This is a genomic window from Niastella sp. OAS944 (assembly GCA_024809215.1).
Taxonomy (GTDB): domain Bacteria; phylum Bacteroidota; class Bacteroidia; order Chitinophagales; family Chitinophagaceae; genus Niastella.
This window is the reverse complement of the sequence record JANUBW010000007.1, coordinates 173,015-230,685: the sequence shown is the minus strand read 5'-3', so window position 1 is coordinate 230,685 and position 57,671 is coordinate 173,015. Positions and strand designations below refer to the sequence as shown.

51 protein-coding genes (2 of these 51 running past the window's edge) are annotated in these 57,671 nt (G+C 42.5%); 14 read left to right on the top strand and 37 right to left on the bottom strand.

Annotation, left to right across the window (positions count from 1 at the left end):
- The 6 genes from GGD38_RS25375 to GGD38_RS25350 form a co-directional block, all read right to left on the bottom strand.
- On the bottom strand, positions 1–549 hold the beginning of the coding sequence (locus GGD38_RS25375) for a bifunctional UDP-N-acetylmuramoyl-tripeptide:D-alanyl-D-alanine ligase/alanine racemase (protein ID WP_375296799.1). It extends 1,944 nt beyond the left edge of the window; only the first 549 of its 2,493 coding nucleotides appear in the window; the start codon lies at positions 547–549; the stop codon falls past the left edge of the window.
- Positions 550–562: 13 nt separating this feature from the next.
- Positions 563–1,555, bottom strand: coding sequence for a TerC/Alx family metal homeostasis membrane protein (locus GGD38_RS25370; protein WP_375296800.1), 993 nt, complete (start codon positions 1,553–1,555; stop codon positions 563–565).
- A gap of 194 nt (positions 1,556–1,749) precedes the next feature.
- Complete coding sequence (gldG, locus tag GGD38_RS25365; protein WP_375296801.1) at positions 1,750–3,459, bottom strand: gliding motility-associated ABC transporter substrate-binding protein GldG; 1,710 nt, start codon at positions 3,457–3,459, stop codon at positions 1,750–1,752.
- Positions 3,460–3,474: 15 nt separating this feature from the next.
- A complete protein-coding gene (gene gldF / locus GGD38_RS25360; protein ID WP_375296802.1) occupies positions 3,475–4,200 on the bottom strand; it encodes a gliding motility-associated ABC transporter permease subunit GldF in 726 nt (241 codons plus the stop codon).
- Positions 4,201–4,842: 642 nt separating this feature from the next.
- Positions 4,843–5,175, bottom strand: coding sequence for a HesB/IscA family protein (locus GGD38_RS25355; RefSeq protein WP_375296803.1), 333 nt, complete (start codon positions 5,173–5,175; stop codon positions 4,843–4,845).
- A 180-nt stretch (positions 5,176–5,355) separates the two neighbouring features.
- Positions 5,356–6,522 carry an IscS subfamily cysteine desulfurase gene (locus GGD38_RS25350; RefSeq protein ID WP_375296804.1) on the bottom strand — a complete coding sequence of 389 codons (1,167 nt, stop codon included), beginning with the start codon at positions 6,520–6,522 and terminating at the stop codon, positions 5,356–5,358.
- Positions 6,523–6,810: 288 nt separating this feature from the next.
- Between GGD38_RS25350 and mce the strand changes: the two genes are divergently transcribed.
- Positions 6,811–7,218 carry a methylmalonyl-CoA epimerase gene (gene mce / locus GGD38_RS25345; protein WP_375296805.1) on the top strand — a complete coding sequence of 136 codons (408 nt, stop codon included), beginning with the start codon at positions 6,811–6,813 and terminating at the stop codon, positions 7,216–7,218.
- A gap of 110 nt (positions 7,219–7,328) precedes the next feature.
- Here the strand turns inward: mce and GGD38_RS25340 are convergent, their stop codons facing one another.
- From GGD38_RS25340 to GGD38_RS25320, 5 genes are all read right to left on the bottom strand, one after another.
- Entirely contained in the window at positions 7,329–7,934 is a 606-nt protein-coding gene (locus tag GGD38_RS25340) for a MarR family winged helix-turn-helix transcriptional regulator (RefSeq protein ID WP_375296806.1), read from the bottom strand.
- A gap of 208 nt (positions 7,935–8,142) precedes the next feature.
- Positions 8,143–9,102, bottom strand: coding sequence for a G8 domain-containing protein (locus tag GGD38_RS25335; RefSeq protein WP_375296807.1), 960 nt, complete (start codon positions 9,100–9,102; stop codon positions 8,143–8,145).
- Between the two features lie 447 nt (positions 9,103–9,549).
- The gene (locus tag GGD38_RS25330) at positions 9,550–10,284 is read right to left on the bottom strand and encodes a ribonuclease III family protein (RefSeq protein WP_375296808.1); all 735 of its coding nucleotides are present in this window, start codon (positions 10,282–10,284) and stop codon (positions 9,550–9,552) included.
- A 103-nt stretch (positions 10,285–10,387) separates the two neighbouring features.
- A complete protein-coding gene (gene fabF / locus GGD38_RS25325; protein WP_375296809.1) occupies positions 10,388–11,641 on the bottom strand; it encodes a beta-ketoacyl-ACP synthase II in 1,254 nt (417 codons plus the stop codon).
- Between the two features lie 104 nt (positions 11,642–11,745).
- Complete coding sequence (locus GGD38_RS25320; protein ID WP_081146706.1) at positions 11,746–11,982, bottom strand: acyl carrier protein; 237 nt, start codon at positions 11,980–11,982, stop codon at positions 11,746–11,748.
- A gap of 265 nt (positions 11,983–12,247) precedes the next feature.
- On the opposite strand from GGD38_RS25320, the gene GGD38_RS25315 reads away from it, so the two are divergent.
- Positions 12,248–12,676, top strand: coding sequence for a GNAT family N-acetyltransferase (locus GGD38_RS25315; RefSeq protein ID WP_375296810.1), 429 nt, complete (start codon positions 12,248–12,250; stop codon positions 12,674–12,676).
- A gap of 54 nt (positions 12,677–12,730) precedes the next feature.
- On the opposite strand, the gene mfd is transcribed toward GGD38_RS25315, so the two are convergent.
- Positions 12,731–16,174, bottom strand: a complete 3,444-nt coding sequence (mfd, locus tag GGD38_RS25310) for a transcription-repair coupling factor (RefSeq protein WP_375296811.1) — start codon at positions 16,172–16,174, stop codon at positions 12,731–12,733.
- A gap of 299 nt (positions 16,175–16,473) precedes the next feature.
- Between mfd and GGD38_RS25305 the strand changes: the two genes are divergently transcribed.
- Positions 16,474–17,241 (top strand): ferredoxin--NADP reductase, encoded by a 768-nt coding sequence (locus GGD38_RS25305; protein WP_375296812.1) that lies wholly within the window; start codon positions 16,474–16,476, stop codon positions 17,239–17,241.
- Between the two features lie 151 nt (positions 17,242–17,392).
- On the opposite strand, the gene GGD38_RS25300 is transcribed toward GGD38_RS25305, so the two are convergent.
- From GGD38_RS25300 to dtd, 4 genes are all read right to left on the bottom strand, one after another.
- Complete coding sequence (locus tag GGD38_RS25300) at positions 17,393–17,674, bottom strand: hypothetical protein (RefSeq protein WP_375296813.1); 282 nt, start codon at positions 17,672–17,674, stop codon at positions 17,393–17,395.
- Positions 17,675–17,799: 125 nt separating this feature from the next.
- Positions 17,800–19,239 (bottom strand): glycine--tRNA ligase, encoded by a 1,440-nt coding sequence (locus tag GGD38_RS25295; protein WP_375296814.1) that lies wholly within the window; start codon positions 19,237–19,239, stop codon positions 17,800–17,802.
- A gap of 115 nt (positions 19,240–19,354) precedes the next feature.
- The gene (locus GGD38_RS25290) at positions 19,355–19,684 is read right to left on the bottom strand and encodes a nucleotide pyrophosphohydrolase (RefSeq protein ID WP_375296815.1); all 330 of its coding nucleotides are present in this window, start codon (positions 19,682–19,684) and stop codon (positions 19,355–19,357) included.
- A gap of 14 nt (positions 19,685–19,698) precedes the next feature.
- Entirely contained in the window at positions 19,699–20,151 is a 453-nt protein-coding gene (gene dtd, locus GGD38_RS25285) for a D-aminoacyl-tRNA deacylase (protein WP_375296816.1), read from the bottom strand.
- Positions 20,152–20,182: 31 nt separating this feature from the next.
- Here dtd and arfB point away from each other — a divergent pair, with 31 nt between their 5' ends.
- From arfB to GGD38_RS25270, 3 genes are read left to right on the top strand one after another with little or no spacing between them, the layout of a single operon-like run.
- Positions 20,183–20,590: an alternative ribosome rescue aminoacyl-tRNA hydrolase ArfB gene (gene arfB / locus GGD38_RS25280; RefSeq protein WP_375296817.1), complete on the top strand. Its 408-nt coding sequence runs from the start codon at positions 20,183–20,185 to the stop codon at positions 20,588–20,590.
- A 17-nt stretch (positions 20,591–20,607) separates the two neighbouring features.
- Positions 20,608–21,414, top strand: coding sequence for an MbnP family protein (locus GGD38_RS25275; protein WP_375296818.1), 807 nt, complete (start codon positions 20,608–20,610; stop codon positions 21,412–21,414).
- 23 nt (positions 21,415–21,437) lie between these two features.
- On the top strand, positions 21,438–22,481 hold the full coding sequence (locus GGD38_RS25270; protein WP_375296819.1) for a cytochrome-c peroxidase: 1,044 nt from the start codon (positions 21,438–21,440) through the stop codon (positions 22,479–22,481).
- 360 nt (positions 22,482–22,841) lie between these two features.
- On the opposite strand, the gene GGD38_RS25265 is transcribed toward GGD38_RS25270, so the two are convergent.
- Positions 22,842–23,519, bottom strand: coding sequence for a hypothetical protein (locus GGD38_RS25265; protein WP_375296820.1), 678 nt, complete (start codon positions 23,517–23,519; stop codon positions 22,842–22,844).
- Between the two features lie 259 nt (positions 23,520–23,778).
- Here GGD38_RS25265 and GGD38_RS25260 point away from each other — a divergent pair, with 259 nt between their 5' ends.
- The gene (locus tag GGD38_RS25260) at positions 23,779–25,341 is read left to right on the top strand and encodes a lipopolysaccharide biosynthesis protein (RefSeq protein WP_375296821.1); all 1,563 of its coding nucleotides are present in this window, start codon (positions 23,779–23,781) and stop codon (positions 25,339–25,341) included.
- Between the two features lie 63 nt (positions 25,342–25,404).
- Here the strand turns inward: GGD38_RS25260 and GGD38_RS25255 are convergent, their stop codons facing one another.
- Entirely contained in the window at positions 25,405–26,046 is a 642-nt protein-coding gene (locus GGD38_RS25255; RefSeq protein ID WP_375296822.1) for an MBL fold metallo-hydrolase, read from the bottom strand.
- Between the two features lie 72 nt (positions 26,047–26,118).
- On the opposite strand from GGD38_RS25255, the gene GGD38_RS25250 reads away from it, so the two are divergent.
- Entirely contained in the window at positions 26,119–29,643 is a 3,525-nt protein-coding gene (locus GGD38_RS25250; protein ID WP_375296823.1) for a hypothetical protein, read from the top strand.
- Positions 29,644–29,818: 175 nt separating this feature from the next.
- On the opposite strand, the gene GGD38_RS25245 is transcribed toward GGD38_RS25250, so the two are convergent.
- The 8 genes from GGD38_RS25245 to GGD38_RS25210 form a co-directional block, all read right to left on the bottom strand.
- Positions 29,819–30,520, bottom strand: coding sequence for a DUF1361 domain-containing protein (locus GGD38_RS25245; RefSeq protein WP_375296824.1), 702 nt, complete (start codon positions 30,518–30,520; stop codon positions 29,819–29,821).
- A 2-nt stretch (positions 30,521–30,522) separates the two neighbouring features.
- A complete protein-coding gene (locus GGD38_RS25240; RefSeq protein WP_375296825.1) occupies positions 30,523–30,891 on the bottom strand; it encodes a diacylglycerol kinase in 369 nt (122 codons plus the stop codon).
- 46 nt (positions 30,892–30,937) lie between these two features.
- Positions 30,938–32,296, bottom strand: coding sequence for an exosortase N (gene xrtN, locus GGD38_RS25235; RefSeq protein ID WP_375296826.1), 1,359 nt, complete (start codon positions 32,294–32,296; stop codon positions 30,938–30,940).
- On the bottom strand, positions 32,293–34,797 hold the full coding sequence (locus GGD38_RS25230) for an XrtN system VIT domain-containing protein (RefSeq protein WP_375296827.1): 2,505 nt from the start codon (positions 34,795–34,797) through the stop codon (positions 32,293–32,295). Before GGD38_RS25230 ends, xrtN begins: the two co-directional genes overlap by 4 nt.
- Positions 34,798–34,814: 17 nt before the next feature.
- The gene (locus GGD38_RS25225) at positions 34,815–35,255 is read right to left on the bottom strand and encodes a hypothetical protein (RefSeq protein ID WP_375296828.1); all 441 of its coding nucleotides are present in this window, start codon (positions 35,253–35,255) and stop codon (positions 34,815–34,817) included.
- A gap of 11 nt (positions 35,256–35,266) precedes the next feature.
- A complete protein-coding gene (locus GGD38_RS25220) occupies positions 35,267–36,850 on the bottom strand; it encodes a DUF4173 domain-containing protein (protein WP_375296829.1) in 1,584 nt (527 codons plus the stop codon).
- 84 nt (positions 36,851–36,934) lie between these two features.
- On the bottom strand, positions 36,935–37,234 hold the full coding sequence (locus tag GGD38_RS25215; RefSeq protein ID WP_081166210.1) for a transcriptional regulator: 300 nt from the start codon (positions 37,232–37,234) through the stop codon (positions 36,935–36,937).
- Positions 37,235–37,249: 15 nt separating this feature from the next.
- Positions 37,250–37,915, bottom strand: a complete 666-nt coding sequence (locus GGD38_RS25210) for a hypothetical protein (RefSeq protein ID WP_375296830.1) — start codon at positions 37,913–37,915, stop codon at positions 37,250–37,252.
- A gap of 361 nt (positions 37,916–38,276) precedes the next feature.
- Here GGD38_RS25210 and GGD38_RS25205 point away from each other — a divergent pair, with 361 nt between their 5' ends.
- Complete coding sequence (locus GGD38_RS25205; protein WP_375296831.1) at positions 38,277–40,784, top strand: DUF5686 family protein; 2,508 nt, start codon at positions 38,277–38,279, stop codon at positions 40,782–40,784.
- 691 nt (positions 40,785–41,475) lie between these two features.
- Here the strand turns inward: GGD38_RS25205 and GGD38_RS25200 are convergent.
- Together GGD38_RS25200 and GGD38_RS25195 are read right to left on the bottom strand one after the other, a co-directional pair.
- Positions 41,476–41,997 (bottom strand): DUF4399 domain-containing protein, encoded by a 522-nt coding sequence (locus tag GGD38_RS25200; RefSeq protein ID WP_375296832.1) that lies wholly within the window; start codon positions 41,995–41,997, stop codon positions 41,476–41,478.
- A 207-nt stretch (positions 41,998–42,204) separates the two neighbouring features.
- On the bottom strand, positions 42,205–43,401 hold the full coding sequence (locus GGD38_RS25195; protein WP_375296833.1) for an aspartate aminotransferase family protein: 1,197 nt from the start codon (positions 43,399–43,401) through the stop codon (positions 42,205–42,207).
- 184 nt (positions 43,402–43,585) lie between these two features.
- Here GGD38_RS25195 and GGD38_RS25190 point away from each other — a divergent pair, with 184 nt between their 5' ends.
- Together GGD38_RS25190 and GGD38_RS25185 are read left to right on the top strand one after the other, a co-directional pair.
- The gene (locus tag GGD38_RS25190; protein WP_375296834.1) at positions 43,586–44,113 is read left to right on the top strand and encodes a gamma carbonic anhydrase family protein; all 528 of its coding nucleotides are present in this window, start codon (positions 43,586–43,588) and stop codon (positions 44,111–44,113) included.
- Positions 44,114–44,439: 326 nt separating this feature from the next.
- Positions 44,440–44,772, top strand: a complete 333-nt coding sequence (locus GGD38_RS25185; RefSeq protein WP_375296835.1) for a DUF3630 family protein — start codon at positions 44,440–44,442, stop codon at positions 44,770–44,772.
- Positions 44,773–44,808: 36 nt separating this feature from the next.
- Here GGD38_RS25185 and rsgA read toward each other — a convergent pair whose 3' ends face one another.
- From rsgA to GGD38_RS25160, 5 genes are all read right to left on the bottom strand, one after another.
- A complete protein-coding gene (gene rsgA / locus GGD38_RS25180) occupies positions 44,809–45,741 on the bottom strand; it encodes a ribosome small subunit-dependent GTPase A (protein ID WP_375296836.1) in 933 nt (310 codons plus the stop codon).
- 38 nt (positions 45,742–45,779) lie between these two features.
- Positions 45,780–46,787, bottom strand: a complete 1,008-nt coding sequence (locus GGD38_RS25175) for a VWA domain-containing protein (protein WP_375296837.1) — start codon at positions 46,785–46,787, stop codon at positions 45,780–45,782.
- 3 nt (positions 46,788–46,790) lie between these two features.
- The gene (locus GGD38_RS25170) at positions 46,791–47,690 is read right to left on the bottom strand and encodes a BatD family protein (RefSeq protein ID WP_375296838.1); all 900 of its coding nucleotides are present in this window, start codon (positions 47,688–47,690) and stop codon (positions 46,791–46,793) included.
- Between the two features lie 2 nt (positions 47,691–47,692).
- A complete protein-coding gene (locus GGD38_RS25165; protein WP_375296839.1) occupies positions 47,693–48,565 on the bottom strand; it encodes a DUF58 domain-containing protein in 873 nt (290 codons plus the stop codon).
- Positions 48,566–48,637: 72 nt separating this feature from the next.
- A complete protein-coding gene (locus GGD38_RS25160) occupies positions 48,638–49,597 on the bottom strand; it encodes an AAA family ATPase (protein WP_375303698.1) in 960 nt (319 codons plus the stop codon).
- A gap of 310 nt (positions 49,598–49,907) precedes the next feature.
- Here GGD38_RS25160 and GGD38_RS25155 point away from each other — a divergent pair, with 310 nt between their 5' ends.
- Both GGD38_RS25155 and GGD38_RS25150 read left to right on the top strand, forming a co-directional pair.
- Positions 49,908–50,384, top strand: a complete 477-nt coding sequence (locus GGD38_RS25155) for a hypothetical protein (protein ID WP_375296840.1) — start codon at positions 49,908–49,910, stop codon at positions 50,382–50,384.
- Between the two features lie 385 nt (positions 50,385–50,769).
- Positions 50,770–51,207 carry a lipocalin family protein gene (locus tag GGD38_RS25150; RefSeq protein ID WP_375296841.1) on the top strand — a complete coding sequence of 146 codons (438 nt, stop codon included), beginning with the start codon at positions 50,770–50,772 and terminating at the stop codon, positions 51,205–51,207.
- Positions 51,208–51,264: 57 nt separating this feature from the next.
- Here the strand turns inward: GGD38_RS25150 and GGD38_RS25145 are convergent, their stop codons facing one another.
- Positions 51,265–52,980, bottom strand: coding sequence for an NAD+ synthase (locus tag GGD38_RS25145; protein ID WP_375296842.1), 1,716 nt, complete (start codon positions 52,978–52,980; stop codon positions 51,265–51,267).
- Between the two features lie 223 nt (positions 52,981–53,203).
- Here GGD38_RS25145 and GGD38_RS25140 point away from each other — a divergent pair, with 223 nt between their 5' ends.
- Positions 53,204–54,220: a hypothetical protein gene (locus tag GGD38_RS25140; RefSeq protein ID WP_375296843.1), complete on the top strand. Its 1,017-nt coding sequence runs from the start codon at positions 53,204–53,206 to the stop codon at positions 54,218–54,220.
- A 125-nt stretch (positions 54,221–54,345) separates the two neighbouring features.
- On the opposite strand, the gene GGD38_RS25135 is transcribed toward GGD38_RS25140, so the two are convergent.
- From GGD38_RS25135 to GGD38_RS25125, 3 genes are all read right to left on the bottom strand, one after another.
- A complete protein-coding gene (locus GGD38_RS25135) occupies positions 54,346–54,828 on the bottom strand; it encodes a YcxB family protein (protein ID WP_375296844.1) in 483 nt (160 codons plus the stop codon).
- A 988-nt stretch (positions 54,829–55,816) separates the two neighbouring features.
- Positions 55,817–55,945: a hypothetical protein gene (locus GGD38_RS25130; protein WP_375296845.1), complete on the bottom strand. Its 129-nt coding sequence runs from the start codon at positions 55,943–55,945 to the stop codon at positions 55,817–55,819.
- A gap of 259 nt (positions 55,946–56,204) precedes the next feature.
- Positions 56,205–57,671, bottom strand: the 3' portion of a protein-coding gene (locus tag GGD38_RS25125) for a vitamin B12-dependent ribonucleotide reductase (RefSeq protein WP_375296846.1). The gene runs 1,902 nt beyond the window's last position; the window shows 1,467 of its 3,369 coding nt (coding positions 1,903–3,369); its start codon lies off the right edge, out of view; the stop codon is at positions 56,205–56,207.

Genomic DNA, 57,671 nt, shown 5'->3' with positions numbered 1-57,671 from the left:
AGGTTGAATGATCTTTTGTAACTGTTCCATTTCACCGGGCAGTGAAATACCGGCTTCAAAAATGGCCAGCTCATGCTGCTCGTTCAATGGCCATACGCTTAATGGTACGCCTATTTGCGAGTTATAACTTTTGGGACTGCGTATAATGGTATACTGTTCTTCAAGCAACTGGTTCAGCCATTCTTTTACAATGGTTTTACCATTACTGCCGGTAATGCCAATTACCGGCAAACTGAACTGTTTGCGGTGTGCAGCTACCAGGTTTTGCAATGCCTGTAAGGGATCGCTTACCTGTAGCACATTAGCACCGGAAAGAGCGCTTACATCCACAGCTTCGCTTACCACAAAGTTGCGAACACCCTTTTGGTACAACTGGTTTATAAACGTATGCCCATCGCGGCGCGGACCTTTCAGGGCAAAGAACAATGAACTTTGCGGAAAAATAAGTTTACGGCTGTCAATAAGCAATTGCTCTATCAACGCATTATCGTGTTGAACCAGCCATTTTGCTTTTATGATAGAAGCAATGTTGTCAATAAAGTATTTCACCCGGTTAATTTGATCAGTGAATTTCCCGGTCTATACCTGCATCTGGCTTTTTTTCTTCGAGGGTGCGGTTACTTACGTTGATTGAATAAATGATTGAAGCAAGAATACAGGTAACTATTACCAGCAGGGAAACGTATATAGGAATTTCTTTAATGCCACCGTATTTTATCAGCAGGTCTTCTAACAACATTTTTAACCCAATAAAGATCAGCACAATGGCAATACCATGTTGCAAATGCGCAAATTTATCGCTGGCGCCCCGCAATAAAAAGAACAGCGAGCGCAAACCCAATACCGCAAAAATGTTGGAAGTATAAATAACCAGCTTATCACCTTCGGCCAGGGTAAATACGGCTGGTATACTATCAAGCGCAAAAACAATATCTGTGGTAGCCAGCATGATCACTACAACAAACAGGCTGGTAAATAATTTCTTTCCGTCTTTTCTGATGCTCCATTTACCGTCACCATCTTCGGGTGTTAGCGGTAATACCCTCTTCAATAATTTATACACTTTATTACTTTCCATATTCGGCTCTTCATCTTCATTATGTTTACTTCTGAACATGTTGATACCGGTGTACACCAGAAAGGCGCCGAATATGTATAGAATAAAGTGAAACCGCTCTACCAGCTCTATGCCAATAGCTATAAAAATTATGCGGAAAATGATGGCCATTAGGATCCCTATGAGCAATACCCGGCCGTAAAATTTTTCTTTTACTTTAAAAGACCCAAATATGAGAATGAAGACGAATATATTATCAATGCTCAGCGACCACTCCATTAAATAAGCGCTCACATATTTGATGGCCCTTTCGTGACCATTTTGCACCCATACAAAAACAAAGAAAGCCAGGGCAAGCGAAACCCAGAATGCGGTTTGCCACAAGGCCTTTTTGATGGTTACATGGGATGTTTTTTTACTAAGTAAGCCCAGGTCGAACGCCAATGCCAATACCAATAAACTGCCGAATGTTAAAAACGTGATCTGCTCAGTGCTCATGCTTAATTAAATGGTCGGCAAAGATAAGGCTAGTTTAGGATTACTGGCTGATGGATTGTGTCGCTCTGCTTCTAAGCATCCGTAGCAGGTTCCAGTTACCGGGTGCCGGTTGCCAGGCGCCGGTGCAGAAGGCCGATTAATAGTCAAAAATCTGAAACTTCAAGGCCCGGAAACCGGAAACTGGTAACCGGTAACTACTTCTTCCCCTGATATTTTCTTTTTCTAATAGCTTGATAAATAACACCGAAAACTAACACCAGTACCACAGGTAAGCCTATACTCAGCAATTGCCATTGCACGCGGTCTTCCTCCGTTTTCTGCGGATCGAGCAGGCGCAGGGTGAAATCCTTTGAGCGGGTCTCTAAAATGCCCGATGAATCGGTAAGGTATTGTATACAGTTGAGAAAGAAATCTTTATTGGCGTACTGATAATTGGTGAACTGGTTGTAACCCATAGGCAGCGGCCCTTCTTTGGCGGTAACAACATTGGTTACAATATCGGCATCAGAAACAACGATCATTTTGCTTTCTTTTTCTGTTGCCGCCCTGAAAGGCTGTTTATACATACCGGCCAGCGTATCTAACATGCCGGTCGACAAGCGGTTGGTATACAGAGATGTAAAGCGGCCTTCGAGCAATACCGCCACCGGAACAAAGGGCTGGTTAAAGGTCTTTTTGTCTTCTTCTGTTTTAATACTGTTTAAGCTTACAATGGCCGGGGTGCTGAGCGTGCGGCTTCGTTCTGAACTGGCCAGCAGCACTGTTTTCCTGATGTTGTTCTTTATAGTATCTAATGAATTTGGGAAGATCGACAATACATTATCGAGGTTCTTTGCAATTGGGTGGTTCGAATACGATGATAATGTGGGGAAGTAAGGCCAGGGCATCAGTTGCATTTGCGGCTGGCTGCCATAATTACCCACTACCAGCGGTATTTTATCGCATTGCAGGTCCTGCAGCAGATCGCCATTAATACGAACGCCGTATTTGAACAACAGATCATCGATGTTGAGGTTGCGGTCGTAGGCAACAAAATCGCTGTGGGAGCGCATCAGGCTGTCCATTTCGGCATATAATTTATCAATAAGCCAAAATACTTTTCCACCCTGCATTACATACTGATCTATTTTCAGCTTTTGTTTTTCAGTGAACGGCGTAATAGGTTTTACAATTACCAGCGCATCAAAAACGGTTGGTATTACCGGCACACTGTCAATAGGTACAAAACCAAAGCGGTATTCCTGCCTAAGGGTACGATCGACCAGATCGAATACATTATAGTTAAGCTGATTTTCACTAGTAACCAGGTAACCAATGGCGGGTACGGTATCGGCCGTGATCTTTTGAATTGAACGGGCCATTTTATATTCCAGTAATGCTTCGGCATTATTCAGCGATTGAATACCACCCATCATATCCTGTCCCTGCAACAGGTCTATGGCCACTTCACGATCTCTGTATTTAACAAGCGCCCCGGGATAAACCAAACGTTCTTCCTGGGCCTCGCCCGCCTTTGCCTGCACTTTTATGTTGGTGGGCTTAAGCCCCAGGCTATCTAAATGCAATTGCATTTTTTCTTTGGCTGTATCGCTTAGTCCCTCGCCTGGTTTTTCGAATTTGAACTGAATATTGCTGCCACCCAGTTCTTTAAACTCCTGCAGCATTTCCTTGGTGCTGTTGCTGAGTTTTTTAAAGCCGGCCGGCATATCGCCACTAAGGAATACGGTGACGGTAACTTTATCGTGTAGGCCTTTTATTAATTTTTTGGTAGCAGGCGAAAGGGTATATCTTTTTTCCTGCGTAAGGTCAATACGGGTATGCACTACTGATGCCAGGTAGTTAAAGCCTACGAGTACGATCAGCAAAAACAGCCACCATAGTTTTGAAGCCAGAATTTTGTTCATGGTGTTTTTCCAGGATTATCGTTTCAACAAATTGCGGTTGGTAACAATTAAAAAGAAAAGGGTGATGCTGAGAAAATACATCAGGTCGCGGCTATCTACCACACCCCGGCTTACACTGCGGTAATGGAAATCGATGCCCAGCATTTCGATATAATAATCGGCCCCCGATTGCAGCGCCGGAATTCGGCTTACGGCATTAAACCCACTGTACAATACAAAACAAAGGAAGGCGCCGGCTATAAATGCTACTACCGCATTATTGGTTAGGCTGCTGCAGGCAATGCCTATGGCCACAAATACACCAGCCAAAAAAATAAGGCCTATGTACGAACCAAGGGTTCCGCCCATATCGATACCGCCGCCTGCTGCTGCCAGCTGGCTTATGCTAATGGGGTATATGATGGTGGGAACCAATGCAATGAGCACCACGCCCAACGAACCGAAATACTTACCCGAAACCAGTTGCCAGCGGCTAAGCGGCTTGGTTTGTAATATTTCGAACGTGCCGCCTTTAAATTCGTCGGCAAAACTGCGCATGGTGATAGCAGGAATAAGCAATAACAATATCCAGGGGGCCAGCTCAAAGAATTTTTCCAGGGTGGCATAACCGAAGTCAAGGATATTGGTATCGGGAAATACAAAAAGAAATAAACCATTTAATAAAAGAAATACGACGATGGCAATGTAGCCGGTCAGGCTGCTGAAAAACTGCCGGAATTCTTTTTTACAAACAGACCACATGGGGCGAAAATAAGTGATTATAAGTATATGCAAATAAAAGATGCCGCTATATGACGCGTTTGTCGGCCTTTTTATTATATTGCATCAACACTTTACCAATTATCTATGAAAAAGATCACAACCGGTTCAAGTCTATTTATTTCTGTTCAATCATAAAATAGCCGAAACCTACTGCATAAAAAGTCCTCCGATAAAACGGGGGATTTTTATTTTTAAGGCCTACCCTACACCCCTACCCCTAAAGGAGCCAATGCACAGCGCCTATTAATTTCACCAGGCTCATAATTCAGCGTTCCGGTTTTCGCCAAAAGCTGGCAACTGTATTTGCTTTCAGCCTTCAGCTTTAGGCTTTCAGCTGTATTTCCCTGCCGGGAATTTCAATTTCACCACCTGCCTTTCTCATCTACTTCGGTTCAAACCCAGGCACATTCCTTAAGGTTTGAGCCGTACTTTATTAACCCCAACTTTATATCAAGTCCGTACCAAGTCCGTACCATCTCCGTACCAAGTCCGTGTTAAACACGGAGATGGTACTGCTTTAGCACATAGTACGTATGTTCTTAAGGTTAACCTGGTACGGTACAAACACGAAAAAGCCCCTCCCGAAACCGGAAGGGGCTCACAATATTTTATACTTATTATTTACACAGAGAAACTTTCGCCACAGGCGCAGGTGCGGCTGGCATTGGGGTTATTAAAATAGAACCCTTTACCATTCAGCCCTTCTGAAAATTCGAGGGTGGTGTTTACCAGGTACAAAAAGCTTTTTAGGTCGGTAACCACTTTAATGCCGTTGTCTTCAAAAACCTGGTCGCCCTTTTTGGATTCGTTGTCAAAATCCATTTTATAGCTAAGGCCCGAACAGCCGCCGCCTACCACCGATACCCGTAAAAAATAACCGGCTTCAGGTGAATGAGATTGTTCCTGCATCAGGTTCAATACTTTTTCTTTTGCTTTATCGCTGACGTAAATCATAATTTGCTAATTTGATAATGGGCTAATATGCTAATAATCAATGCGAACTTTAAAAATTAGCTTATAAACAGACTTAGCATAATAACACTAAAGCGGCTCAATTGTTTAAAATTAATCAATTTCCTATTACTTAGGGAACCCGAATGAAAGCATTAGCACATTGGCATATTAGCACATTAGCTAATTTGCTATTTGACTTGCTCTCAACTCTCCTACAACCTTCATAACTTTCTCTATTACAAAGTCAATCTCTTCAGAAGTGGTATAACGCCCAATTGAAAAGCGCAATGAACTGTACGCCAGGTTATCGGCTACTCCCAGGGCTTTTAATACATAACTGGGCTCCATAGAAGCGCTGGTACAGGCCGCGCCCGATGATAAGGCCACTTCTTTATTCAACCCCATCATTAACCCATCGCCATTTACAAAGTTAAATGAGATGTTGGCCACATGGGGTAACCGGTTGGTTTTACTACCGTTCAAATAAGTACCATCCAGTTGCAGCAGGGCTTTCTCTAATTTATTGCGCAACTGGCTCATCCGTTTGCCATCGGTTTCCAACTGCTGGCGGCATATATCGGCCGCTTTGCCAAAACCAGCTATGCCTGGCACATTCAATGTTCCGCTACGCATGCCTTTTTCATGACCGCCCCCATCGAGCTGGGCAGTTAACCTTACCCGGGGATTTTTTCGCCTTACATATAAAGCACCCACGCCTTTGGGCCCATACATTTTATGGGCGCTGCAGGTAAGCAGGTCAATATCGTCTTTTATAACATCAACAGGTATTTTACCAACCGCCTGGGTAGCATCGGTAAAAAACAATACCCCATGCTTTTTAGCCAGGGCACCAATTTCTTTTACGGGTTGAATAGTGCCGGTTTCATTATTCGCATACATAATGGCTATAAGAATGGTGCGGGGGGTTATGGCAGCTTCGAGCTGTTGCAGATCTATGAGCCCTTCTTTATTTACCGGCAAATAAGTAACCTGCCCACCCAGTTTTTCAATATGCTTACAGGTATCGAGCACGGCCTTATGTTCGGTAACACAGGTAATAATATGATTGCCTTTGACGGCATACATTTCAAAAACACCTTTTATAGCCAGGTTATCGCCTTCGGTGGCGCCTGAGGTAAAAATAATTTCCTTTGGTTCGGCACCTATCAGTTTTGCCAGCTGCTCCCGGGCATAATCCACCGCCTCTTCGGCCTGCCAGCCAAAGGAGTGGCTGCGGCTGGCGGCATTACCATACAGTTGGGTAAAATAAGGTATCATTACCTCCATCACCTGCGGGTCGCAGGGTGTGGTGGCATTGTGATCGAGATATATGGGTAGCTTAAGCATTGAATACAAAATTAAGTGGTTTCAAGTTTCGGGGTACAGGTTGCAGGTTACAGGTTGCAGGTTTCAGAGGTTAGGCTTTGGGATTTTAAGGAACTGTTACCCGTTACCGGTTGCCTGTTCCGGGGAAATACAAATACAGGTTGCAGGTTTCACGTTACAAGTGAAAGCTAAATCTATGTAGGGTAACCGGCACCTGAAACCTGTACCTCTGCAACTTGCAACTGATTCTCTGTATTTTATAAGTCACTACTCTTAACTTTGTTGACTACAATAATATAACGCCCTGCTATGCTGAAAGTTGAACATATTGGAATCGCCGTTCGCGAGTTAGCGCAATCGGTGCCCCTGTTTGAAAAACTACTCAATACTTCGTGTTACAAAACCGAACAGGTAGAAAGCGAGCAGGTATCTACCGCCTTTTTTAAAACCGGCGATACAAAAATAGAGTTACTTGAAAGCAGTAATGCTGAAGGGGTTATAGCTAAGTTCATTGATAAAAAAGGCGAGGGTATTCACCACATAGCCTTTGAGGTGGCCGATATAGAAGCCGAAATGAAAAGGCTTGCTGCAGAAGGTTTTGTTCTGTTGAACGAAAAACCAAAACCCGGCGCCGATAATAAACTGGTTTGTTTTCTTCATCCCAAAACCACCAATGGGGTGTTGATTGAACTGTGTATGGAAAGAAAAAATCAATAGGCAATGGACAATTAGCAATATGCAAGGGTTGCCGAACTTCGGAGTGCTCGATTATTTGGCAGGCTGATGAGCTTTGGGAAATCAATTGTCAATTGCCCATTGCTTATTGTCTATTGTCCCATTTTATGCTCGGGACATTCAACCCGTAATTCATCAACGGCAAGCGCTTGTTGCATAAGGTTGCAATAATGCGTTTGCTGCCTGTCGCCATTGTAATAGTAGCAGTTATAACACATGCGTTGGGGAGAAATGATACCTGTTTTGTTCAACCGGTGTACAAGTTCAAGCACTGAAAGAAGTAATTGCTCTTTTTTTTCGGGCGACATGGTTGAAATAGCACCATCGAGCGGAAGGGTAAAGTTTTCGATCATGCCCGTTAACTTACTTCCCTGATCGGTAAGCGAAAAATTAAAGCTGCGCGAATCATACACATCATCAGCCCGCTTGATCAAACCTTTTTGCTCCAGCACTTTTATTGAATCGCTGATAGTGGCCTTGGTCATATTGAACTCCCGGGCCATAGAGGCTATGCGGCGCTGCTTATCATCATTATGGTATTTGATAAAAATAAGCAGCTGCATTTGTATGGGGCTCAGCTTATGCTCCTTCGCTTCCATCCACAACAAAACCCTGAACACTTCAGATATTTTCTCCAAAGCAGCCACTATCTTGTAGTCTACATTGGTAATATGACGTTCCGGGTTAAATGCCGACATGACGAAGCAATTCGCTTTAAAGATACTGACTTAACACGGTGAATATAATACAAGTAGCGCTAATAACCCATACCGCTAACAGACCGTTAGATCGAAAAGATTGTAACTGCGCCGGTTACGTTAAAAAATAACCCTAATAAATAAAAAAAGTTCCACTGTAGATACAGCGGAACCATTATTGTTTACCTAATATGAGGACCATTTAAACCTACAACATTATTGTCTTAACCTCGCTCCAACCCTTGCTATCACTAATTCGTACAACATACACACCAGAGCCGGCGCCCATCGTATTTACGGTGAGCCGGTAAGAAGCCTTACTGAATTCTTTACGCACTATAACCTGTCCGCCCATGTTTATCAACTGTATGGAAACGTTATCTTTTATATCGCTGTTGAAATCAATGATCACTGTCTGGTTTGAAGAAGCGTACACATTTGTTACTGCAGCTGCTTCGTTATTGCGCAGGCTACGAATGGCAGAGTAAAAGGCAGTTCCATTCATATCTACCTGACGTATGCGGTAATAAACTACGGCATCTTTGCTACCTTTATCGGTATAACTATACTTGTTAACTAAAGAAGAACTATTTGCACCAGCTACTGTGGCAATTTGTTTCCAGGTGCGGGCATCGGTACTTTTTTCAACTGCGTAGGAATTATTGTTGATCTCGTTACTGGTGCTCCAGCTTATCTGATTGTTTGTGCCTTGCGCGGTTACATAAAATGTTTCATATACCACGGGCAGGGTGCCACTTATAAAACCGCCGGTTGCATCATCGGCATAAGCGTATCCTACAACATCCGGGTCGCTTCCTTTAAAGATGGTGGTGTTATCAATTCTTAACTGATCGTTGGCACCACTTCCTATTAATCTTCCTCCCGATTCTATAATTACCACACTTCGGTAATCTAACCTTAGTTTAGCATTACTGGTCAGATTAAATTTTCCGAGTACTCTTAACCTTACCTTATCAAGCGAAATATCGTCAGTTAATGCCACAGAATCTCCGAGAGGAATTATGACGGTATCGCCATCTGCTGGTACCCTTGCCGGGCTCCAGGTTGAGGGAGTTGTCCAGCTACCATTGCCGGCGGCGGTTATTATATTTGCCTTAAGGCCAAAAGCCATTGACAGGGTGAATAGGATGGAGAGTACGGACTTCATGGGATAAACAGTTTTATGGCTTATTGTTTTCAATACACGTACCTGTTTTTTCTGGCATGGGGAAAACATTGGGAGAAGCCGATACCCGAAACCGGTCAAACACATTACAATAAAATGATTATCAAAGGAATTTTAATGTGTAATAAATTCTCAAAAAAATATTTATTCCTAATAGGAAACCTTGTCCGGCTACACCAAAACTTTCCCAAACATGGAAGAATTTTACAATAGGTGGAATTATTTAAGGGTTGGTAGGTGTAGTTGACGAGTTAACAAAATAACGAGTTGACAAGGGAATAGGCTCCCAGATGACAAGTACCGCCTTGCCAAAGGGTTGAAATGGCGGAAATGGCTTTGAAAAGGGTGAAAGGGTGATGGAAGTTAATAAGGGAAATAAAGGAAATGCGGGGAGATACGAAGTAAGAGCAATTGCCAATTGCCTGTTGGTTATTCTTCTTCAGCTGCTTCGGTTTTATTCAAGCCCAGCTTATCTATGGCTATGGCGGCGGCTATTTGGCTGGCGTCTTTCTTATTATAGGCTTTGCCTTCGGCTAGTAGTTCGCCATCAACCACGGCGCCAATGGTAAACAGGCGGCGGCCGCCTTCAATACGTTCGTCGAGGGTTTCGAACTCAAGGTTTTTACCGTTCTTATTGGCCCAGCCGTACAGTTTATTCTTGTGGTTTATTTCGAGAAGCTCAAGGTCTTCCATATACAAATGGGGAATGATGATACATTCAAACACCCATACTTTGGTTTTATTAAACCCCCGGTCGAGATAAATGGCGCCTACAACCGCTTCGAGTGTGTTGCCAAATATCTGGCTCATTTTAAGCGAGTTATCGAACTTATTGTAGAAGGTGATCTTCTTCAGGCCCATTTTAATGGCAATTTCATTGAGCTTGTTGCGGTTCACCATTTTAGACCGCATTTCGGTAAGGAAGCCTTCTTCTTTGTAGGGATATTTTTTAAAAAGAAAATCGGCTACGATCCCACTGAGTATTGCATCTCCGAGGTATTCGAGCCGTTCGTTATTTTCATCTGCACTATCCCTTACCGACCTATGGGTAAGGGCAGCCTTATATAATGCGAGCTTGCCGGGTGTAAAACCCAGTACATTACGCAGATTCTTTTTAAAAGAAAGATTCTCTTCTTTGCCTAAAAAGCGGTCCAGGATTCCCACAATTGTCAATCTACTAATTTTTCATTAAGCCAAAAAATCATTAATAGGGCCAGGAGTCCGCAGCCATCAAATTTCTATAGTTCAACAACTCAAAGCGTAGCTATTACGCTTGAAATTTTTTCACTATCACGCAGGCGTTATGCCCTCCAAACCCAAATGTATTACTTAATGCAGCTCGTACAGGTCGCTGCTGGGCTTTTTCAAAGGTGAAATTTAGACGGGCATCCAATTCAGGGTCGTCGGTAAAGTGGTTGATCGTAGGTGGAACTATATCATGTATCACACTTTGGATACATGCTATGGCTTCAACTACACCAGCAGCACCGAGGCAGTGCCCCGTCATGGACTTGGTTGAGCTTATATTCAATTTGAAAGCATGTTCACCAAAAACATCAACGATGGCTTTCACTTCGGCTATATCGCCAAGGGGGGTAGAAGTACCGTGGGTATTGATGTAATCGATATCCTCGGGTTTCATACCGGCTTCTTCCAAAGCTACCATCATAACGTTTTTAGCGCCCAGTCCTTCAGGATGTGGAGCTGTAATATGGTGCGCATCGGCGGTAGCACCGCAACCAGCTATTTCGCAATAAATTTTTGCGCCACGGGCTAATGCATGTTCCAGTTCTTCTAAAACCAATACACCTGAACCTTCGCCCATTACAAAGCCATCGCGTTCCTTATCATAAGGACGGCTGGCCGATTTGGGATCATCGTTGCGTTCGCTCAGGGCTTTCATGGCATTGAAACCGCCTACACCAGCCTCACTGATAACGCTTTCGGCGCCACCGGTAAGAATGATATCGGCCTTGTTAAGCCTAATGAGGTTAAACGCATCCATGATGGCGTTGGTAGAAGAGGCACAAGCACTTACCACCGCAAAGTTAGGACCGCGAAAACCATGCCGCATGGAAATATGGCCTGCAGCTATATCCAATATCATTTTAGGAATGAAGAATGGATTATAACGGGGAGTTCCATCACCTTTGGCAAAGTTGATAACTTCTTCCTGAAAGGTAATTAAACCACCAATACCGCTGGCGAATACAACCCCTACCCGGTCAACGTTGACATTATCTTTATTAATGCCTGCGTCGGCAACTGCCTGGTCACTTGAAATGATAGCAGTTTGGGTAAAACGGTCGATCCTCTTTACTTCCTTACGGTCGAGATAATTCAACGGGTCGAAATTCTTTAACTCGCAGGCAAAGCGCGTTTTGAATTTTGAGGCATCAAACTGGGTAATAAAGTCGGCACCGGATACTCCATTAATGAGTCCGTTCCAATATTCTTGTAAATTATTGCCGATTGGCGTAAGGGCACCAATTCCGGTCACAACAACTCTTTTCAATTGCATAGCTCTTGCCTGTGGGAGTTTAAGTAAGGAAATCCGCTTTCGCAGCATGCGCCCAGCTATCGAAAGCGGATTTAATTTATTGCACCTGATCTACAGTATTCAAATTACTTAGCATGCTCTTCTAAGTAAGCAACAGCCTGGCCAACAGTGGTAATTGTTTCGGCCTGTTCATCAGGGATGGAAATATTGAACTCCTTTTCAAATTCCATTATTAATTCTACGGTGTCGAGAGAATCGGCACCTAAATCATTAGTGAAAGAAGCTTCATTGGTAACCTCTGCTTCTTCTACACCAAGCTTATCAACAATGATCTTTTTAACTCTTGTTGCGATGTCTGACATTTTTGTAAAGTTTAGTTACGGCTGCAAAAATATAGATTTTGGAATAATGACAATAAAAGGCTGGTTTTTAATTAATCTTGTTAATATTTTGTGATTTACCGATTTTGTAGTACCATCCGGCCCTACCCCCGGTTTCACCAGCCGGCCCCTTAAACGGTAAACATATCCTTTTTATGCATTACAGGCCCGTTTATTTTTCAACGGCTTAATGGGGGCTGATAAACGGTAAATCATTATATTGCAGCGCACTACCCAATTAGCAGGCATGGCTTTAAAAATAATAGATCACGGTTCCCGCGAGTACCAGCAAATGGTTCAACTGCGTAATGATATTTTACGCAGGCCATTAGGGCTACAATTTACCCCTGAAGAGCTGGAAAAAGAAAAAGAGGAGATCTTAATTGGCGCTTTTGAAGAAGAAAAAATGTTGGGCTGCTGTATGCTCATAAAAGAAGACCCCAGCTCGGTGCGCCTGCGCCAAATGGCTGTATTAAATAACCTGCAGGGAAAAGGCATTGGCCGCGCCCTTATGCAGTTTGCCGAAAACATTGCCCGCGATCGCGGCTTCCTAAAAATAACTATGCATGCCCGTAAAACGGCTGTAGGTTTTTATGAGAAACTTGGCTACCGGGTTTGCGGCCAGGAGTTTGAAGAAGTTACCATCCCCCACTTCACCATGGAGAAGGCGCTGTAAGTTTTTTAATTGAATCCTAATGTAGATTTAATGCTATCGCGGTAGTAACAGCGCTTATGCTGTAGCTTCCTGACTGGTTACAAATTCCTGCATCTTTGCCAGGAACCTTACCATCTTTTGCATGGTGCCCATATCTTCAACCACCAGCATAAATAATTTACCGTTCTGTTTTAAGCGGGCTTTATTGGTTTGCGTTTGTATGAACGTAAGTATATTATGGAATATGGGCGATTCAAAGTATGGCGAATCGGCCTTGTTTATAAAATAACATTTCAACGTTTCGTCTTTCAGCAGCATTTTTTCAAAACCCAACTCTACTGCCAGCCTGCGACATCTTACGGTATCGAACAGGTCTTCTACCTGTTGTGGTATAGGACCAAAGCGGTCGGCCAGCTCAAGAGCAAAGGCCTGCAACTCTTCTTCGTTATCACAATTATCGAGGCGGGTGTATAACGTCAACCGCTCGGTGATACTTTCTACATAACTATCAGGTATCAGTATTTCTAAATCGGTATCAATGGTACAATCCTGTACAAAGTCTTCCTGTTTAGAAATTTCTGCCTTAAATAATTCGCGGAACTTGGTTCGTTTAAGTTCCTTAATGGCTTCTTCCAGTACCTTCTGGTACATTTCAAAACCAATTTCGGCCATAAAGCCGCTTTGCTCACCACCCAGCAGGTTACCGGCACCACGTATATCCAGGTCGCGCATGGCTATCTGGAAGCCACTGCCCAGCTCACTATGCTGCTCTAATGTTTGTAAACGCTTTCTTGAATCGGGTGGCAGGGTGCTCATTGGCGGCGCCAGCAAATAACAGAAAGCCTTTTTATTGCTTCGCCCTACCCGGCCGCGCAACTGGTGCAGGTCACTTAAACCAAAGTGATGGGCGTTGTTGATAATGATGGTATTTACGTTTGGAATATCTACGCCGCTTTCGACAATATTGGTACAAATAAGCACATCGTACTTTTTATCAATAAAGTCGAGAATACGTTCTTCCAAAATATGCCCTTCGAGCTGGCCATGGGCAAACCCTATACTTAGGTCGGGACACAACCCCTGAATAAGTGCGGCCATTTCGCTGAGGCCCTGCACCCGGTTGTGAATAAAGAATACCTGCCCGCCTCTTTCTGTTTCAAAATAAATAGAATCGCGAATAAAGTCCTGGTTAAATACCTGTACTTCGGTTTGTATAGGCTGCCTGTTTGGGGGCGGCGTATTGATAATACTAAGGTCGCGGGCGCCCATTAAACTGAACTGTAATGTTCGGGGTATAGGCGTTGCCGTTAAAGTTAAACAGTCTACATTGGTACGCAGGGTCTTGATCTTTTCTTTATGGGCCACACCAAACTTCTGCTCTTCGTCAATAACCAAAATACCCAGGTCTTTATATTTTACATCCTTCCCTAACAGGGCATGGGTTCCAATGATAATATCAATTTTCCCTTCTTCAAGCTTTTTTAAAGTTTCCTTTTTCTCTTTGGCCGATTTAAACCTGTTCACATAATCAACTGTTACGGGAAAATCTTTTAAGCGCTCGCTAAAGGTTTTATAGTGCTGAAAGGCCAAAATGGTAGTAGGCACCAGTACAGCGGCCTGTTTGCCATCGCAACAACTTTTGAATGCAGCCCGTATAGCGATCTCCGTTTTTCCAAAACCAACATCACCACATACCAGGCGGTCCATGGGTGAGGGCGATTCCATATCCTTCTTTACATCGCCGGTAGCTTTACTTTGGTCGGGTGTGTCTTCATAAATAAATGAAGCTTCCAACTCGGTTTGCATATAGTTGTCGGGCGCATGCTGAAAACCTTGCTGGGCTTTACGCTGGGCATACAGGGTAATAAGATCAAAGGCAATTTCCTTAACCTTGTTCTTGGTTTTTTCTTTCAGCTTGTTCCAGGCCTCACTACCCAGCTTATTTACCTTGGGTATGCTACCTTCTTTACCGGTATACTTCGATATTTTATGCAGCGAGTTAATGTTCACATACAGAATGTCGCTGTCTTTGTAAATTATACGCACGGCCTCCTGCAATTTGCCGTTCGACTCTAACTTTTGCAAACCGCTGTATACGCCTACCCCATGATCTATATGGGTAACGTAATCGCCTGGTTGCAATTCGCGCAGGGTGCGCAGGGTAATGGCCTTGTTCTTATTATAGGCCTGCTTTACCTTGTATTTATGATAACGTTGAAATATCTGGTGGTCGGTATAACAGATCACTTTCAGGTCTTCATCAATAAACCCTTCGTGTATTGATGTAGGCACCGGGGTGAACTGTATGCCGGCTTTTAAATCTTCGAAAATGCTGTTCAACCGTTCTAACTGGCGTGGATTTTCAGCAAACAAATACAAGCTGAATTTCTTAGCCTCCCATTGTTTCAGATCTTTTATCAGCAGGTCGAACTGGCGATTGAAAGCAGGCTGGTTCTTTGTATTAAAGTCAATGGTGATTGGTGCATGGTTAGTGGGCTCGCTATCTGTAATAAATCCTGATGAATAGCCAAACTCTACAACGTGCCTGTTGGCCAGCTCTTTTTTTAGTGAACCGCCGGTAATGAATTCATCGACCTTTAAAGAAACCTTTATTGTTTTATCATCTTCTTCGGCAGTTTCCCTGGGCACTGTATTGTTGGCCTGCATTTCCATAAACAGGTGCAGGTCTTCTTCCTGGGTCAACAGTCTTTCTTTGGTAAGCTCCCAGTCCTGAAACCAGTAAACCGTATTTTCAGGTAGAAACTCAAACAGGGATATCTTGGCATCTTCATCAAACTGCGTTTCCACGTTGGGTATAATGCTTACCTGTAATAATTTCCGTTCACTTAACTGGGTTTCGGGATCGAAAATGCGAATGGAATCAACATCATTGCCAAACAGCTCAACCCGGTAGGGTTTCTCATTTCCGAACGAATAAATATCAAGGATGCCGCCCCGCAAAGCAAACTGCCCCGGCTCGTAAACAAAATCGGTTGTTGAAAAACCGTACTCTACCAATTGCGCCAACAGGGCATTTACATCAATTGAGTCGCCCGACTTTAAATAAATGATATTTCCCGCCAGTGTTTTTGGCAATACTACTTTTTCGAACAAAGCCTCGGGATAAGTTACCAGGGCCCCCACACGGTTGCTGCCGGCCATGGGTGAAGAAAACCGGGTAAGCGCTTCGGTTCGCAACATTACGTGCGAAGAATTGAGCAACCGGAAATTCTTGCGGTTCTTAAATGAGGTTGGGAAGAAAAAGAAGTTCAGGGCATTGGTAAGATTTTCCAGCGAATTATGCATGTAGGCTGCCGCTTCGGCGTCTTCACATACAATTACGTGATTGAGCTGGCTGCAGGCATCGTGCTGAAAAATGGTACTTATTACAAAAGCTGGGGAACTGCCATTCAGATTCTTACAATAAATTCCCTGAGGTTGGGCAAAAGAAAGCCTGTCCGCCAATTGAAAAAGGCGGGGGTTATTTTTATATGCGTCGAGCAACACTTGCAAATTCATCGGCGCCGCAAAGATACGGGTTAGTTGACGAGTTAACAAGTTGACGAGTTGACAAGGTAGGCTCCCATTCGGGCTCGCTACAATTGGCAGGCAGGCTTGGGCTTACAGGTTACAAGGTTCAGGTTGCAGGGAAATACAAAAAGACTACCAGTTACCGGATACCAGTTGCCGGGAAATACAAGTGGTTGCAGGTTACAGAGTTTAGACCTCTGACTTTAGGCTTCTGACTTCGGAATCCAATTTTGCCAGCGGCCTTAAATCGAGTAACTTAAGTACAGTTACTAATAATTGCAAACCATATGATACAGCCCTGGCAAACCGGTAAGGTGATACGCATTGTTAATGAAACTAATAATACCCGGCGGTATTGGATAGAAATACCAGAAGTAAGTTCGTTTGAATTTGAACCCGGTCAATTTGTTACGCTCGACCTTCCCATTTCTGACAAGCCAGCCAAGCGGCAGCGCAGCTACTCCATTGCATCGTGGCCCGATGGTTCTAATGTATTTGAACTGGTAATTGTTTTACTGGAAGGGGGCGCCGGCACCACCTGGCTTTTTAATGAAATAAAAGAAGGGGATTCGCTCACTTTTCGCGGCCCGCTGGGTAAATTCACCCTGCCCGAACCTATTGACCGCGATCTTTTCTTTATTTGTACCGGTACGGGTATTGCCCCGTTTAGGTCAATGGCACATCATATTTTTAACCATAATATCAACCACCAGAATATTTACCTCATTTTCGGCTGCAGAAAATTAACCGATGGTTTGTATGGACAGGAGCTAAAAGAATTATCAGAAAAAGTAACCAGCTTTCAATATATACCTACCTATTCAAGGGAAGTTCCCGAAAACCATGACCATCTAATACGTACCGGTTACGTACATGCTATTTATGAAGAAATTTGCCGCTCCAACCGCCCCCAGAGCGTTACAGCCGATGCCAATTCATTAAAACCAGCCTATTTTTATTTATGCGGCTGGAAGAATATGATAGATGAGGCAAAAGTTCGCATACAGGCGCTGGGGTACGACCGCAAAGTCATTCATCAGGAGCTGTATGGTTAAACCGCCTGAGCAAATAATTAGCCTTTACACCGATAAGTAGTCGATGTTTTCCTGAGAATTATTTGGGATATATTGGTTGGATTCTGTTAAAATAGTGCCGGACAAAGGAGATAAAAAACAAAACAGGGGTGCTCTTAGCAGACAGGATGGGTTATTTCTTTATGGCTGATTTATCCTGTAACTTTTCTTCTTTTACGTTGATTGGAATAACCGGAATGTTTGATGTGTCTTTCAATTTTTCCTCCAATTGCAGTTTTTCTTTCTGTAATTCAAGAATCTCTGCGTGATTGGCCATCATGTCACATTCCACTTCTCCTACGCGTTTCTTGTATTTTTTCAATTGGGCGCTTCGGGAAAGAAATCCAATTAAAAAAGTGGCAACCGAAATGCCTATCACTACCGATAGGTCGAGTGTTAGTTTAATTAATAACATAGGCTAGCCTCCATGTTGTTGACTCAGGTTGTTTTAAGGTCTGTACAAAATAGAAATGTTCAGTATAATTAAAAAGAGTAGATATCCGATACAAACATATAATTTATTCGAATATCTATTCAGTTTTAAATTAAGTGTTTCTCAACAAATTCCCTTACCTGACTAGCAGATATACGTTCCTGTTGCATTGAATCGCGGTGCCTGATGGTCACGGTTCCGTCTTCTTTGGTCTGATGGTCAATGGTTACGCAGAAAGGAGTACCAATTGCGTCCATACGACGATAACGTCTTCCAATAGCGTCTTTTTCTTCATAAAAACACTTGAAAGAAGATTTGCAGGTATTCATGATCTCGCGTGCTACTTCAGGTAAGCCATCTTTCTTTAACAAAGGCAGAACTGCTAATTTAATAGGCGCCAGTTTTGGCGGCAGCTTCAATACTACGCGGCTATCCTGCTTTTCGGCGGTACTCAGATCTTCTTCAGTATAAGCTTCGCTCATGATCATCATAAACGTTCTATCGAGTCCCACAGAGGTTTCCACTACATAAGGAATGTAGTTTTGATTGATCTCCGGATCAAAGTACTGCATTTTCTTTTTACTATACAGCTGATGATTTTTCAAATCGAAGTCTGTACGGGAGTGAATACCTTCCAGTTCTTTAAAACCGATAGGGAATTCATATTCTATATCGCAGGCCGCATCGGCATAGTGAGCAAGCTTAACGTGGTCGTGAAAGCGAAACTTCTCTTTGGGAATTCCCAGGCTCAGGTGCCATTTCATACGTTCTTCTTTCCAGTATTCGTACCACTCTTTTTGTGAGCCGGGACGAATAAAGAACTGCATTTCCATTTGTTCAAATTCGCGCATGCGGAAAATGAACTGCCGGGCAACTATTTCGTTACGGAAAGCCTTACCGGTTTGGGCAATACCAAAAGGTATTTTCATACGACCGGTTTTTTGCACGTTCAGGAAGTTCACAAAGATACCCTGGGCAGTTTCGGGCCGCAGGTAAATTTCGCTGGCTTCTTCCGATACGCTGCCCAACTGGGTGCTGAACATCAGGTTGAACTGACGAACATCGGTCCAGTTGCCGGTGCCGCTAACGCTACATTTGATCTTAGTATCTTCAATGAGCTTTTTTAAACCTTCATAATCATTGGCAGCCAATAACTTATCCATTTCAGCCAACAGGGCGTCGCCTTCGGCTTTTTTACCTTCTTTTTCAAGCTCATCGGCCTTTGCTTCAATAAGGTGATCAACGCGGTAACGCTTTTTGCTGTCTTTATTATCGATCATGGGATCGCTGAAATTATCAACGTGCCCGCTGGCCTTCCAGGTTGTAGGATGCATAAAAATGGCCGCATCAATACCCACAATGTTCTCATGCATTTGTGTCATGCTCTTCCACCAATAGTCGCGAATATTTTTCTTGAGCTCGCTACCCCACTGGCCGTAGTCATATACGGCACTGAGCCCATCATAAATTTCACTGGACTGGAAAATAAATCCGTACTCTTTGCAATGCGCAATAATCGCCTGGAACCTATTGTTATCTGTTGCCATAAGGCTGCAAATATAGGTGATAAGTTAACAGGTTAACAAGATGACAAGGGTCAAAATTAGAAGTTCCCTGCCGGCAATCTGCCTTTCAATAAATTAAGTTAACACCGTGTAAAACTCACCCCTTCAACTTCTCATTATCCTTATGCCGGTTAGCATCCCTGATATTTTTCTTCTCAAAATTCTTCACCAGGGCTTCGGTTAAATCTACCCCGGTTTGGTTGGCCAGGCAAATAAGTACCCATAATACATCGGCCATTTCATCGGCCAGGTCTTTATTTTTATCGCTTTCTTTAAACGATTGATCGCCATACTTGCGGGCCATTATTCGTGCCAGCTCTCCTACTTCCTCAGTAAGAATAGCCATATTTGTTAGTTCGCTGAAATATCGAACGCCTACTGTTTTTATCCAGTGGTCTACCTGTTGCTGAGCTTCTTTTATTTCCATTTTTCAAATTAAGATTATTCTTTATTCTTCGTATCAATAATTATCGTTACCGGCCCATCATTCAGCAGCGATACTTTCATATCGGCGCCAAATTCGCCTGTACCTACCGGTTTGCCCAAATCGGTTTGCAATTGCTGCACAAACTGTTCGTATAACGGAATAGCCACTGGCGGTTTTGATGCTTTTATATACGATGGGCGATTACCTTTTTTTGTAGAAGCATGCAGGGTGAACTGGCTTACCACAAGAATTTCGCCACCCTGATCTTTAACCGATTCGTTCATTACTCCATCTGCATCATTAAAAATGCGCAGGTTAACGATCTTGCTGCTTAACCAAATTATGTCTTCCGTTGTATCTGTATCTTCAATTCCGACCAAAACAAGCAAACCCTTTGCAATGGCCGACCGTATACTATCATTGATAACAACATTTGCCTGTGTTACTCGTTGTATTACCGCCCGCATAGTACCTATAAATTAGTTTTATCTTTATAGAATGAAGATAGATGTTTCAAAAGAAATAGAATTTAATACCGCCCGCAGTGGTGGTAAGGGCGGTCAGAACGTTAATAAAGTAGAGACAATGGTGGAAGGATATTTTCACATATCTAACTCATTGATATTAAATGAAGAGCAAAAAGCTACTGTTCAAAAGAAATTAGCTTCAAAAATAAATTCGGAAGGGTTTTTGCAAGTAAAGAGCCAGATTCACCGCAGCCAGTTGCAGAACAAGGAAGAGGTGGTAAAAAAAATGAATACGTTACTTGAACAGGCTTTAAAAAAAGAAAAGAAACGGATCGCCACCAAACCTTCTAAAGCATCTAAGGAAAAGCGGCTTGATACAAAACAGAAACAATCACAACACAAACAAAACCGGCGAAGGATCCGTCCCGGCGATTTGTAAGCGTAACACCGAATGCTATGAAACTGACTCAACAACTGCACCGTGTAAATTTGCCCAAGCTATGCATTGTATTGCTGTTAACAACAGTAGTAATTTCCTGCCAAAAAGAATTACATTTCGACAAAGTACCCGAGAAAGACTATAACCTTATCATCAAATTCTTACCTATTGCCACATACGATTCTGTTCCGCTTGTTTTGGGAAAACCTACCAAGAATACTTTTAAAGAAGAGTACACGCCCACAGCGTTTAAATTTTATGTGCATGACTTTATATTGAGCAATACCGATTCGGGTCATGTGTTCAAACTTGCTCAGGACAAATACTACCTGGTTAATTTTGCCGACTCTGCTTCAACTGAAATAAAATTATCTGTTCAACCATATGTTTATAACCGCCTTTTCTTTACCATTGGCGTTGATAGCGCCAAAAATGTAAGTGGCGCCCAAACCGATGCGTTGGACCCGGCCAATGGTATGTTTTGGAATTGGAATACCGGTTACATTATGGCAAAGCTGGAAGGAACTTCGCCAAAGTCGTCACAAGCTGGTAAATTTGAGTATCACATCGGCGGTTTCGCAGGTGCCGACAATGTAGTAAAACAGGTAGAATGCATATTCCCTTTTCAAAATAATCTGGACCTGAAACCAGGAGGTGAAAGCCGTATGTTCGTTAACTGCGATGCCAACGACTGGTTCTATAATACATGGGATATAAAAATTGCCGACTACCCGGTAGTTACAAGTCCGGGCACACTGGCAAAACAGGTTGCAGAGAATTACTGGAAAATGTTTACAATTGATTCTGTTTCGAACATACAATAGAAATTGTAGTTAATGATTGATATGTGGCTGTAAGATGGACTATAAGAATTTGTTTATTGCTTTTTTTGGGATGCCTGCTGGTAAATGCCTGTAAAAAATCAGGCGATGGTAACAGCGGTCCGCAATTGCTCGATTTTCCAATACCAGCAGGATTCCCAGCCCCGCAATACTCCTTTACCGGCAATCCCTTAACAAAGCAAGGGTTTGAACTGGGCAGGAAACTATTTTATGATGGCCGCCTGTCGAAAGACGGTAATTTCCCCTGCGCCTCCTGCCATCAGCAATTTGCCGCCTTTGCAACTTTCGATCATCCGTTAAGCCATGGATTCAATAACCAATTCACTTTGCGCAATGCACCCGGCCTGTTCAATATGGCCTGGAACAAGGAATTTCATTGGGATGGCGGCATCAACAATATTGAGGTGCAGCCCCTGGCGCCACTTACAGCGCCTAATGAAATGGCCGAAGACATTACCAATGTGATCAATAAACTGAAAGCCGATGAGGTTTACCAAAGAATGTTTACTGCAGCCTTTGGCGATGAAACCATCAACAGCCAGCGAATGTTATTTGCCATTACCCAGTTTGTGAATTCCATGGTATCGGCCAATTCAAAATACGATAAGGTAAAACAAGGCAAGGCCGCATTTACCCAAACAGAACAAAACGGATACACCTTGTTTCAATCGAAATGCGCCACCTGCCATACCGAACCGTTATTCACCGATAATAGTTTTCGCAACAATGGCATACCGGTTGATCCATTCATAAATGATTACGGCAGAATGCGCATCACCAACAAAAAAGAAGACTCGTTAAAATTCAAAGTTCCAAGTTTGCGCAATGTGGCCATTACATTACCCTATGGGCACGATGGGCGCTTTTCCTCTATCACCAGTGTGCTCGATCATTATAGCAGCGGCATACAAAACGGCCCTACCCTCGATCCCCTTCTAAAAAATAAGATACCGCTTACCAACTTCGATAAATTCTATCTGCTCGAATTCCTGAAAACGCTTACCGATTCATCATTCATCAGTGATAAAAGATTTGCACAACCTGAGTAAAAGGCAACGAGGCAAAAAGGCAACGAGAATCGCCAAAAGCTTAAAATGCGCTTTGTAGTTTCAATGTACAGGCGTTACTTTGAAAAAGTCGTCTATTATTTTCAATGTAAATGGCGTTACATTGACAGTAATACCTATCATTTTCAATATAGAAGGGGTTATTTTGAAAATAACATTCATTATTTTCAAAGTAAATGAATTTACATTTAATATAAATTGAATCATTTTCAATGTAAATGGCTTTAAATTGAAAATGACGCCTTTTATTTCAATTTAATACTGCGCATTTATTACGAAATAACAAACGCGGCCACTTTCGTGTACCGCGTTGTAAAACTATAAACAGATTAACGATTAAACTTACTGTTTGGTTAGTTTACTGCCCTGGCTAACTTCTTTTTTGTTCAGGATAACATTGAGTGCATCTTTTTGACGGTTGAGGTCTTCTGTTTGCACTTGTTGATCGTTCTTGTTTTGTGTGATCTTGTCTTGCAATGCTCTCAATTTCTTTTCAAGATCGTATTGATCATCTTTCAGGTTCAGTAATCTCTTCTCAGATTTCTTAACTACTTCTTCCTGTTTTTTGATCTGCACATCGAGGTTATACGCATCAATATAAGGAGCCATTCTATTCAACAGCTCTTTTGAATCGGATACTTTAAAACGATCATCGATGGTGCGTGCACCAATATTCTCACCGGGACGGCCAAGAAGCAGGTACACCACTGTTGATTCGCGCTCTTTCTGGATCTTACGATCTACCTTATAATGAACGTCAACGATCTCTGCATCGTTTTCATCGAGGCGGGTATTGCGATATACGTCAAAGCTTTTAACATGATCGCTTTTACCGCCTCTTTTCTCCATGTAAATTTTGATTGCGTCTTCTACAACAGAAGCTGAGTAAGGTAACTCGATGGTAGCGGCTATTCTGTCGCCTTTTTGATAATCGACTGTCGTTTCGCCAGATTGGGAAAATACAGACGTACTTTGAAGGATAACGGTCACAATGACCATTAAGGGTAAAGATACTTTCATCGGGATCGGATTTTGAACTTAAATATACAATGTGGCGACAAAGATAACAATAGTAGCGATACAAAAACATATCCACCAAGCCATGCGCAAGACGCCGCATAAAGAACTAACATACAACACATTACATAGCTTCATTCATTAATCTGTAACTTTAGCAAATATTCTTATTGTTATTTATATCCTAATGGGGGTATAAACAGCCAACCGCTGTTAAGTATTATGGCTTGAACCCTTAATTTTGAACATTAAATAAATTTCATTGAGCGGTATAAAAAAATTAGCGGGGCAAACAATGTGGTATGGCGTACCCAAAATTGTAAGCCGCTTTTTAAATTATGGTCTTACCCTGTTGGGATTTCGCCTTTTTGACGCAGTAAGCACCAGCGACTTAACCCAGGTTTATGCATTAATTCCTTTTTTGAACATTGTATTTACCTATGGGCTCGAAACCAGTTACTTTCGTTTTGCACAAACAAAAGATAAGTCGGTACTATACAATACCCTGAATGTTTCTATCGTAGCAAGCACAATTCTGTTTACTATTCTGCTATTTATATTCAAGGACCCCATTACCAATTTTGTTGAATTGCAGGATCGACCTGGTTTTGTTACCCTCATGATATGGATAACCTTCTTTGATACCCTGGCGGTAATTCCCTTCGCCAAATTAAGACTGGAGGACCGTCCCCGTAAATATGCATTTGTAAACCTGGCCTCAGCCCTCATCAATATATTGCTGGTGGTATTCTTCCTGTTCATTGCAAAAGGAGCGCACGACAGGCATGAAGCCAGTTTTTTAGGAGTTATTTATAACCCGGATATCAACGTAGGTTATTTTGTTATAGCCAATCTGGTGGCCAGTATTGCAACGTTGTTGTTCCTTTATAAAGAGATCAGTGTTATTCGCTTTGTATTTGATAAACAAATGTGGAAAGAAGTGATCATTTATTCTTATCCGCTGATAATTGTTGGGTTTGGGGGAATGATCAATGAAATGCTAAGCAGGCTGGTATATCGTAAGGTGATTGCCGGGGATACTGCTGCAGAGATACTAAAGGCCAAAAAAGACCTGGGTATATTTGGCGCCAACTACAAACTGGCAGTACTCATTACCATCTTCATTCAGATCTTTAAACTGGCAGCCGAACCCTTTTTCTTTAATAAATCAAAAAGCGACGACGCACAAAAAGTATATGCGCGGGTAATGAAATTCTTTGTAATTGCCTGTTGCTTTATGTTCCTGGTAATATCCCTTTTCCTCAATGGCTGGCAGTTGCTTATAGCTTCAAAATACAAAGAATACGCAGAAGGAATTCATATAGTTCCCATACTGGCTTTAGGCAGTGTTTTCCTTGGTATTTATTATAACCTGTCGGTTTGGTACAAACTTACTAACCGTAATATGACGGGGGCCTATATTACCATTGCCGGCGCCATTATTACCTTGGTTTTAAACATCGTATTTATTCCTCATTTTGGGTATACCGGCTCGGCCTGGGCCACTTTTATTTGTTATGCGTTCATGATGGTGATCAGTTATGTGTTAGGTCAGAAGTATTATACAATACCCTACGCCAAAAAGAAACTGCTCACCTACCTGGCCATTTGTGTAGGCATGTATATTTTTCATGAGTATGCAATTGCCCGAATAATGGATCATGAAGCTGCGTATTTTCCCTTTGTGTATTACGGCACTTCGCTGTTGTTTATAGGTTTGTTTACGTTGCTTCTTGTAAAAGTAGAAAGGAAAGAATTTGAGCGCCTGCCCTTTATTGGAAAATTACTTTACAGAACCCCCAATACTGGCCTAAAACCCCAATAAAGGGTTTCGGCCATACACAAACATTAATGCTCTTTTAATACCATTTGGGCTAACGCCCCATTTTTATCCTTTGAGGAAAGGGTTATGTATTTTTTCATACCCAATGGTAGTTTGAGGGCCATGGCCGGGATGCACTACCGTTTCATTTGGCAATACAAATAACTGGTTACGAATGCTGGCAATTAACGTGTCGAAATTGCCACCGGGCAGGTCGGTACGGCCAATGCTCTCGCGGAACAATACATCGCCGCCAATAACGAATTGCTGCGCCTGACAATAAAAACAAATATGACCCGGGGAGTGCCCTGGTGTAAAAAGCACCTGGAATGCATCATTACCCAACGCTAGGGTATCACCTTCGCGTAAAAAGATAAGGTCGCCTTTGTAATTATCGAAAGGGAGCCCCCAGGATAAACTAAAGGTGGGTGCGTATTCCAGAACAGGTTTTTCTTTTTCATGCAGGTGAAGGGTTAATTTCCAGGTATCATGAACGAATTTGTTGCCGAATACGTGGTCTAAATGACAATGGGTATTTAACAAATATTTAGGCGTTAGGCCGGAAGTTTGTATAAATTCTTTTAATTCATTGCGCTCATTGCCGAAATAGCAGCCGGGGTCAATGATGCAGCATTCACCCGTCTCATTATGCACCACATACGTATTCTCCTGAACCGGGCTAAATGTAAAAGATGTAACTGTTAGCATACTCGTACCTATTATAATTGATTTTCGCGGTATTATGGATTGTTTTAACTTTAAAACATTTAAAGACAGGCTATGCAATTTCAACAGATTCAGCCAAAGACAAAAGTATTTTATTCCTTTCCCTTATTACTTGCCTTGTTGCTGCCATCCGTACTATTCGCCCAGGTGAATACTGTGGAATTTGGAAAGAACAGGGTGCAGTACCGTAAGTTTAAATGGCAATACTACCAAACTACCAATTTCAATACTTATTTCTATGAAAATGGTAAAACCATTGCCAATTATGTTGCGCAAATAGCTGAAAGTGAATTGCCCGCCCTTGAGCAGTTTGTGGAGTATGGCCTGCAACGCCGCGCCAACATTGTTATATATAATCATTTTGACGAATTACAACAATCTAATATAGGTTTGAGCCTCGACTGGCAAACCACCGGCGGTATTACCAAGTTGGTGAATAACAAAATGGTAATATACTTCGATGGCGACCATTCCAAGTTGCGTAAACAGATCCGCCAGGGTATTGCCCGCATTTTGGTTGATAACATTCTGTTTGGCGATGACCTGGGGGAGTTTGCGACCAACCAGGCCCTGCTCGATTTGCCCAAATGGCTGGTAGACGGGTACGTTGATTATGTGGCTGAAGAATGGAGCCCCGAATACGACAATGAACTGAAGCTGGCCCTACTCTCGGGCGATTACAAGAACTTTTATGCGCTCGCCTACGACAAACCGTTACTGGCCGGCCATGCTTTCTGGTACTACCTGGCAGAAAAATACAAAAAGGAGAACGTCACCTACTTCCTCTACCTGTCGCGGGTTTACCGTAACCTCAACAGCGCCTCGCAGCGTATTGCCAAAAAGAAGTTCAAAGAGTTACTGAAAGACTTCATGCTCGAAAGATCGGAGATGTATGAAAAGGACCTGAGAGGACGCCGCGATATGCCAAAAGGAACCGCTACCATTGTTGAAGAAGTGACCCACAATAAAGACTTTATACACTTTACACCCAGCCCCCAGCTAAAAAGTCAAAACTATGCAGTAGTAGAATTCATTAAAGGGCAGTACCGGGTGGCATTGTGGGAGAATATGACCGATAAAAAAGTGCTTTTAAAAACCGGTGTACGTGCCAATGAGAATGAAATAAACCCCAACTACCCATTACTGGCCTGGGATGGCAAAGGCACCCGCCTTGCCTGTATTTACTGGAAAGAAGGAAAAGTGAACCTGTTCGTTTATGACATGGTAGCCCACTTTAAACGAATAAAACAGGAAATACCGCACTTTGAACAAATACAGAGCATGCAGTTTATGCTTAACTCAAACACCCTGTTGTTGAGTGCAGTGCGCAATGGCCAGAGCGACATTTACATTTACGACATTGAAAAAGACACATACGAACAGGTTACCAACGACGCTTATGCCGACCTGGACGCAAGCTTTGTAGCCTTCCCCAATAAAACAGGTATTGTTTTTTCATCGAACCGGCCAGATGCAACAACTAAAGGCGGCGATACGGGAGTAGCAACAAAACGCTATAATATATTCCTGGCCGATAACTACAACAAAAGCGAATTCAGACAAATTACCCAGCTAACAAAAATGAAGTATGGTAATGCACGTTTTCCGATGCAGTACAACACCTACCACTTCACCTTTGTAAGTGATGAAACCGGTATCAGTAACCGTTTCGCGGGCTTCTTTAGTACCCAGCGCGCCGGCCTCGATACAGTAGTACTGGTAGGTGATCAGGTGCTTCGTAACCCCGATGCTGCTGAAATTGATTCAACACTGAAAGCCTGGGGTAAAACCGAGCCAGATTCAACATTCACCTTCTCGGTCACTAAAGACTCAGCATACGCATTCCCCATCACCAATTACCAAAGCGCTCTGCTTGAAACCAAAGTAGCCGGTTACCAGGGAATGGTGAGCGAAGTAAGACAACAAGGAAATCTGAAATTCTTATATAAACTTAAGGTTGACGACGCTACCCTGCGCAAACGTAACCTGAACCCGCGGCCTACAGAGTACCGCCGCAAAACAATTATTGCTGAACAGGCAGCCAGCGGGGCAGCCATACAGTTTAACACACCGGCAGCTCAAAAAAAGGCCGACAGCAGTGCTAATAAGGTCAACGATATATTTGAGACCGGTTTTGAAAAAGAAAAGAAAGACAGCACCCAAACACAGCCACAACCGCAGCAGCAACCGGTAACGAACGATGTATTTGCACCAGTTACCGCCCCCAAACAGGAAGAGGAAGAGGGAACGCTGAAGAAGGCCAAGCTGTTTGATTATAAACTGAAATTCTCTGTTGATAATTTCTCAGGAGGTTTTAATAACGACATTCTGGTAAGCCGTTACCAGCCTTATACAGGTGCCTTACCTGTGGTATTGCAAAGCGGCGGCGCCTTTAATGGCATGCTGAAGGCATCTATCTTCGATCTGTTTGAAGACATTCGCTTTACCGGCGCTATGCGTTTACCGCTGATTGGTGGTATTGGAACCGGCGCTTCGATAGGTAACACGGGCTCTTCGGTATTTATTCCGGTGAACCAGTCGTTGTTCGATGGCGGTGGCGAATGGTATGCCCGTGCCGACTATCTGAAAAAGAGATTCGACTTCTCATTGATCTATTACCGTCGTACCGATTTAGGTAATGTACAGGGCATAAACAATTCAGCCGAACTGTTTGAAGGAAAGTCGTACACCAACCTGTACCAGGCAGTTATCAAGTATCCTTTCGACAGGGTGCGCAGCCTTAGATTTTCGGGTGGTATACGTACCGACAAAGTAGTTGTACGTGGCACCAACTTCGATACAGCTACATTAAAGGTTCCCGATATTAATAAGCAAACTTTTGCGGTTACCCGTCTTGAGTGGGTGCATGATGATGCCATTCAAAAAGCAACCAATATCTGGAACGGCCTGCGTTATAAGATCTATATGGACCTGGATGCGCAGATCAGCAAACCATCTGAAGGTAACCTTAAGCCAGGTCGCTTTACTTATAATTTCGGTTTCGATGGCCGTTACTACTACCCTATTTACCGCAACTTTATATGGGCTGGCCGTGCAGCAGGCGACTTCTCATGGGGCAGCCAGAAGATCGTTTACTACCTTGGTGGTGTAGACGGCTGGATGTTCCCCAAATACAACCAGGACCCCAGACCAACGGACCCTTCATATGCCTTTCAGTCACTGGCGGTGAACATGCGTGGGTTTGCACAAAACGTTGCCAATGGTAATAATGCCGTTGTTATCAATAGTGAATTCCGTTTACCGGTGTTTGCTACCCTGTTTAACAAGCCAATCAATAACGCCTTCCTGCGTAACTTCCAGCTCCTCCAATTCATTGATCTGGGTACAGCATGGAACGGTACGTATAGCAAACTATCAAGACCCCAGGTGGTTTATGGCAGCGAGCCGGCACAGATCCTGATCAAGGCTGGTGGTATTGGACCCTTTGTAGGTGGTTATGGTTTCGGCGCCCGTAGTACCCTGCTGGGTTACTTCCTTCGCCTCGATGCCGGTTGGGAAATGAATACCTTCTTCAAAGGAAAACCTATGTTACATTTTGCAATGGGTGTTGATTTCTAACCCCCAGTAAAAAAATACTCAAAAGCCTCGCGATCTGCCGCGGGGCTTTTTTATTTGTGAACTTCTTACATCCTACTTCTTACTTCCTACCTCAAAAGAAAAAGGCGCCATGAGAACACAGCGCCGTATTGTGGATAAACCAACCGCTATATTGGAAGGGTATAGCGCCTGGGTTTTAATGAATTGCTTTGCTTAGTCTTTTTATAGTTAAGTATACAAACGTCATAAATATTGAAAAACAAGCCACCATACCCCATGCATACATCCATTGAATTGGATGGCAGATCAGTTTTATTAAATAAGCAATAAGAGCAAAAGGATTGGTAATAATATCCCAGCTATTGAATCGCGGATAGCGGCCAATGTAAACACCCAATGCATTTAACCACATAATGGGATATATAAACAGCAACTCATGCTTACCACGTAAATGCGGTTGCATTATTTTTTCCATTTGCCGTACCGACAGTACGCCAAGTAACAATCCATTCCACGCAAATGAAATGATCAACGTCAAATCGAACCAGTTAGGCACATTGGTAAACTTGCCCAAATGAAACAGATCGGTTAGTATATAAAATGAATTGGGAATAAATAGTAACCATATCAATGAAACGGCAGCAAATTTCAACCTGTGTTCCTGAACAGCGGGGCGTTTTTGAAACCAGCTTGATATTACATAAGGGATCCAGGCCAGCACCAGGTTCCATATTAACCAAATAAAAGTGAACTTGCCGGTGTACATTATTCGTGCCATCACCAACACTACACTAAAGCCCATTGATAAGGTTAGTATACGGTCTATTTCACTATTGAATAAGGTAAAGCGATTTAAGGCTATTGACTTATTGACCTCTTTCGTTTGTGCCAATTTCATTATTAAAAGAATTTAGGAATGAATACTACCAGGCCTACAATCAGGGCGGTTATGGCGGCCGTTAAAACAGCTCCCGCAGCCAGGTCTTTAATAAATTTTATTTCAGTATCCTGCTTAATACTAACAAAGTCCATTACCCGCTCTATACAGGTATTAAACATTTCGGCCACCCATACAAAACCAACGGCAAATACCAGCGCCAGTAATTCAGTTTTGGTAACACCCGTAAACGCAGCAAGTATAAACACAGCTATAGTTGCCATAAAATGCAACCAGGCATTATGCTCACGTAAAAAGAATGAAGAAATACCCGCCATCGCAAACCGGAAGCTTCTTAGCCTTGCCCGTATTGAAAAACCCTGAGACTTCATATACATATTTTTTATAACCGGAATTTATATTGCTCTGCTAAATTTACTACAACAAAGGCTTTAATCTGTTACCCCTTATCACACCGTCTATCGCACTGATCAACTGTTGCTTATCTTCTGCGGTCACGTTAACTACCGAAAAAGGTCTTTCCCCAAGCAACATTTTTCTACGCCAGCTCATTTGTTCAATGGTTTGTTCAATGCCGTTGTCGTACCACCAGCCGGTATACAGTTTCCCATTACCATTTCCCAACAAAGCGGTATATATTCTTTTTCCTGCAACCGTTTCTATTTGCACCTGGTTAAATGAATAACCACTTCCCTTCCAACAGATCATTGGATGATGGTCTGCACTAAAAAAGCCTGGAATATGTTTTACATAGATCAACGACTTACTGTTCTGCAGCTTTACGATCTCGGCTGTTATCCGTTCCGTTTTATATCCTTCAACAGTAGCTACTGTTGCAGTTACATCTGCTACAACCCGGTCATTTAAAACAACTTTATAAGCAGCCCAGGAAATAATAACAAACAGCACCAGGTGAATGCGAAGAACGCTGTTCCATAAAACCGGGGTCTCATTCTTTTGTACTATGGAAGCGGCTTGTCCCTTATACTTTATCGCAAGCTGTGTTATTAATACCATGGGTATTATTACATACACCAGTAAACAAAATACTCCGGCCAGCTCATGCATGGTGGTGCCAGGAAGAATCTTGAACCACACCAAACATACTATACGAAACAGGTTGCTGACTATATTGAGCACAAAGGATATGGTGAGCAAACCAATTACCTGCCACCAATTCAATTGCAACTTATACCTGCGCTGGTACATGGCTATTATTATCAATTGTAGCAGCAATGAAGTAACCATCATATTCAACCCCATACATGCGGGGTCAACTGAAAATTCACCGCCCTTACTTATAAGTACATTTCCCTTCACCGTTATACCGGCCTGCGCCCAATTCATTATGATACCAGCCCAGTTTGTTAATTGTAACCTGATGGGAACACTAAACACATCAGCAAAAAACTGCGCTACCGGCGACATCAGGCACACCACCCCAACAGGCAACAGGTTTATTTTGCCTGAAAAGTTTTCCGCAACAAAAAAGCAGGCAAATGCAACGGAGAAATACAACATTGTTTTTTGAGGCAGCAATACTGTCAACAGAGCAACCAATGCTGCAAGAGTGCCATACCTGATATTCCTGTAGTTTCCGTGCTGAATGACGGTAACCAATGGCAATGCCAATATTCCTAATACAATATTTACCGACTGCCATTTAATATAGGTATTCAAGGCAAACAACATAACTATTGCATACAGCAGGTATAGCCCCAGCGCCATCCGTTTGGGTGTTGCAATTTTAAATGAGAGTGGTAATGCCTGTATCATTTTACAATATTCTTTTTAACAGGACGAAATTTTATATACAACAACACAAAACATGCAATAATGATCAACGCCCATTCATGCGGTTCGGGCACAGCGCCGTTCGATTTCTGAGATGCGTTGCTTAAGCTGTTCTTACTGTCATTGATATTAAATCGTTCATAATCCTGCTGTGTTTCTAAAACAACCATACTCGACACAGGACTAACCACGTATGCCTGCTGCGCTGCGGCCACCAGCTCATCATTATCTTTCTCTTCACCGGTAAACCGGGCACCCATTTTTCGCATAATATTATTATAAGCGAATAGCCGCATTAAATGATCGGGCGCTGCAGAAGACTGGGTACAGCTATCGCGCACAATTGCTATATCGGCATTATCAATAACAACCTGGCTTTCGCTTTCCTGGTCCTTTACAAACTCCTGCCTGGCAATTAGTTTTTTCAAATCACCTGCTATTCCATGCGAATACTGAAATGCCCTGTATTCTTTTAGTGTTTTTAAATAAGGGCTTAGTGTGGTGCCAAGGTTAAAGAACTTAAGCCTTTTGCCGTCTTGCATAGAAGACTTTACATGTTGAAGAAACTCGCTGCCGGCCAGGTCTTTTAAGTTTGGAGAAACGGCACTGCTTTTACTAACCAGCAACGATGTGTTTGTATTTTCAATTAAATAAACCGGAAATAAACTAAACTGTAATTGATGCAAATTGTTAAAAAGTGATTCTTTATTTGTCCTGGTTACCTGCACCAGTTGGTTGGTAAACACAAACACCCTTTGTTCTTTTAATGCATTGTAAACGCTATCAAACTCATCTTTCGACCACGATTTGTTTACATCAAGATACACTGTATTTAATGTAGCCGGTTCGTATTGTTTTTGATATGGGCGTACATTATATTGCTTTCCCTCATAACAAAATGCCTCTCTGCTCAACGGCTCATCGGCCAGCTCGATGTTCCATGACGGGTTGTATTTTCCCGAACGGGTAAATCCTAAATGACTGGTTGGTTTTAAAACAGTGGGAGAAATAAAATCCTTTGGTGTTTGCTGAAATTGTAATGATATATCTTCTTTTGCATTGGAAAAAGAAGGACCGTCAAACCAGATATTCTCATATTTCATTCTGCCACTTTCGCGGGTAAGCGGTGCGGTTACCCCCACTTTAAACTTCCTGCTTTCACCTGCCAATACCGGAAACACCCGAACTGATATTGTATTTCCTTCCTGCCAGTGTAAAACAGAAGGATCGCGCCGTTCGCGCCCAACGATCTGTTTGTATGCCGAATCGGCTTTTTGTTTTGTGGTTAGTATACTTTTGGATTCTTTACCTTCTATCCATAATGATAAAGATGTTGCCACCCCACCTTCGGGCAAATGGAAAGTGTAAATGCCTTCTTCCTGGCGCCCGCTCCAACTGCCTTTTGCGGCCACATTCGAAACAGTGATCACCTTTTCGGTGTAAGAGATGCCAAACTGTGGCCATATACGCACCAGGGTATTAATGTGCTCGGTGAACAGATCATCGCCCGACCATAAACGTTCCTGTGCCTGGTGCCGTGAATCGTGCATCGACTCCAGCAGCTTTATCTTATCTTCTTCCGATAAATTTACCCTGCCCGAAAAAAGGTTTGCAATTACTACCAGTGGGTCGTGCTTTTTTTCCTCATCAAAATTTCTCGATGGCACCCGCCAAAGGGCCTCATCAATATTCCAGCCCGTACTATATACCAGTTCAGTTTTAAGTATTTTCTCAGTAAACAGGTTATGCGGCGTGGTTTGCGCCATGGTGATCCATGCCGGCCAACCTGCACTTTCACGCACTGTAGCCTGCCGATAATTTGTATTTATATCCTGGGTTAACAGGGTCCATCGTACAACAAATACAATGATCAACATTACTGATGCTCCGGCCCCACTTAAAAAACTCACCATAAAAGCCTGTTTATTGGCTAGCAGTTTTTTCAGCAATACAAGCGTATAAATAATAAACAGGATACCTACAAAGGAGTGCATTGAAATACCCAGTACAAAAGATATAATAATGCTTATTATATAGGTAGGCAGAAGATAAATGGAGATATAAGCAAAGGCAACTATTGCAATTCCCAACAAAAAGGTCATAACATGCTGCACCCAAAGCGGCATGCGGTCAAAGAAAGCGAATGCGATATAGTTAGCACATAGTATGATCTGCAACCAGGCAAACCAGGGCACTGTACTTTCAAACACTACCATTTCACGGTTCAGGGAATAAGCGCTTATCAGCAATAAAATAAGAAAGAAGAAAAATGGTATTAACCCTTGCCGGCCTTTTTTCAGTCGCTTTGTTATGAGTAACACTACAAAGTATGCAGCAGCTATTAAATAGTTGCACATAAACAGTCCCCCGGTGTCTGGTGAAACAGACGTCATAAACGGTACGCAATAAAAGAAGAACGATACCAGAATTAATATAAGTCCGGTTACAAACAATTCATCTTTTGGTACTATAATATCTTTCATAAAAATTTAGTTAAGCGTTATAAGCTGCCTTGTACATGATTCTTATTGTCTGTACCTGTATGAAATTTCATGAGTGACTTACGGGTTGTTAATACGGCAACCAGTAACCCGGCTATTGTACAACCCATCATGGTATTAATTGGGGAGTCATGAATAAACAATTTCTCTTCAATGATCAAACTGGTGGCAGAATAAAGAATAATGATCACTAACATAAGGCCAAAGGAGAGCCAGCCAATTTTTGCTGAAATACTATAAGGTAACCAGGTTGATAGCTGTACCAGTGGCGTGATCACCATCAGCAGGGGCAGCGTTACAATAAACCCGCCTACCATAAAGAATATAGCAGAGATCACCCGCCAGAGCTCGCCAATCCATATTCCGCCCACACCCCAAAAAACAGCATTCAATGCAACGGTTTTCGCCCATAATCTTACTGCAATAGAAATTGGTGTCATATTGATAAGGTTTAATGGGTAGCTGCAATAAGACCTTTCTTTCTTAAATATTTTTCGGTATAGGCATCTGCATAGTTCCACGACAACCACGATAACTGCCGTTGATTTTTCACAAATTCTGCTTCACGCATTTTCAACCTTTCAATACACCAGTTATTATATACAGAAGGGTCTACATAATCGGCCTTTGGCGTTTCATTATTTGCCCGGTTTTGCAGGGCCACTATATTCGTATCGAGCAAAGGCAATGTTTTGTCTGAAAGAGAAAGTAAAAATTGAACATCCAGCTCAACGGTGTCTCTGTGCTTAAGATTATACCCTGCAATGAACTCATCCCAATGAACGGTTGTGGCCAGTACCAGCACTACAATGCCGGCCCATGCATTTACCCTGAACAGGAAATAATTTGTTTTCCTTGCCCAGATCTTTAAGAATACAGTTATCAATCCTACCAGCACCATCAGCAAAAAGACCAACACACCAATGCGCTTGTATGCCAACCCGTGTTTCAGGATATAGTAATAGTCGCGCAGTAACACAGAACTCACCAGTATTATGTTCTGAATGATCCAGGCGTAGGCACCATATTTCAACCACTTATTGCGTTTGTAAAAATTGAGATTGCCTTTAAAGAAGAACAACAGAATAATCATGGCCAGCACTATGGAAATGATCAGCAGCTCAGTGCCTTCATGCACCATTTTGTATACCGGCTTACCTTCTTCATATTGAAAATGTAACCACAGAAAATTAAAGTCAATAAGATTTACCGCCAGCAACAGCGCATTTAATAAAAGCAGACTAATGATGCCGGTAGTGTTCTCATTCTTAAGGGCCATTATACCGCTGGCCATTTTGCCCATAATACTTTCAACAAAACTATATACAAACCCTTCGCGCTTTTGGCGCAATGTCCTTTTGAACCGCTGCATTCCATCCTGCATGCGCGCTTCACGGGTACTGAAAAAATCAAGTTTACTTTTTAATAAAACAGAACCGGTAATAAGTAATCCCAATAACAGAAACAGGAGTCGCTGCAACGAGAAGAAATCGAAAAAGTGAGCAAAGAAAACTTCCAGCTGAAATCCTATTTTATTTACTATATCAGAAAATGCATTATTGGCACCCCGGTAAATTAAAAAGAATACGATCAATAATATGGCGGGTAATATAGCAAAGCGAATAAGACGGCTTATGCCCTTACGCTTAATACCCTGGCCTTTATTTATTTTTATGGGTTCAACAAATGAAGCAGCCACCATTACAATGTTCAATATCATGGAGCCGCCTGCAAACCAGGCCGACCGGTGTTTATATTCAGCAAAACCAGCCAGTAGTAACAGCGTAATCGTAAACGCAATTTTACTCAGGTCGGTATTGTGTATTACAACCATGGCCAGGCAAACAACATGGCCCAGCAACAGCCAGTTCACCACTGCATATTTAGGGGCTTGGGGATACAGATAGAAAAGGGCCGATAATAAAAATGCATCGAACAGCATGGTGTTGATGGCCAGTTTTTCATTCCAGAACACCAGGTTAAACATAACAGCGCCGGCTGTTACCAGAATGATCTTTACAAGGTCTTTATTCATAGTATGGTTTGTGGAGTTATATAATGTCAATGGTTATATTTATAAAAAGCGCTTTGCATTTCAAAGTGTAAAGGCAAAAAAAATTTACTTCATGCCTTTGATCATTGCCTCAAGGGCTTCAATGTGGTCTTTGAATGCTTTTTCACCTGCGCGGGTAATTGAATAGGTTGTATTTGTTTTTCGTCCAATGAATCCTTTATGTACTTTAACGTATCCATTTTCTTCAAGATTAACCATGTGCGATGCCAGGTTACCATCGGTAACATCGAGCATTTTTTTAAGGTCATTAAAGCTCACCTCCTCATTCACAATAAGGATACTCATTACTCCCATGCGAATGCGGCTATCAAAAATTTTATTAAGATTTTCAATCGGGTTCTTCATGTTGTAATTTATTATCTAACTCTTCCGTTCATACTTCCACCACATAATTGCACCATAGAGAATGTGCAACACGCCAAAACCTGCAGCCCAAAAATACAATCCACTTCCTACTACCCACAAATTAATAATACCGAGTATTAATTGTCCGTACCCCAAATAACGAATTTCGCCTAAGGTGTACTTTGATGCATTTACCAATGCCAGTCCGTAAAAGATCAAACAACCAGGTGATACCAGGGTATAATATCCCATGCTAATGGCATGTAGAATGACTATACCGCCAACAACCATAGGTAAAATGGTGTTCCAGGCCAGGCGTTGTACAGTAGTATCCCACAACGGTGTACCATTACGGCGGCTGCGCGACCAGGTAAATATAAAGGCTGTAATAAATGCTGCAATGAAAGTAACGGCCGCTATCTGTGCCAGGTCGAACATCAGCAATACATAGTTATTGCTCTCGTCATAATCATGTGCACGCCTTACATGCAGGTACTGGTTGATGCGGCTTTGCGCCACCCAGGCGCCCACCAGGGCACATATGCCGGCGCTGATACCACTCCATCCGCTTAGTGAAATAAAGCGTGAGGAGCGTTCCATAATTCGTTTAATATCCTGCAGGGTTTCCAGCGGGGGATGTTGGCTATCCATAAAAAGCACTTTGTAAAACAAAGTACGCATGCGTTTTTCAGATTTCCAAACTTTTTGAGCTTAAACAATAAATTAATTGTTTTTATTCCTCCCAAAGCGGGCTATATAAATAGTATTTATTATTTAAAGGAGCAGCAGCGCCCTCACATGAAAATATTTTTATTCACGAACACAATAAAAGCATGGCATAAGGCCTGCCGTTCTATATGCAAAGCCTGCATATGCCGGTAAAAGATGTTGCTACAACATTATGATGCAGGGGTTCAGGAAAAGAATACTACCGAACCAATAGGGCTTTTACCGATGCAGGCCTCCCTTTTATCTTTTTTAACATTATGCTTTTCTATGGGTTATTGTATTTTTGGCCCAGAATCAAACCGACCTTATAAGAATGCCTATTAGACCATTTAAACTCCTGCTGCTTATACTGTTGACCCAAAACTCAATAGCGCAAACCAGGATACTGAAAGGAATTGTTAAAGACGCCCATAGCGACGAACGCATTCCATTCGCCTCTATGCAATTTAAATCGCAAAAATCTGGTAAGCTCAGCGACTCAGCAGGAACATTTTTATTCCGCTTTAATGAGTGGCCTACAGACACGTTAATCATTTCTTACGTAGGCTACCAGGATTTTAAACTCCCATTCGACAGCTTTGTACTGGCAAGAGCCAAAAACAATGTCTTAGACATCAGCATTTTGATGGAACGCGGCAAATTTGAAGCGGTTGTTGTTAAAAAGAAGATCGACCGCGGTTTGCTGATGTGGAAACGTATTGTAAAACACAAACCGCAAAATGATCGTTACCGCTTTCGCAACTTCTCTTACGAACTGTACAACAAACTGGAAGTTGACCTTAAGAACATCAAAAAAGAAAAATGGGAGAACCTGCCCTTTATCAAGAAGTTCAACTTTGTGCTGAACAATATTGATACAACGGAAGAAGGAGTTCCTTACCTGCCCGTTTACATTACCGAAGCGCTTTCAGATTATTACTTTCAGAAATCGCCCCTGCGCCGCCGCGAAGTATTTAAAGGCACCAAAACAATGGGAGTGAACAATGAAAGCGTTTCAAAATTATTGGGTGGTATTGACCAGAACGTAAATTTTTACGCCAACTTCATTCCGGTCTTCGATAAACAATTCGTAAGCCCCATTAGCGATAACGGCGATAACTTTTACAATTATAAAGTATTGGATTCGCAATTTGTAAATGGTCGCCGTCTTATTCACTTCTTCTTTATACCAAAACACAAAGGTTCAAACACCTTTGAGGGCGATTGCTGGGTGCACGACACCACCTTTGCCATTCAAAAAATGAACCTGCGTCTGGGTAAAGAAGCCAACGTAAACTATGTGAACAAGCTGAGCCTTATTCAGGAATTCAGCTTATTGAATGATAGTACATGGTTTCTTACAAGAGATAAATTCGTAGTTGACCTGGCACTGTTTTCGGGCGAAAAGGCATTGGCTGCTATTGGTCGTAAGACCACTACTTATAAAGATGTTGTAGTAAATGATACTTCGGTAGTAAATGAGCTGGCCAAGAACAAGATCCTTGAAGAAACTATTTTTCCGCCCCATGCCAATAATGCGCCCGACTCCTTTTGGGTACAAAACCGCCATGAAGACCTAACCGTCACAGAAAAGAAATTATACCAAACCATTGATACCCTGTTAAAGATGCCGGCATTTCAGCGGGCAATAAAAACTGTGAACTTTTTGGCAACCGGTTATCTCGATATAGGCAATTTGGAGATAGGGCCCTGGTACAACTGGATCTTTCAAAACGTACTCGAAGGCTGGCGCTTTCGCTGGGATTTGGGTACCAATAAGGGCTTTAGTAAAAAGCTTCACCTGCATGGTTATTTAGCATATGGTACTACCGATCAACAGTTCAAATACGAGGCCGATGCCATGTATTTGTTCAACAAGAACCCACGCTCCTACATTTTTGCCAAGTATTCGAAAGACATCGATTACGGACAGAACTATTTGGAGGAGGTAAGTCAGGATAACATCTTCGCCCTTGCGGTAAGAAAAAATGGTGTTCCAATTAAGTTCCTGAAAACGGAACTGATGCAGCTTGATTTTTTCAAAGAATGGCATTCAGGTTTTTCAGTAACTATGAGCGGTGTACGTAAACTGTACAACCCCTTGTTGAACCTACCCGAAAAAGAGATCTTCACCGATGGCAATGGCGCCACTTCACCGTTAAATACATTTGAAGCTTCGGTACAGTTGCGCTTTGCTTACCTCGAAAAATTCATTGAAGGGTCGTTCCTGCGTTATAGCATGGGCAGCCCCTATCCCATTACCACTATCAAGTATACCCGGGGTATAAAGGGTGCGTTCGATAGCCATTACGAATACAGCAAATTAAGCGGTAGCATTTCAGACTATATGAAAATATCGCCGTACGGTTCGGTTTATTACAATGTATTTGGTGGTAAAACGTTTGGCACACTGCCCTTTATGTTGCTTGATGTAGCGCCCGGTAATGAGATCTATTACTATAACAAGTATGCATATAGTTTAATGAACCGCTGGCAATATTTGCACGATAAATATGCGGGGTTCAATTTTGAACATAATATTGGTTCGGGAATTTTTAGGTTCACACCTTTTACACGGCGGCTTAAATGGCGTCAATTCTATACGGTAAAAGGATTGTGGGGCAGCCTGCGTGAAGAGAACAGAGCATTGAATATGCCTGCCGGCTCTACTTATGTGTTTGAATCGCTCGATGGAAAAACATATATGGAAGTAGGGACTGGTGTAGATAACATCCTTAAGGTGTTGCGGTTTGATTTTGTATGGAGGGTATTACCACAACCATTGCCCGAAGCCGCATCACAACGGTGGGGCGTGTTTGGAAGTTTTAGACTACAGTTCTAATGGTAGGTTATCAATGGTGAATGATCAATAATTCACCTTCAATTTATAGACTTCGCTACGGTTTTACCTGGCGAAGTTTTTTTATGCCTATATGCCGTGAAGTAAAAGAAAAAACAGGTGCCAGAGAACTGGCTCCTGGTAAAGTGTAATTTGCGATACTTCACAAAGAAAAAGAACTATGATAATCTGTTATATGCCTTGTGAAATTCAGGGGTGATTTCAGTTCAGATTTCTAACCGACTATCACTAATTAAAACAACCGAGTGATACAGTTGAACCAAACAGTAATAAAAATATCTTATGTAAGTTGATTTGGGTCAAGCGAAAAGCAGATCTGCTTAACAAAACTTAAGTAATTGGCTAAAGAAGGGAGATAAAAAGAAAGGGGCGACTGGAAAATCGCCCCGCAGGTCATGCCCTCAAAGCTATTGCATAGACCTTGTTTAACTTCATCAAAAATATTGTAATGGTTTTTAAATAAATAATTTTTTAGACGAGTAGCGGTATTTTAACAAATAAGTCATCCTAAACGACCAATTTTCAGCCTCTTTTTGTGTAAATAAGACACTTTAATGGTGTGCTTTTGTTTACTCAATCGATTGCACAACTATCCTGTACTTACCCGCCTAAAATAAAAAAGCAGGCACCTTTTCAGATACCTGCCCAATTCATTTATTCCGGTTGAAAACTATTACTGTACAGTAACCGTAACCGATTTAGCTAACTTACCGCCATATGAACGGTGAATGCCATCGGCATACTGCAATGTAAGTTTGTGTTCACCAGGTGTTAACTTCACTTCTGCTTCTTTTTGTGCATTACCAAAATGCAGGTGAGTTGAATCTTTAGGCACTACAGTACCAGCAGTGAGTGAATCACCAGCATCGATCAGCAGGTGGTGGTGACCAGAAGCTGGCCTAATGATGCCGGCAGAATCCAGTGCAATACCCGATACACCCATTTGAACCTTGAATGGTGATTTAATTTTCTGTCCATTCTTCAGATTTACGAAGAATACTTTAGCGCCATCGGGAATGGTTGGCAATGGAGTAACAGCAGTTGCAGAATCAACCATGTGGTGGTGCTCGCTGGCAGTAGTATCTACTGTAGTAACAGTTGCAGCAGTATCAGCTTTTGTTCCTTCTGTATTGGCACTATCGTTACAAGCTACCAAACCCAGGATCAAAAATGGAATAAGATCAATTTTACGCATAGCCTATTTTTGAAGTGAGTAAATAATGGTTAATTGGCGCAAATTTAATGGTATATAACTGATATCACCTTAATTATTGGCTTATTAACAATCAGTTACCGGGTAATACAAGAGTTACAGATTACAGGTTTCAGGTTACAGGGGAAATACAAATGGTTACCCGTCGCTCCCTGCAACCTGTAACTTGTAACATGCAACGGCCAATTTTTATGGCAAAAGTCCCTGTACCGAATCAAGCACCTCTAAAATAGTTTTTACCGCCTTCTTTATCTCCTTTTCAGTAACGGTAAGCGGTGGTGCAATACGCATACATTCGGGCGCAAAAAGGAACCAGTCGGTAAGCAATCCCCGTTCGAGGCAGCCATCTATTATTTTTTTATTGATCTCAAAGCTTTCAAATTCAAGGGCAATTAGCAGCCCATTGGCCCGTACTGCCTTTATCAGTGGATGTTGCAGCATTTCCCTGAACAGAGCGGCTTTGGATTGTACCTGGTCAATGATGTTTTCTTTCACAAGTACTTTAGCGGCAGCCAGTCCGGCAGCACAACAAACGGGGTGGCCGCCAAAGGTGGTAATATGACCCAGCACAGGGTTTTCTGTAAGTACCTGCATTATTTTTTGGTCGGCTATAAAAGCGCCCAGCGGCATGCCGCCACCAAGAGCTTTACCCATTAGCACAATATCGGGCACTATATTAAATTGTTCAAAGCCCCACAGGGAACCGGTGCGCCCAAAACCTGTTTGAATTTCATCGAGTATCAGTAAGGTGCCGGTTTCGGTACATTTATCGCGCAGGGCTTTCATCCATTGGGCCGAAGGCGTCACCACGCCCCGTTCTGCCTGAATGGTTTCGGCTATTACACAAGCCGTTTGTGCGGTAATTTCCTGCAACGAATTGAAGGAGTCGTACTCGAGGTGCAGCACATCGGGCAGCAGGGGACGGAAGGCATTGCGCCAGTACTCATCGCCCATAATACTCAAAGCCCCCTGGGTACTGCCATGGTAACTTTTGTTAAAGGCTATTATCTGGGTACGGTTGGTAACACGTTTGGCCAGTTTCATAGCCCCTTCGGTAGCCTCGGCACCTGAATTGGTAAAATAAACCGAGTTGAGGGAAGCCGGCAGGTGATCGTTCAGCCATTTGGCGTATTGCACCTGGGGCGTTTCAACCATTTCGCCATAAACCAGCAGGTGCATATAATCGTCAACCTGTTTTTTTATGGCTTTTACCACTTTGGGGTGGCGGTGCCCTACATTGCACACACTAATACCGGCAATAAGATCGAGGTACTTTTTACCGTTGGCATCGCGGAGCACGCTCCCTTTTGCCTTTACAATATCAATTGCCAGTGGGGCCGGTGAAGTTTGGGCCACATGACGAAGAAATAGTTCGCGTTTGTTCATAGTCTGCGCAAAGGTACCGGTTTCCGGTTACCGGTTACCAGTGCGGAAAACCCGACTAATTGCAGGGTGCTGAAAATTTTAAGGACCCGGAAACTGGAACCTGGTAACCGGTAACTGCTAACAATTTCAGATATTTGCTAAAGATGAGGATCTCATTATCAACAAACCATAAACTATAACAGCCATGCCAGTAATCTTACACGTTGAAGGGGTTTACCCCAAGTTTGGAAGTAACTGCTTTATTGCCCCCAATGCCACCATCGTTGGCGATGTAGTTATGGGCGATGATTGCAGCATTTGGTTCAATGCCGTTGTGCGGGGCGATGTAAACAGCATACGCATGGGAAATAAAGTAAATATTCAGGATGGGGCTGTTATTCACTGCACCTATAAACGCACCCAAACTATTATTGGCAATAATGTATCGGTAGGACATAACGCCATCATCCACGGCTGTACCATCGACGATAACGTACTGGTAGGCATGGGCGCCATTATTATGGACCGGGCCCAAATTGGCAGCAATTCTATTATTGCCGCAGGCGCTGTAGTGCTCGAAGAAACCATTGTTCCCCCGGGTACCATTTTTGCAGGAGTACCTGCTAAACGGGTGAAAGACATAGCAGTTGACCAAATTCACGGTGAAATAAACCGCATAGCCAACAATTACATAAAATATGCAGATTGGTTTCGTGATCAGGTAACCGAATAATTGATTTTACCTATTGCAATTATGATATAATATTTCTAGTTTTAAGGGCGTTTATCCTTTGAAAAGTAGTATATGAAAACGATCAGAAATTTCTTGTTTTTTGCAGTTTTGGGAACTTATATTCTGGGTGCAAGCTCGTGCACAAGGTACGGTTGCCCCAGTAATGGAAAAAATGTGGGTGCAGAACGCATATTAGCGGGTGAAAAAGTTCCGAAAGCCAGAAAATTCAGATCGTAGATCCCAGGTCCTAAGAAAAGCCAAAGTAAGCTCCAGCTATTCCGGTTGAACCCGTTTCAACTGTATTTATAATACCCAAACCGTACTTTATGAGCTTGACACTACGCACAGACTTTGGCTGTACCGAGGCGATCATTGATGATGACTGTGGGCTGAAACGCTTTTACGAAGTGGCCAACATTCTTCTTGACGATCTTAAGATCCGTTTTACAAACAAACAGGACGATTTTGACACCCTTACGTGGAACTTCACGTACAGAGGCCACATGCTTACGTTGTACTACAACATTTACACAGGAATTTCCATTTACCCGCACAAATTCAAGGAAGCAGCCCGCAAAGACAATGATGCGGTTATAGAAGTTGCCCAATTTCTTGAAAGCAAATTGCTTGTCAATAAAAGCAGGCGGTATCTCGTGTAAATGCCGATTCCTCTCTCCAATATCCTCTTACTTTATTTAATAAGTTCGTTCGTCTATTGACTCAAGAATATTGTAGTAACTGATGAAACGTTCTTCATTTATATTTCCCTCGGCTACCGCATTCTTTACAGCGCAGCCCGGTTCATTTATATGCAAACAATTATTGAACTGGCACTCGGTAATAAGCCTGGCCATTTCAGGGAAATAATGCGATAGCTCCTGCCGTGTGATATCAACCAAACCAAACTCCCGCATTCCCGGGGTATCAATCACTTTGCCGCCTGTAGCCAGGGGCAGGTCGAACATTTCAGCAAATGTAGTGGTGTGCAAACCTTTACCGCTCCACCCGCTCACGTCCTGCGTTTTTAACTGCAGCTCGGGAAATATGCTATTGATGAAAGATGATTTACCCACACCCGAATGGCCGCTTAGCAAGGTGATCTTCCCCTGCAATGCTTCTTTCACTTCATCAACGCCTTCATTGGTCTTTACCGACATTAACACCGTACGGTAACCAATAGCAGCATACATATCTTTTAAAGCCGCATATTTTTCCTGCTCTTTGTTCTTATACAGATCGGCTTTATTAAAAACAACAATGGCCGGCACATGATAGGCCTCACAGGTTACCAGGAACCTATCAATAAACCCCTGTGAAGTTTTTGGATCTTTAAGTGTGGCAAACAGCAACGACTGATCGAGATTGGACGCAACAATATGATGTTGCTTTTTATGCGAAGGCGATTGCCGGTTAATATAATTGCGCCGGGGAAGAATTTCAGTGATCATGGCCGTATTAGCCGATTCGCTTTCTATTTCAATCACCACCTCATCGCCTACCGCAATGGGATTGGTTGAGGTAATGCCATCTATCTTTAACACCCCTTTTATGCGGGCACTCATAGCCTTGCCCGTTTCCGTTTTAATATTGTACCAACTGCCGGTTGACCGGTAAACTATTGCTTTCATTGGAGCATAAAAGTACGGTAATGGAAATTAATAGCGTATTACGGGAACTTTCTGAATAAAGTATAGCGTAAAAATATTTCCAGCAGCATTAATACGGCTGCGGCGAAAGCAAAGGGAAAGAACCTTTCGGTATAGCGTTTTAACGAAGTAACTTCTATTCGTGATTTTTCGAGTTTATCAATTTCAGTATAGATCCTTTTCAAACTCTCATTATCCCTGGCCCTGTAATACAAACCGCCGGTTTCGGTAGCAATCATCCGCAGCAGCTTTTCATCAATATTCACTTTTTGCTGCCTGGTGGTAACTGTACCGCCTTCACCGGGCACAGGCACCGGCGCATAGCCTTCGGAACCTACGCCAATGGTATACACCCGAACGCCATAGGCTTTGGCCAGCTCTTTACCTGCCAATGGGTCAATACGGCCACCCTGGTCTTCCCCATCGGTAAGCAGGATGATCACTTTCGATTTGGTTTTAACACCCTTCAGGCGGTCAACACTCACCCCTAATCCATCACCAATGGCAGTACCATCTTCTAACAGGCCGCGTTGAATATTGAAGATCTGGGTTTTCAGTACCGCTTTATCGGTTGTTAAAGGCACCAGGGTAAAACTTTCCCCAGAAAAAATAACTACTCCTATACGATCGGTGGGGCGCATATCTACAAACGCAGCCGCCATTTGCTTCGATGCTTCAAGGCGATCGGGCAAAAAGTCCTGCGCCAGCATACTACCGCTCACATCCATACAAAGAATGATATCTATCCCCTGCCCGTTCTTCAGTTCTTCATCGTTACGGGTTTGCGGCCGGGCCATAGCAATTATAATACAACTAACGGCCAGTAACCGCAATATGAATGGTGCATGCCTGAATGTGCTTTTCCAGGAATTGCTTTTGCGGTATACCATCAGGGAAGATACTTTTACGGTACCCTGTTGCTTGTTGTATTTATTGAAATACCAGTAAAGCAATACCGGTATAAATACAAACAATCCGAATACTTCAGAATACGCAAATGTTATATGTTCAAACCAATTGTACAGCAAGGGTCAGGAAATATTATTTAGTGTTTTGATAGCCGATTGAATTACGGCGAAATTCTTTTCAGTATCACTTTCAGCAGGCTGATATTTGGCAAACTTCACAAAATCTACCACCTGTAATGCCTGTACCAGCTGATTGAAGCTTTCTTTATCCATAGGCACCGAACGCAGTTGCATAGTCAGTTCTGCATTCGTTTTCTCCAACGTAGCCACTTTCAATTTGCGGAACATAAACACCCGCAGAATATCGTTGAGGCGGCTATAATACGTTTTTACGTCTCCATTTTGTAAGCCCAGTTTTCGCAACTCTTCCAACGCCTGCAGGGCTTCCTCGTAAGGGCCTAGTTTGGGTTGAACCGGTTGTGGCACAGGCGCCGGTTTCTTTGGTTTTCGCAACAGGTAAACTATAATGCCGGCGGCTACTAAGGTCACCACCCCAATAATCCAGGGTATCCAGGCCATCCAGGCAGGCTTTGGCACCTCTTCAATTTCTTTTATATCGCGATAATCCTTTGAAATATCCAGTTTGGCGTAACTCACTTCAATGGGAATAGAATCGGTAACATAGGCTTGCCCCGCCACCTTTAATACCAATGGAGGAATTACCACGGTGCCCGAATCGAAGCTGGTGATGGTAAGCTCCTGGTGATATTGCTTTCCATCGATGTTATCGGAGGTATCAACCTTTCCTTTTTCAATAAATTCAAAACGGGGAATACTATCAAGATTGAACCAGGTAACTGCCTGGCCCATGGGAATACGTACTTCAAAGGTTAATGTAATGGGTTCGCCAATTAATATCTGATCGCGGCTTACCGATGCTTTGGCAAGCACCTGGCCATGCATTACAACAGGGCTGGCTATTAAACAACCAATGAGGATAATATAGAGAATAGGGTTTTTCATAATTACCGGTTACGCCCAACAAAGAACTTCTGTAACACTTTTACATAATCTTCGCCGGTGCGCAAATGCAGGAGGTCGCAACCTGCCCGCGTAAAAATATTTTTACAATAGTTTGTATGATTAAAAAAAGCGGCTTCATGCTGTTGCCTTACAAGAAAATCACTTGTATCTATCCAGCTGCGCGCACCGGTTTCTGAATCTTCAACTTCCATAAGGCCGGCATCGGGCAACTGCATATCCATTTTATCGTATACCTTCATACCTATTACATCATGTTTTTTACCTGCCACTTTCAATCCATCTTCGAAATCATTATCAAGAAAATCACTTAGCAGAAAAACAATGCTGGTTTGCCTGATTGTATTATTCAATCGTTGCAAAGCCTGTCCAATGCGGGTGCCCTTCTTTTTAGGTTCGGCTGTTAACAGTTCGCGAACGATATACAAGCCATGGTCTCTTCCTTTCTTTGGTGGAATATACTTCTCTATAACATCACTAAAGAACAGTACACCTATTTTATCATTATTACTGATAGCCGAAAATGCCAGCACGGCCGCCACTTCGGTTATCAAATCTTTTTTACGGGACTGGGTGGTACCAAATAATGAACTGGCGCTTACATCAACCATCAGCATTACCGACAATTCGCGTTCTTCTTCAAATACTTTACTGAACGGATGATTAAAGCGGGCCGATACGTTCCAATCGATAAACCTGATATCGTCACCCGCCTGGTATTCGCGAACTTCTTTAAATAACATACCCCGGCCTTTAAAAGCACTGTGATACTCACCCGTAAATAAATGCCGGGTGATCTTTTTGCTTTTAATTTCCAGCTCGCGAACTTTTTTTATTATTTCCGCCGTCGTTAACATAAATCAATTGGCAATTGACAGTGGGCAATTGGCAAGAGCAATTAATTGTCTATTGCTTATTGCCTATTTGTATTAAGGTACTTGAATTACGCGAAGTACGTCGTCTATGATATTCTCGACATTAACATTCTCCGCCTCTGCTTCGTAAGTTAAGCCAATACGGTGGCGTAACACATCTTTTGAAATACTGCGTACATCCTCCGGAATAACAAAACCACGTTTATTTAAAAAGGCATGCGCTTTGGCGGCCAGGGCCAGGTTAATACTGGCGCGGGGCGAACCGCCATAGGCGATCAATGGCTTTAATTTTTCCAGTTTGTAATTGTCGGGAAAACGGGTGGCGAATACAATATCGAGGATGTAATTCTCGACTTTTTCGTCCATGTATATCTGACGGGTAAGATTTTTAGCTTGTGTTAACTCCTCCATGCTCACTACCTGGCTTATTTGCGGGCCTTTTTCGCCCAGTACATTCTGGCGAATAATGATCTGTTCTTCCTGTTTGGTAGGATAGTCAACGATCACTTTCATAATAAACCGGTCTTGCTGCGCTTCGGGCAGCGGGTAGGTACCTTCCTGCTCAAGCGGGTTTTGTGTAGCCAGTACAAGGAAGGGCTCATCCAGTTTATGAGTGGTGTCGCCAATGGTCACCTGCCGTTCCTGCATAGCTTCCAGCAGGGCGCTTTGCACCTTTGCCGGGGCGCGGTTTATTTCATCGGCCAACACGAAATTGGCGAAAATGGGCCCTTTGCGAACTATAAATTCATTTTTTTGCTGATTATAGATCATTGTACCAATTACGTCGGCCGGTAACAGGTCGGGCGTAAATTGTATACGGCTGAATTTTGCATGAACCGCCTGCGCCAGCGATTTAATGGTAAGTGTTTTAGCCAAACCAGGAACCCCTTCCAGCAAAACGTGCCCATTGCTTAATAAACCTATTAAAAGCCTGTCGAGCATATGGTGCTGTCCTATAATAACCCTGGCTGTTTCGTCGCGGAGCCGGTCGATAAAAGCGCTCTGGTACTGTATTTTGTCATTGAGCTGCCGGATATCATCTGCTGTTAATAGCATATACGGGGTTTAGTATGAATGATTGATAATCAGTTATGAAAATACGTGAATGCATTTGCAAAGGGCTTGCCAACTTGTTAAAACCACACTAAAAACAATAAAAATAAACATGTTTTACCACATACAATAAACTGGCAATTTATTAGTTATGCGGCTACACCCACCATATTTCATGCCCCAGGCAACGGAAAAGGAATAATATTTGCCTACTATACAGCTAACTTATTAACCCTGCCCATACTCACGGGCTTAAACAAAAATTGTTCAGATGAAAAAGTATGCATTAACAGCACTCGCCATTGGTTCCATCATTTATGGTTGTAAAAAAGATGATGATGATAAAGATGTTACCAAAGAAAGAATTCAATTTGTAACCAGCTCATCATGGAAATATGATACTGTAGGCATCGACACCAACAAGGATGGCAAACCAGATCAGCCATTGACCGGTTTTACAGTTGAAGCATGTGATAAGGATAATACCATTTTGTTCAAAAGTGATAGTACCGGTACTTTGGATGAGGGGCCCTCAAAATGTAACTCCAGCGATCCTCAAAAAACACCTTTTACCTGGTATTTTAAAGAAAACGGCACCATACTGTACACACCCAATCAAATTTTCGGCACCGACGTTAGCGGCGATTTTAAAGTAGGAGAAATTACTACCTCGCGGTTGCGGGTAATTAAAGATGTTACCTACCCCATCTTTGGCACATTTACCATTGTTCTCGATCTGAAACATTAATTACACTAATTGTAACACCCACATATAAAAAAGTCTTTCCCTGTATTGGGAAGGACTTTTTTATTTAGGCTTTCTTAATTTTTTCTGTTGATAAAATCGAGGAATCACCTTACAATAAAATAATAAAAGCCTGGTTATTGGCACAACTGTTCCTATGAAATCAAATCAACCAATATGAATAGACCATTTTCCAAATCGAACCCAAGATCATAACTATCTTCAAACATTAATAGAAAGTCATTTTGTTAAAAAGGCAGGCCTGGCAGTACCGGGCCTGCCTTTTTGTTTGAAATTAAAATCCCCGCAAAACCCTGTACACACACAATAAATTCCTTTAATATCTGTTATTTGCCCGGCCCTTTTTTATGAATTAAAATCTACCCTTATGAAACCGCATACCTTTACAAGAACCCTGGTCTTTATCTTATTTGCATGTGCTATTGCCACATTATCTTCTTGTGTAAAAAGTAAAGATGAAACCCTGGCTATTACAAAAGATAACCTGGCCGGCACCTATATGCTTACTGTTATTAAAGGAAAAGAAGCCGGACGGGCAGAACAAGACCTTACCAGCATTTATTACGATAACTGCCAACTTGATGATCAATTCGTATTAAATGCCAATATGGTTTTTGATTATATTGATGCCGGTGCTACCTGCACCTACGGCGGAAGCTATAGAGATACCTGGACCCTCTATAATAATGAAGTTTATTTTGATGAAATATTAGGGACTGTTATAAAACTTACCAGCAAAGAACTGGTGGTAAAGCAAACTGAAGGCGATAGTTATGTTACATTCTATTTAACCCGCGTATTATAAAAAGAATTTTACCCATTAAAAGGGCGACCATCACCTGGCCGCCCTTTTTTAATTTCTTTACGATAAATACTTACCTACAATTGGCACCCTGCGCCCAACACCAAAAGCTTTACAACTAACGCGAATGATGGGACAAAACTGGTTACGTTTATATTCATTACTGTTCACCATTTTTAGTACACGGCGCACCAATGTTTCATCAATACCCATTGCTATTAATTCTTTAGGGCCTTTTCTTCTTTCTATGTATTGATACAACACTTTATCAAGCACCGCATAATCGGGTAAGCTGTCACTATCTTTTTGATCGGGCCGCAGCTCGGCCGATGGTGGTTTGGTAATGATATTCTCAGGAATGATCTCCCCATTGCGATTGAGGTATTTGGCCAGCGCATAAACCTGCATTTTATATACATCGCCCAATACACTTAAACCGCCGGCCATATCGCCATACAAAGTTCCATAACCGGTGCTTAGCTCGCTTTTGTTTGAAGTGTTCAGCAATATATAACCGAATTTGTTTGAAATAGACATTAGCAAATTACCGCGGGTACGGCTTTGTAAATTCTCTTCGGCCAGGCCAAATGGCAGATCGCCAAATACCGGCTGCAGCGTTTGCATAAATGAATCGTACACGTTCTTGATGGCAACAATATCATAGGGGTTGCCCAAATTCTTGCTTAGCTGTTCGGCATCGGATACCGAATGCCCGGTTGAATACTGCGACGGCATTAATACAGCCCTTACATTTTCACGACCTAATGCTCTTGTAGCCAGGGCCTGGGTAACGGCGCTGTCAATACCACCCGAGCTACCCAATATGGCTTTGGTAAAACCCATTTTTCTAAAGTAGTCTCTAATGCCCAGTACAAGCGCTTCTTTTATTTGTTCAATATTCTCATCGCTGGTAAGGTATTCAATTACCTTTTCAGGATCTTCCACTTTTCCTACGCGCATTTCTTTATCAAATTCCGGAACTGCTTTTAGTGGTTTGCGTTTTGCCTTTTGCACTTCAATTTCATCGAGGTTCACAATGGCGAAGTCCTCTTCAAAATATTTCATCTCCTTCACTATTTGGCCATTGGCATCCATTACCAGGCTACCGCCATCAAATACGATCTCGGTTTGCGAACCAATGGCATTGCAATAGAACATAGGCAATCCATATTTCAATACGTTAGCGCGAACGATCTCTTCCCTGTCTTTGTCATGATCATAGTCGAATGGCGAAGCAGAGATATTGACCATAAGGTCGGGCTTTTGTTCTATAAGCACATCCATGGGGCATTGGCGGTACAATGGATTATCGCCCAGGTTCCAGATATCTTCACAAACCGTTAACGCAATTTTCTTTCCTTTAAACTCCAGTACATTCCATTCGTAGCCCGGTTCAAAATACCTGTACTCATCAAACACATCATAATTCGGTAATAGCGTTTTATGCGCTACACCAACTACTTTTTTGTCGTACAACAGCCAGGCGGCATTGAACAGGTCTTTCCCTTCTTTCGATGGGTTTCTTTGCGGACTGCCAATAATAACCCCAATGGTATCGGCCTGTTCGGTTATTATTTCTATTGCTTTATAGCATTCGTTTATAAAATCATCAAACTCCAGGAAATCGCGGGGCGGGTAACCACAGATGCTTAGTTCTGAAAAAATAACCAGGTCGGCCTTACGGCTTTTTGCATACTGTATGGCCCCCATTATTTTGCGGGTATTATCTTCAAAATTCCCTATATGATAGTTCTGTTGCGCAATGGCAATTTTCATTTTATGCTTTTGGGTTTAAATAAAAACGACACCGTTTTTTTATACAGGCAAATTTAAGCGAAAAACGCTGAACGCTAAATGCTTAACGTTCAATGCAGGCGGCCATGCTCAGTTCCTGCATTTCAACCTTATCTTCGCGAAATATGCAGAAAGCCTGAGCACACTTAAACTTCGCGTTCAGCGTTAAGCGTTCGGCCTTCAGCCTTAAAATAAATATCTTCAGATGAAAAGAACTGGATTGGTATTATTGATCGTTGCCGGATTATTTTCCTGTAAAGACAAAAACGCTCCCAATGTATCGAACATTAAGGTAGAACTTACCGTAAAGCGGTTCGAGCAGGATTTCTTTGCCCTTGATACCAATCGCATGATGGCTTCCCTGCAACAGGTTGGGGAAAAATATCCTTATTTCCTTGGCGACTTCCTGTACAACATTATGGAACTGCCCGGCATAAGCGATACCAGCACCCAGGAGCAGGCATTGCTGAAGAAATTTATTGGCGACTATAAACCTGTCAAAGACTCTGCTGATGTTGTATTTCGCAATTTCAGTACCATAGAAAAGGAAGTAAAACAAGGCCTGCAGTACGTTAAGTATTATTTTCCTGCTTATAAAGCACCCACACAGCTGGTTACCTATATTGGCCCCATGGAAGGGTTCAGCGATGTTATAACCCGCGATGCGCTGGCAGTAGGCCTGCAATTGCACATGGGCAATAAATACTCGTTGTATCGTAGCAGTATGGGGCAATCGGTTTTCCCCGACTACATCTCACGGCGTTTTACACCCGATTACATTGCGGTAAATTGTATGAAGAATATCATCAATGACATTGCTCCTGAAAAGAACGGCAGTTTACCCCTGGTTGAGTTGATGATTGAAAAAGGAAAGCGGTTGTTTGTGCTTGATAAACTTTTGCCCTATACCGAAGACACTATTAAAACCGGTTATACCGCGGCGCAGTTGAAGGGTTGTTATGAGAACGAAGGTATGATCTGGAATTTCTTTCTTACCAATAACCTGCTGTTCAATATAGAGCCCGCAAATATCAAAAGCTATTTGGAAGAAGCGCCCAACACACCCGAACTGGGTGAACGCTCACCCGGCGCAATTGGCGTTTTTGTGGGCTGGCAAATAGTGAAGAAATATATGGCGAAGCACAGTGAGCTTTCGTTGAATGAGCTGTTGAATACTGATGCGAAAAGAATATTTGAGGAGAGTAAGTATAAGCCGGGGTAACATCAGTTGCAGGTTACAGGTTGCAGGTTACAGGTGCCGGTTTCCGGTTACCCGTTGCGCGGCCAGGTACTATTCCCTTTAACCGCTGTATTCCCCGGCAACTGGCACCAGGGAACCGGTAACTTCTATTTATTCTTCCCTATCTTTTCTTTCAACAGATCCCTGGCTGCCTGCAAATCTGTGATGGATTGAAACGAATCTTTTGGCACCAGGAAGAACGAGCGTGCGTCGAAGTACAAATGAAAAAAGAAAGGGCTTTCAACAAAGTAGCTGAACTTTTTCCAGGGCCAGCCATTTGAGCCCTTTTCGGTCTCCAGCACCACATTCTCATCGAGCAAATGCATAATAAAATGGTCCTTAAAAGTGAGCGACTTGCGGTAAATGCTGCCTGGCAGTATACGCCAGATCACCAGCATAAGCATAAACCACAAAAAGGAAAATATTAGAAATGAGATCGGCTGTATCTTCTTCAATGCAAACAAGATAGCAGAGGTAATAGCAAATACGTTTATAAGTATCAGCAGGACTTTAATTTCCCGACGCATTAAAAAGTGATAGCGTAAAGCCTGTATCACCTGCTTTTTATCATAACCAAATTGAACTGTCATTCAGTTTTCCCCCAATTAAGGGCGTAAAAGTAAGGATTCCAAGCTAAGGCAGAACGAAAAACAGGGTTCAAATTAATGAACCCTGTCCAGCAGTGCACATGAAACAACCTGTGTAACAGGATTTTACTGTTTTCAGGACAAAAAACTTGTTCTTAATGGCTATACTTGAAGGTTTAGTAAATACGGTCTGATATATCTTGAGCAGAGGGCAATATTCGTTTTGCAAACGTACTTAGGAAAATGGGCGATAACAATACCACTTTGTGGTGCTATCCACAAGGAAGATTTTACAACAACTATCTAAATATCAATTTATTAAACATTTAAAGCGGCACTTTATTGGCACTTGGGGTGATCGGGTATTTTTTATTCTCCAGGATCAATTGCCCGTCCGTTGGAATTTAGGGCGGGATTTAATTGAAAAAGAGGGAATAATTCAATTACAAATCTTTTGAATTGAAAAAAGGAACTGTTTGTTCAATTGGAGGTTCCTCCAATTAAAAAGAATGATGAATTTTTTCAATTGGAAATTATTTCAATTGAAAAAGAAGAAGAGTTTTTTCAATTGGGAGCCCATACAATTAAAAAGATTGTACAGTTTTTTCAATCAAATGCACATTCAATTAAAAAGAATGAGGAATTTTTTCAATTAGAAGTTCTTTGAATTAAAAAAAAAGAAGAGTTTTTTCAATTGAGAGCACATACAATTAAAAAGAATGTACAATTGTTTCAATTAGACGCCCATACAATTAAAAAAAATGTACAGTTGTTTCAATCAAATGCACATTCAATTAAAAAGAATGAAGTATTTTTTCAATTAGAAGTTCTTGCAATTAAAAAGAATTTACATTTTTTTCAATTGAATAAGCCTACCATTAATAGAAATAAATTGATTTTCAGGCATTTAAACCATTGGCACGGCGTTCTTTATAAAGAATCGTATTTGTCCCGGTCTGTCTGCATCAATTAAGTACAGACATGATCCGTTCTATCGCAAACCTCTGTTACAACGGGCTTTTCCGTTGGCTGCTTCGGTAGGCGTGATGTACCGGTTACAGGAAGAAGCCAGGAAGGCCAAACAAATGGCAAGTATTATAAAAGGAGTTTTAATCTTCATCGTCGGTTGGGTTTTACAAAGGTAAAACGAATACCCGAATTGAATTAATACTATAGATCATATAAAGAAATGCAAAAGTGCGACAGCCTGAAGGCTCAATATGATATGTTTGTTCCTTTGACATGAATTATAGGCACAAAAAAATCCGCCCATAAAAATGAGCGGATTGAAGTTTATAAAATATAACCGTCCAAAATTAGTGTTTAATGGGTCCTTCTTAAAAGGACTGATGGATATTGGAACGGGTACGTACAATCAATTAACTACAGCCCATACTATTACCGCAATTAAGGCATTTATAGCAGGTTCCGCTGCGGATGGTAATATGTCCGCAGGTATTACAGGCGGGCGCATCGCTTTGCATGCTCTTAGCTGCTGCATTAATGGCATCTATGCCTGCTTCTGCTTTTTTAACAGTGGCTTTTACTGGTTTTAAAGATTCGGTATCGGGCGCCTTCGCCGGTTTGGCCGGAACAATGCGCACATCACTCAATGGGGGTGTTTTTTTTTCATATTCCAGTGAAGTAGGAATTTCATCCCAGTCATCGGTGCCTGTGTTCATTACTTCGGGCTTGTCGAGAACGTGTACCAGGTCAGTTCTACCCAAATACTCATAAGCCAGGGCACGGAAAATGAAGTCAACGATAGACGTGGTGCTCTTGATGTTCGGATGGTCAACCATACCGGCGGGATCAAAGCGGGTGAAGACGAACTTCTCAACATACTCTTCCAGTGGAACGCCATATTGTAAACCAATTGAAATAGCTATGGCAAAACAGTTAAGCATACTACGCATGGTGGCGCCTTCTTTAGCCATATCAATAAATATCTCGCCTACCGTTCCATCGCCATACTCACCGGTGCGCAGGAATAATGCCTGTCCGTTTATTTTGGCTTTCTGCGTAAAGCCACGGCGTTTTGCCGGTAATGTTCTTCGTTCTACAATGCGCGCCAGTTCCCGTTTCAGTTTGGTATCGGGCGATGCCTGAACACGTTTCTGTACTTCGTCCAGCAATTCAGTAATGGTTAGCTTACCAAGGTCAACAATGTTCGACTCTTGTGGTTCAGCGGCAGGTTGCTGCTGGCTGGTCTCTTCTTCCGTTTTCTTTTTCTTGTCGCTTTTGTTGCTGAGCGGCTGGCTTAGCTTGCTGCCATCGCGATATAAAGCGCAGGCTTTTAAACCCAGTTGCCAGCTCATCATGTAGGCATCGGCAATTTCTTCTACCGTTGCTTCATTGGGCAGGTTAATGGTTTTTGAAATAGCACCACTTAAGAAAGGTTGTGCGGCAGCCATCATACGAATATGGCCATGGGCATGAATGTAACGCACGCCCTTTTTACCGCATTTGTTGGCACAGTCAAAAACGGGCAAATGCTCGGCCTTTAAGAATGGAGCGCCCTCGATGGTCATGGTACCGCAGATGTAGTCATTGGCGGCCTCTACCTGCTCATCGGTAAAGCCTAAAGCTTCGAGCAGGCTCCATTCAAAATTAAAGTACTGCTCGGGTTTGAATCCCAGTCGTTGCAGGCACTCTTCTCCGAGGGTGTAAACATTGAATACGAATCCTATTTCAAATGCAGAAGCTACAGCTGCATCTAATTTCCTGATCTCTTCGGCAATAAATCCTTTTTCGCTTAGCGTTTGATGATTGATGTGCGGCGCACCTACAAAAGTGCCGGCGCCCACAGCATACTTAACAATTGATTCTATTTCGCGGGCATTGTA

What these genes read in the sequence shown, in the direction of transcription:
- GGD38_RS25370 (WP_375296800.1), bottom strand. Translation starts at nt 1,555, where the DNA reads ATGAGCACTGAGCAGATCACGTTTTTAACATTCGGCAGTTTATTGGTA.
- gldG (WP_375296801.1), bottom strand. Translation starts at nt 3,459, where the DNA reads ATGAACAAAATTCTGGCTTCAAAACTATGGTGGCTGTTTTTGCTGATC.
- gldF (WP_375296802.1), bottom strand. Translation starts at nt 4,200, where the DNA reads ATGTGGTCTGTTTGTAAAAAAGAATTCCGGCAGTTTTTCAGCAGCCTG.
- GGD38_RS25355 (WP_375296803.1), bottom strand. Translation starts at nt 5,175, where the DNA reads ATGATTTACGTCAGCGATAAAGCAAAAGAAAAAGTATTGAACCTGATG.
- GGD38_RS25350 (WP_375296804.1), bottom strand. Translation starts at nt 6,522, where the DNA reads ATGCTTAAGCTACCCATATATCTCGATCACAATGCCACCACACCCTGC.
- mce (WP_375296805.1), top strand. Translation starts at nt 6,811, where the DNA reads ATGCTGAAAGTTGAACATATTGGAATCGCCGTTCGCGAGTTAGCGCAA.
- GGD38_RS25340 (WP_375296806.1), bottom strand. Translation starts at nt 7,934, where the DNA reads ATGTCGGCATTTAACCCGGAACGTCATATTACCAATGTAGACTACAAG.
- GGD38_RS25335 (WP_375296807.1), bottom strand. Translation starts at nt 9,102, where the DNA reads ATGAAGTCCGTACTCTCCATCCTATTCACCCTGTCAATGGCTTTTGGC.
- fabF (WP_375296809.1), bottom strand. Translation starts at nt 11,641, where the DNA reads ATGCAATTGAAAAGAGTTGTTGTGACCGGAATTGGTGCCCTTACGCCA.
- GGD38_RS25320 (WP_081146706.1), bottom strand. Translation starts at nt 11,982, where the DNA reads ATGTCAGACATCGCAACAAGAGTTAAAAAGATCATTGTTGATAAGCTT.
- GGD38_RS25315 (WP_375296810.1), top strand. Translation starts at nt 12,248, where the DNA reads ATGGCTTTAAAAATAATAGATCACGGTTCCCGCGAGTACCAGCAAATG.
- mfd (WP_375296811.1), bottom strand. Translation starts at nt 16,174, where the DNA reads ATGAATTTGCAAGTGTTGCTCGACGCATATAAAAATAACCCCCGCCTT.
- GGD38_RS25305 (WP_375296812.1), top strand. Translation starts at nt 16,474, where the DNA reads ATGATACAGCCCTGGCAAACCGGTAAGGTGATACGCATTGTTAATGAA.
- GGD38_RS25300 (WP_375296813.1), bottom strand. Translation starts at nt 17,674, where the DNA reads ATGTTATTAATTAAACTAACACTCGACCTATCGGTAGTGATAGGCATT.
- GGD38_RS25295 (WP_375296814.1), bottom strand. Translation starts at nt 19,239, where the DNA reads ATGGCAACAGATAACAATAGGTTCCAGGCGATTATTGCGCATTGCAAA.
- GGD38_RS25290 (WP_375296815.1), bottom strand. Translation starts at nt 19,684, where the DNA reads ATGGAAATAAAAGAAGCTCAGCAACAGGTAGACCACTGGATAAAAACA.
- dtd (WP_375296816.1), bottom strand. Translation starts at nt 20,151, where the DNA reads ATGCGGGCGGTAATACAACGAGTAACACAGGCAAATGTTGTTATCAAT.
- arfB (WP_375296817.1), top strand. Translation starts at nt 20,183, where the DNA reads ATGAAGATAGATGTTTCAAAAGAAATAGAATTTAATACCGCCCGCAGT.
- GGD38_RS25275 (WP_375296818.1), top strand. Translation starts at nt 20,608, where the DNA reads ATGAAACTGACTCAACAACTGCACCGTGTAAATTTGCCCAAGCTATGC.
- GGD38_RS25265 (WP_375296820.1), bottom strand. Translation starts at nt 23,519, where the DNA reads ATGAAAGTATCTTTACCCTTAATGGTCATTGTGACCGTTATCCTTCAA.
- GGD38_RS25255 (WP_375296822.1), bottom strand. Translation starts at nt 26,046, where the DNA reads ATGCTAACAGTTACATCTTTTACATTTAGCCCGGTTCAGGAGAATACG.
- GGD38_RS25250 (WP_375296823.1), top strand. Translation starts at nt 26,119, where the DNA reads ATGCAATTTCAACAGATTCAGCCAAAGACAAAAGTATTTTATTCCTTT.
- GGD38_RS25245 (WP_375296824.1), bottom strand. Translation starts at nt 30,520, where the DNA reads ATGAAATTGGCACAAACGAAAGAGGTCAATAAGTCAATAGCCTTAAAT.
- GGD38_RS25240 (WP_375296825.1), bottom strand. Translation starts at nt 30,891, where the DNA reads ATGAAGTCTCAGGGTTTTTCAATACGGGCAAGGCTAAGAAGCTTCCGG.
- xrtN (WP_375296826.1), bottom strand. Translation starts at nt 32,296, where the DNA reads ATGATACAGGCATTACCACTCTCATTTAAAATTGCAACACCCAAACGG.
- GGD38_RS25230 (WP_375296827.1), bottom strand. Translation starts at nt 34,797, where the DNA reads ATGAAAGATATTATAGTACCAAAAGATGAATTGTTTGTAACCGGACTT.
- GGD38_RS25225 (WP_375296828.1), bottom strand. Translation starts at nt 35,255, where the DNA reads ATGACACCAATTTCTATTGCAGTAAGATTATGGGCGAAAACCGTTGCA.
- GGD38_RS25220 (WP_375296829.1), bottom strand. Translation starts at nt 36,850, where the DNA reads ATGAATAAAGACCTTGTAAAGATCATTCTGGTAACAGCCGGCGCTGTT.
- GGD38_RS25215 (WP_081166210.1), bottom strand. Translation starts at nt 37,234, where the DNA reads ATGAAGAACCCGATTGAAAATCTTAATAAAATTTTTGATAGCCGCATT.
- GGD38_RS25210 (WP_375296830.1), bottom strand. Translation starts at nt 37,915, where the DNA reads ATGCGTACTTTGTTTTACAAAGTGCTTTTTATGGATAGCCAACATCCC.
- GGD38_RS25205 (WP_375296831.1), top strand. Translation starts at nt 38,277, where the DNA reads ATGCCTATTAGACCATTTAAACTCCTGCTGCTTATACTGTTGACCCAA.
- GGD38_RS25200 (WP_375296832.1), bottom strand. Translation starts at nt 41,997, where the DNA reads ATGCGTAAAATTGATCTTATTCCATTTTTGATCCTGGGTTTGGTAGCT.
- GGD38_RS25195 (WP_375296833.1), bottom strand. Translation starts at nt 43,401, where the DNA reads ATGAACAAACGCGAACTATTTCTTCGTCATGTGGCCCAAACTTCACCG.
- GGD38_RS25190 (WP_375296834.1), top strand. Translation starts at nt 43,586, where the DNA reads ATGCCAGTAATCTTACACGTTGAAGGGGTTTACCCCAAGTTTGGAAGT.
- GGD38_RS25185 (WP_375296835.1), top strand. Translation starts at nt 44,440, where the DNA reads ATGAGCTTGACACTACGCACAGACTTTGGCTGTACCGAGGCGATCATT.
- rsgA (WP_375296836.1), bottom strand. Translation starts at nt 45,741, where the DNA reads ATGAAAGCAATAGTTTACCGGTCAACCGGCAGTTGGTACAATATTAAA.
- GGD38_RS25170 (WP_375296838.1), bottom strand. Translation starts at nt 47,690, where the DNA reads ATGAAAAACCCTATTCTCTATATTATCCTCATTGGTTGTTTAATAGCC.
- GGD38_RS25165 (WP_375296839.1), bottom strand. Translation starts at nt 48,565, where the DNA reads ATGTTAACGACGGCGGAAATAATAAAAAAAGTTCGCGAGCTGGAAATT.
- GGD38_RS25155 (WP_375296840.1), top strand. Translation starts at nt 49,908, where the DNA reads ATGAAAAAGTATGCATTAACAGCACTCGCCATTGGTTCCATCATTTAT.
- GGD38_RS25150 (WP_375296841.1), top strand. Translation starts at nt 50,770, where the DNA reads ATGAAACCGCATACCTTTACAAGAACCCTGGTCTTTATCTTATTTGCA.
- GGD38_RS25145 (WP_375296842.1), bottom strand. Translation starts at nt 52,980, where the DNA reads ATGAAAATTGCCATTGCGCAACAGAACTATCATATAGGGAATTTTGAA.
- GGD38_RS25140 (WP_375296843.1), top strand. Translation starts at nt 53,204, where the DNA reads ATGAAAAGAACTGGATTGGTATTATTGATCGTTGCCGGATTATTTTCC.
- GGD38_RS25135 (WP_375296844.1), bottom strand. Translation starts at nt 54,828, where the DNA reads ATGACAGTTCAATTTGGTTATGATAAAAAGCAGGTGATACAGGCTTTA.
- GGD38_RS25130 (WP_375296845.1), bottom strand. Translation starts at nt 55,945, where the DNA reads ATGAAGATTAAAACTCCTTTTATAATACTTGCCATTTGTTTGGCCTTC.